Origin of the sequence: Novosphingobium silvae (assembly GCF_009856825.1) — a bacterium.
GTDB lineage: Bacteria > Pseudomonadota > Alphaproteobacteria > Sphingomonadales > Sphingomonadaceae > Novosphingobium > Novosphingobium silvae.
This window is the reverse complement of the sequence record NZ_WVTD01000002.1, coordinates 1-55,786: the sequence shown is the minus strand read 5'-3', so window position 1 is coordinate 55,786 and position 55,786 is coordinate 1. Positions and strand designations below refer to the sequence as shown.

Sequence of the window (55,786 nt, the reverse complement as noted above, 5' to 3'; positions counted from 1 at the left end):
CGCAGGTCGTGCGCCATCAGGATCCATTCGCGAAAGGCGATCTTGAGCGGGTTGGCCGTGGCCTCGCGATGCGCAAGCCCATAGCGGATCGGCTCGCCCGGACGTTCGGCGACGAAGGTGCCGAACATGCGGTCGAAGATGATAAGCACGCCGCCATAATTCTTGTCGAGATAGGGCTCGTTGCATCCATGGTGCAGCCGGTGGTGCGCCGGCGTATTGAACAGCCATTCAACGGGCCCGAGGCGTCCGATCAGCTCGGTGTGGAGGAACAGCTGATAGCGCAGATTGAGCGCGAGCAGACCGAGGACGAGCCGTGGATCGAAGCCAAGCAAGACAAGCGGCGCATAGAAGACCCATCCTGCCGAGAACAGGTTGGTCCATCCAAGCCGAAACGACGAGAGGAGCGTGAGCTGCTCAGCCGAGTGATGCACCGAATGGGTCGCCCAGAGCCAGCGCACCCGATGGCTTGCGCGATGGAACCAGTAATAGGCGAATTCCACTAGCAGGAAGGCGACGAGCCAGTTCCACCAATCGTCAAGCGAATGGCGGACCGGCGCCAGCGACCATAGCCAGGCGAAGACCCCGCCGATCACGAAGGCGTTGAGCGCCGCGAACGGAAGGCCGCCCATTACTAGCCCCAGCGAGGTGAGCGCCGTGCGGCGGTCATAGCCATGCCCGGCGCCAAGGCGCGACAATGCCTCGGCCGCAACGATCGTCACGACGAAGCCGAGCCAGAGCGGCGATCGCCCGAGCGGATCCATGTCAGCTCTCCCGGCCGATGGCTTCGCGGAGTCGCTCAAGCTCCGCCTTGTCGACCAGCCCATTGCGGTTGACGTCAGCCCGGTCGAACAGCGGGGCCGGAGCCGAGCCAAATTCCGCCCGCGTGACGCGCCCGTCGCGGTTCGTATCCGCGCTCGCGATGAAGGCGTTGAGGCGCGCGCCGAGCTGCGGACGCATCTGCGCGATGCGCCCGAAGTCGGACTGGGCGACGGTGCCGTCACCGTTGCGGTCGAGCCGGCTGAACTGCTGCGCGCGCGCCGCCCTGAATTCGGCTTGGGACACCTGCCCGTCACCGTTAGTATCGGCGCTTTCGAAGACGTCGAGTTGGCCCATCTGGGCCATGGCGGGCGTCGAGCAGACTAGGATTGCGGGAATAATCAGAAGACGGGCTTTCATCAAATGTCCTTTTTCGAAAAGGAGGCCGCGCCGCGCGGGGGCTGAGCGGCGCGGCCTCACGCGGCCCAGGGAGGGGGGCTGCCGCGTCTGGGGAAATTAGCGCGGGACGGTGGTACCCTCGACGGTGGCGGTGTCGCCGCCAACGCCGGTCCGGGAGGACGAGTAGCTCACGCTCCCGTCGGCATTGCGCGTCGCCGTCGTCGAGTGGCCGAAGCTGGTGCCGTCGCCGAGCGTCGTCGTGCGACCGCCGGAATAGCTGCCGTCACCCCAGGTCCGCCCGGCGCTGGTCGATGCGCTGCGGCCATCAATGGTGGTGATCTGCCCGCTGGTCGAGGTGTTGCCGGCCTGGCGCGAAGCAGACCTGTTGGCATCATAGCCATGGCCGCCATTGGTCCGGACGCTGCGCGACGCGGCCACATTGCCGTCCCCGCGGCTAATCGAACGCTGCTTCACGAAGCCACCGCCGTTCGCGCCCTGGACGTTCACCGACCGGGACCGGGGCTGTGCCTCGGCTGCAACCGCCAGCCCCGAGGTTAGCAATGCGAAGCTGCTTGCGATCAAAATCTGCTTTCTCATATCACACTCCTTTGAAACGGCGATCATCCTGCGCCGGACCTCGAAGTAGCTGGGCTGCGTAAGCGGCGTGCTTCATCGGGAAGGCAAAGAGTAACGAAGCGTAACCGGCCACTATGGATGCGCCTGAACCGGTTGGGAGGGCTCGGAGAGGATGCGACCGTCGGAAAGCTCGATGACCCGGTCGAACAGATCCAGCGAGCGCGGATCGTGGGTGACGACCATGACGCAGGCGCTGCGCTCGACGGCGATGCGCCTGAATAATTCCATCACCTGCCGCCCCCGCACGCTGTCGAGCGCCGCAGTGGGCTCGTCGGCCAGAATGAGGGGCGGATCATTGGCGAGCGCACGCGCGACCGCGACGCGCTGCTGTTCGCCCCCCGACAGGCGCGAGGGACGATTGTCTATGCGATGGCCAAGATCGAGCGCCCCCAGCAGCTGGGTTGCATAGCCCCGCGCAGCCCTGGCCTCGACATCCGCGATCTCGAGCGCGATCGACACATTCTCCGTGGCCGTCAGGAACGGGATGAGATTCGCCTTCTGAAAGACGAAGCCAATATGATCGCGCCGAAAACCCCGCAGCTTGTCGAGATCGGCGCCCGGATAAGAGACGAGGCGATCACGAATGTATATCTCGCCGGCGCTCGGCGGCTCGAGCAACCCGCAGATGAGGAGAAGCGTGCTCTTGCCCGATCCGCTTGGTCCCATGATGCCGATCAGCTCGCCGGCATGGGCCTCCAAAGATGCGCCGTCCAGCGCGCGCACAACCGTTTCGCCGCTCTGGTAATGGCGCGCGGCGTTGCGGACGCTGAGCAACGGCGCTCCAGTCACGAGAGCACCTCTTGCGCCCGGACCTTCAAGGCCTGGGCGATGCCGAACCAGCTGGCGACCAGGCAGATCACGCACAGGATCGCGAAAAATATACCGAGATCCTGGGGCAGCATGACGATACGCCGCGGGAAGTTCGGGAAAGTGAGATGCGAAAGGAGCATCGCGAGCCCGAACCCGAACAGGCCGATCAACCCCGCCTGCTGGAGGATCATCGCGACGATCGCCGAGTTCCGCGCCCCCAGCAGCTTGAGCAAGGCGATCTGGTGCAGCTTCTCCATCGTCAGCATGTAGATGATCAGCGAGATGACGATCGCGGTAACCAGCAGGAGCACCGAGGCGAAGGCGAGGATTTGCAGGCGAAGCCGCCACAAGCGCTGATTGAGAAGGAGATCACGCTGCTCGGCGCTGCTCAGGACATTTGTGTCGCCCCAAGCGAGGATCGCCGCCTTGATGCGGGCCACATCGGCGCCGGGAGCGAGGCCGACCAGGACCGCCGCGATCTTGCTGTCCTGCGGCACTGAACTCGGGCTGGCGCCGTCCCCTTGGGGTGCGGCGTTGCCCGATGTCTCGCGGGCGAGCAGTACCTGCTCGCTCGGTCGGCGCGACGCGATTGCGGTGGCATCGTTGATCGATACGAACAGGAGCCCGTCGCCCGCCGAATCGACAAGGCCATGAGTGAGGCCGACGATCCGGTAATCGTCCTTGGCGAGGCGGATCGTGGCGCCGAGCGGAAGGCCGACGCTGTCATCGGCGATAGCCTCGAAATGACTCGCCTCAAGATGGCGGCCCGCTTTGAGTTCGAACCACGCGCCATCGTCCCTGGGATAATCGAGCCCCGTGATGGTGGCGCGGCGAACCTTCCCGGCAAAGGAGAATTGCTGGCTGAACTGAACGAAGCGCCTCACCGAGGCGATGCCCTCAACCCCCTCGACCCGGCGGTCCATCGTGGAGGAGATCGATGACCCCTCAGCAAAAGGGCCGACCCGTTCGCCTTGAACAACCCAGAGATCGGCGCCGATATGGTCGATCACCAGCAGTGCGTCGGCGACGATTCCGCGATAAAGGCCGATCGCGCCGATCGCGCCCATCAGCAGGAAGCCGATGCCGAGCGCCGTAAGCGCGAAGCGCGCCAGATTGAACCGGATGTCCTTGATTGCGAGGTTCATCGGTCGTCGTCACCCTGACGGGCCACGGGCATGAACGGATAGCTATCCTCGGGCGAAAGAAGGATGTCGCCCGGCGCGAGACCACGGCGCACCTCCAGCCTGCTTCCCCGCGTGCCCGTGAGTTCGATGCTCCTGCGGCGCGCCCGACCTCCCTCCAGGACCCAGACGTTCGGCTGAATCCCGTTCCACTCCACGAAGGCGGCGGGCACGACGAGGGCGCGCGGTTTGGCCGAAAGGACGATCTCCACATTGGCGCGCTGGTTGATCGCCCAGTTGGATGGGAGCCGATCGGCGACAATGTCGGCGGTGAATTCGCGTGTCTCGGGATCCACCGACCTGCCGAGACGCAGCACCTTGCCCGTAACCGCGCGGCGGGCATCGAAGGCGAAACGAATGCGGGCAGGCTGTCCCGGACGCACCGCGCCGATCGCGCTTTCATCGAAGCGGGCTGTGAGGACGATGCTTTCAGGATCGACGATCTCAAGAATGGATGCGCCGGCGCTCAGCACGTCGCCGACATTTCTGTTTCGTACCGATACGATCCCGCCGAACGGAGCCCTGACGCTCGCCAGCCCGAGTTGCGCTTCATCGACGCGAACGCTGGCCGCAGCTGCGTCGGTCTGCGCCCGCGCGCGCTGCGCCGCCTGCCGCAGCCCGGCGACGCGCGCCTCGCTTTCGCGCAACGTCGCCTCGGCCTGCTCGTAGCTCGCCCGCGACACCCAGCCCTTTTCCTTCAGCTCGGCTTGACGACCGAACGCGGAGCGGGCGTTGGTGAGCGTGGCCTGCGCGCTCTCGACATTGGCGTCCGCCTCCTGCTGCGCACCCTGCGCCCCCTGGAGATTGGCGCGCGAGGCGGACAGGATGTTTCGCAGATCTTCCTGTTCGATGGTGGCAATCAGCTGGCCGGGCACGACCCTATCGTTGCGATCGATCAGTATCTGCGTCAGCCGCCCGGCCACGCGCGAGCTCACATTGGCCTTGTTGATCGCATCGAGCGTCGCAGGGCCCGAGACGGAGACCTCTAGCGCCTCCCGTTTCACACGATAGCTGCTCACCTGCTGGGGCCAGGCATAGCGCCAGGCGAGCGCGACTAGGGCGAGCAGGATCATCCCTGCGGCGCACCAGAAAAGCACGGGACTGATGCGCCGCGTCCGGGGGGGTGGTCGCTGGAGTGTCAAGCGATTGGCGGACGGGTCGTCGGTCATTCGGGTCGCGCGGTCCATGATACGAAGGGCCGCGTCCATTCGGTCCGAGGCATTTTTCCGGAAATGGGCAATGACGCGACCGTGTAAGCGGCCGGCTACATATCCGTTGCGAAATGTATCGAAGAGTAACGGAGCGCCTCGCCTATTTCCCTGGCGGCTCACGCAAGGCAAAAAGGTGCCCATGGAGAATAGTCTCATTGCGGTCGTCGAGGACGATCGGGAAATACGCACGATGATCGTCGAGCTGCTGGCCCGTGAGGGCTTCACGCCCGCCGGATGCAAGTCGGCGGAAGAATTCGATAGGCTGCTCGAGCGGCAGCGGGTCGACCTCGCCATCCTCGACGTGATGATGCCGGGCGAGGACGGCCTTTCGCTCTGTCGCCGCTTGCACGCGCGCGGCGACGTACCGGTCCTGATGGTCACGGCGAAGAGCGAGGACGTTGATCGGATCGTCGGCCTCGAAATCGGCGCCGACGACTATCTGACCAAACCGTTCAACCCGCGCGAGCTGGTTGCGCGCGTTCGCGCGATTCTGCGCCGAACCCGCGACGTCAACCGCGTTAGTGCACCGCTTTCGGTCGAACGATACCGCTTTGGCGAATGGCTGTTCGACGCAGGCTGCCGGTCGCTCGTCGATCCGGACGGGGAGCCCGTCGATCTCACCGGCGGCGAGTTCGAGCTGCTGCTGAGCTTCGTCACCCATCCCCAGCGCGTGCTCAACCGCGATCAGCTGCTCGACTGGACCCGCGGACGCAACGCCATCCCCTATGACCGGTCGATCGACGTCCAGCTCAGCCGGTTACGCCGCAAGCTGGGACAGCACCCATCGGGCGACCTCCTCGTCAAGACCGTGCGCGGCGGCGGCTACATCTTCGCCGCACGCGTCGAGAAGGCCTGAGCGGGTGAGCGTCTCGGCCAACCTTTCCTTCCGGATCGCCGCGGTCCTCATCGGCGGCTTCGTGCTGTTGCAGCTGGTGGTGGGAACCGTGATGCTGCTGCCGAGCGAGGTCTACGAACGGCGAGCCTCGAACCTGCCGCCGCCCGACCAGGTGCGGGCGATGGCAGCCACGCTGGAGAACATCCAGCCCGAGCTGCGGCCCGCCGCGCTCGCAGCCTTCGACGATTCGCTGTTCCAGGTGCGGGTGGTTGCGGAACTTCCGAGCGTCGAGCGGGAGCAGTCCGGCAGGCTGTCGGAACAGCGGCGCGCCTATCTGGCCGCCTTGTCGGATCGGCCGGTGCTGCTCTGGCGCGACGAGGCCGTCATTCATCGGCCGCTGCGCGACCAACCTGGTCCACTAAACTATATCGATCCGACGCAATTGGCGGTCGGACTCAGCGACGGGCGATGGCTGCTGATCGACAGCCGTCCCTCCTTGCTCCTTCAGGCATTCCTACGGCGGCGCGCTTTCCTCTCGGTCGCGTTCGGAGCGGTCGTTCTGTTTGCGCTCTGGCTTGCAGTCCGGCAGACGACGCGCCCGCTCGTGCGGCTTTCGCGTCGCATCAGGACGTTCGCGGCGGAGCTCGACGCGCCCGATCTGCCGGTAACAGGCGCGCAGGAACTGCGCGAGCTTAGCGCCGCCTTCAACGACATGAAGGCACGAATTCGTGGGCTCATGGAGGAACGGACGAGGCTTCTCGCCGCCATTGCCCACGACATGCGCACCTATCTCACGCGACTGCGCCTTCGTACGGAATTCATCGATGATGAGAGCCATCGTGCCCGGGCAGCAAGCGATCTTGCCGAGATGCACGATCTTCTGGAGGACACGCTGCTGTTCGCGCAACAGGCCTCGTCGACGGAAACCAAACTCTCGATCATCGATCTGGGCGAGGAGCTGGCGCGCATCGTCGAGACCAGAGTGGAGATGGGCGAGAATGTGCGCCTCGATCCGAACGAGCAGGACTTGGTCGTTCGCGCCGCGCCGCTGGGCCTGCGCCGGATCCTGGCCAATCTGATCGACAATGGCCTGCGCTATGCGCACAACGTCCAACTGCGGGCTGAGCAAACGACGGTTGGAATCGTGCTGATCGTCGAGGATGATGGCCCGGGCGTCCCGCCAGAAGCGATCGCCACGCTGGGTGAGCCGTTCAATCGCATCGATCCATCGCGAGATCGCTCGACGGGTGGTGCTGGGCTGGGATTGGCGATCGTTCACGCGCTGGCCGAGCGCAGCCACATCGGCGTGCGCTTCGAGAACAAGGTGCCGACAGGCTTCCGGGTCACGCTCACATTCGGATTGCCCGATAGCCCCGAGGCGGGCTGAACGACCGGATCAAGCAAATCACAGCACGCTCCCGTTACCTTTCGATACGATCCCTTACCGAGCGAACATGCCGGCGTTGCGAATCTAGGCGATCAGGATCCTCAGCAGAAAGGATCTTGATCAATGCTTCCTCTCCTCTCGCTCCAGCGGTCAATGCCTGGAGGTCCACATGCCCGCGGTCGAATGAGCGCAATGGCAGCCGCATCGCTGTGCCTGATCGCTGTGCCGCCATCGGCGGTTCAGGCGCGCGGTCCGGCGATGCTCGTTCCCGTTCAGCTTGGAGCCGAGACCGCCCGCTATCATCAGGGTGTGCCGACCCTGCATCTCGAGACGCCGACCGGTGCGGTAGAGGTGCGACCGCTGCCTGTCCGCGATGGGCAGCTCTCCTTCGCCGTTGCCGTCTACAACAAGGGCGACGCGCCCGCGAACTTCGGGCCGGAGAATGTCTGGAGCTCGATCGGTCCCGTGCTCACCAAGGAGCAGCTGAAAGACGGTGTGCGCCGCCGGGCGAGGGGCGCCAAAATCGCGACGGTGATCATCGCGGGCACGCTGGCGGGGGTGGCGTCCACCGCCTCCAGCCACGGCACTTACTATGGTTGGGCTCGTACACCACGCGGGCCGGTTCCGACCGCGATCCGTTGGGAGGACCATAGTGTCGGCGTGCTCGGCGCAGCGGCCGCCGTCGGCGGAGGAGCGCTTGCCATCCACGCCATCGACCGCCGCCTCGGCCATACGCTCGACCAGTTCGAAAGCGAAATTCTCCAGACCAACACAGTCGATCCAGGCGCCAGCTTCGGCGGGATGGCGATCATTCCGATCGAACGGCGGCAGCCTCTTGCGCCGGATATCCGGCTCACGGTCCGCTGGAACGGTGCCGACTATCCGTTCGCTTTCCGGCCGACCGGGGCCGACGCGCCGGCCCCTCAGCCGTTCGAGTCCGCGACGCCGAGGGATTATCAGATAGAACCGCAGTCCGATCCGCGGTGAGGCAAGTTCGCGGTAGCAGGCCAGAGGGCACCCGCCCGTGTGATCATGATCGCTCGATGCCGCAATGTCAGCCGCCGAGCAGGGACGCCGCGGTCCTCCCGGGTTCTGCGGCTCGTCGGCAGGTCCACACTGCAGAAGCGGTGCCCCCCGACATGGTATCATCAACCTGCGCGCTATTTGGCGATGTCGGGGATTCAAGGGGGTATATTTTCGCGCCTGTCTCCATTTCCGATGATTCAGGCGCAGTCGCGGGATCGATGACAATCAAAACTTGGCGCGCGATGACGCGCGAGAGGTTCCGAACGTCGCCAGCTGTTCCTCCGCGTGCATCAGCGGCAATGCCGATGACCGAGCCGATGACCAGATGGAGCAGCTTTCCGGTCGCGGCAGTGGCGCCGGCCGGCAGGATCAAGCCTGGTTTGCTTCCGCTTGTCGCACGCGCGGCGAGGTCAAGGATGGCGCCGTCCCGCGATCACAAGCGAGCAACGACAACAAGCGTCGACTCGCCCGCGCCCAGGCCGACGATCACGCGCTTCGCTCCCGCGCCACGATTTTGTTCCACAATGCTCAAGTCGAGCCGCACGTCACCATAGGCGGCGTCTGGGAAAGTAGACGCGCTCCTCGCCTGTACGCCGCGCTTGCCCAGGTCTTCGACGACCTGGCGCTCGAGCGCCGAAGCGATACGTTGAAGCGACGGAGCGATCTGCTGCGCGAGCGCGGCATGGACGACGATCTCTACGGAACGCGGCGGCATCGGCGAGCGCGCAGACATATCGGTAATCTTCGCGCCGGCACAGGCCGCCAGCAGCAAGAGGGTTGCCGACGCAGCGCCGATACGCGCCCTCCCTGGCACGGAGCCCGTATCGACGCACCGGCCCGTACGATATGCAAACGGCATCTTGAACATAGCTGACTCCGCACGAAATCGATCGCGCCCACGGGTCCGGCCCTTTGAACCCCTTCTGTCAGCGCGACAGCTGTTTCACCGATGGTGGGAGCAGGAAGCATTCCTCTCTCATGGATCTGCAAGGCAGATCGGAGAGCGTTCCGCCGTCCACTAGAGCGGCCGCCCTGGCTTGTCCCTCCGGCCACAGGATCGTCGCGATCAATGTCCCATCGGATGCGGTCGCGAGCAGCGATGCGGCGGCGCCGCTCTGTTTCCGCATTGCCAGCATGGCAATGTTCCACGCCATCTTGAACTCGCCCTTCCGCGTTTCCTCGACATCCCAGAAGTAGAGCGCCGCGAACGGCAAGGGCGATTCAGGATCGATGACGGCAGGCCGCGGCGCTCCGTGATCGTCGAGCCCTTCAGCTTGCACGCTCACCAGAACACCGGGCCCAGGCGGACGATCACGCCGGTGCGTCCCGCCACCAGGGCAGTGCGGTTTCCGACGAAAATCCAGCTATGGCCGACCGGTGCGACCGGGAGCCCGTAGACCGCCGGCACCGGCACATAGTAGCGGCGTAAGGAAACTGGTACGATCGCGCCAATCGTCCATGGGCGCGCATAGTAAGGCGCGGTCACCGGAAAATAGCCATAGCCGGGCGCGAAATAGTATCCGCGCCGAGGTCCCCAATAGCCGGCTGGTGGCAGCGGTCTGTGCCACGCGTCGACGGTCGCCCTGCGTGTCACCGTGCCGCCGTTCGGGCCGGTCACGGTTCGGCTTCCGGAATAGTAGCCGCCGCCCCAGGCTGCGCTCCGCGACGCTTCAAAATGACGGCCATCATTGGTGTCGAGGCTACGCTCGACCGACGCGCCACCCGGACGACGCTCGACCGAGCGCTGAACGGTTCCGCCGCGCCCGTGCGGCCCCTGTACGCTCACCGATCTCTCCCTCGACTGCGCCAAGCTGGGCGAACTGGACAGCGCCAACGCGCTCACGGCCACAACGGGCACCAACCATCTGAACATGATGCTGACTCCTTGCGAAAACTGATCCCTGTCAGCCTCGTCTATGGAGTGGCGCGGTAATCCCAATAATACCGCACGGTAACAGCAGGTAACAAAGTGTATGAGAGCGGGCTGCTACGGTGCCGAGGCCAGCCAGATGCCGACGGCCGGGTTCGATCTCACAGCACGAATCTGTCCTAGGGTCCAAACCCAATCAGCCTCTTGAAAATCGGCGTGCGCATTGATTCAGGAGGTCTCCGCTGAGGCAGGAGGCTTTGAGAATGTCGCGTTCGTTGTTCTGGTTATCGGATGAAGCTTGGGCTGCCATCGAGCCGCACTTGCCGATGAACCAGCCCGGCGCGCGGCGGGTCGATGATCGCAGGGTGATCTCGGGCATCATTCACATGCTCAAGTGTGGCGGTCGCTGGGCCGACTGTCCTGCCGAATACGGCCCGTCGACGACCGTCTATAATCGCTGGAACCGGTGGAGCCGCCGGGGCATCTGGACCCGCATTCTGGCGGCGCTGACGGAGGAAGGCTGGATTGCCGAAACCGGTCAGATCGACAGCAGCTACATCAAGGCCCACCGCAGCGCCGGTGGGGCAAAGGGGGGGCGCGAGCCAATGCCATTGGGATCTCGCGTGGCGGCCGGACAACGAAGATCCACGCCCTTGTCGATGTTCTGGGAAGGCCGCTCCGCCTCGTCCTGACGCCTGGCAACACCTCGGATGTGAAAGGGGCCGACATTCTGATCGGCGAGACCACCGGCATGAAGCGGGTGATCGCCGACCGCGGTTACGATGCCAACCGTATCAGGGCCACCTTGCGCGAACAGGGCACGATCCCGGTCATCCCAGGGCGGCGCAACCGCAAGCGCCCGATCCAGTACGACGAACGCCGCTACAAAGATCGATGGCGGGTGGAGGCGATGTTCTGCCGCCTCAAGGACTTCCGCCGCATCGCTACACGCTACGACAAGCTCGCCAGAAACTTCCTCTCAGCCGTAAGCCTCGCAGCTGCCGTGGCCTTCTGGCTCTGAACGAGTCTGGACCCTAAGGACAATCTCAAAGCATGCTGAATACCCTTTGTTACACAACCTCATTCGGGCGAAATAGAAGGATTCAAATGTGCGTCTTCGAGTTCGGAGATGTCATATGCGACAAAGGATCATAGTGATTGCGCTTCTTGGCGGACTCTCAAGCTTGGGCAATCCCCAGGCGGCGAGCGCCAAAAATGCCTCTCAGGCCCAGGCAATGTTTGTCAGCCCGATGGGAGAGCCATTTCGCCCGTCACCCGACAGCACCGAGCGACCGTTCATGATGTGGTTCACGGCCGCCGACCTCGACCACAATGGCAGACTCGACTCGGCGGAATTCGGGGCTGACGCTCTCCGCTTCTACAAGGTCCTCAACGTGGATGGCGATGAAGAGATCGGACCCGCGGAAATCACGCGCTATGAAGAGGAGATCGTTCCGGAGATCCGCGATCCGTTGCGCGGTCGCTCTATCCCAAGGCCGGGCATGCCTGCCGGTAAGGGTAAGATGGGCGGCGGTGGCCTGGGCGGCATGGGCTCGATGGGCGGCGGTGGCGCGGGCGGCATGGGCTCGATGCGTGGTATGGGTGCTCGAGGCGATATTGCGGATAAGATAGCGAAGGCGCAGAAGATGGCAGCCAATAGGCCTCAGGGGCTAGAACTCTACGGACTGTTGCCCATTCCGCAACCCGTCGCATCGGCTGACACCAACTTCAATCGCGGCATCACCGAAGCTGAATTTCTGAAAGCTGCCCAGCAGCGGTTCCAATATCTCGATCAGGATCAGGACGGTGGCTTTGTCGCCGAAGAGGCTCTCCAGATCATTAAAGCGAGAAGGCGGCGGCGGTGATCTATTGCTGTCGGTTGGCGTGGGCAGGAGACTGCGCTGCAAGCAGTCGTGTTTGCGACCAGCTTGCGGCGGTGAACTGAGGCAGACGGCGCCTTGGCGGCATTGGAGCAGTAAGAGGGCCTGTCCGGCGCTGGGCGCGAAAACCGCGGAAGACCGCCATCGCCTATTCTAGCGTCGCCTTCGGCTATGGTCGACAACGCGCTGCGGTAATGCTTCCACGGTCACGGTTTGGATCGAACGAGCCGACAGCAGACCCTACCGTCGCTCATCGACGACGGACCGGCGTCGCTCCCGCTGATCGGGCGTGGCTCGGAGCCGCCTATGCACGGCTCGATCCCTTGCGCGCCGGCGGGAGCGGCGGCGCCGAGCTCGGCCTCGCGATCGTGCGTGCGCTGGCCGAGGCGATGGGCGGCACCGTCGCCTCCGGTCCGACCCGGCAGCCGACTACACGTCGAGGTCGCCTTGCTCACCGCCGAACGGAGAGCTGAGCCGATGGCGTGGCAGGCATCGGGCCCACAGGTCGGGCAGGCCGGCCTTCCCGGGCAATCGAGCAGCGCGCGGGTCGATTTTTTTCGATCGGCGCGACGGATGGCCGGCGCTGATCCGTTCAAGCCCTGTCGGTCGCGCAAGTGCCGGCGGGTAATTGCGTCATGGGAGACTTGGACATGAAGATGGTCATCGCGGCCCTGGCCGGGCTTGGCATCGTCGCGGCGGTGCCGGCGTCGGCGCAGGTCAATGGACGCCAGCACCACCAGCGCGACCGGATCGCGCAGGGCTGGAAATCGGGCGAACTCACTGGCCGCGAGGCGACGCGGCTCGGCCGCCAACAGTATCGGATCGGTCGCACCGAGGCACGGATGCGGGCTGATGGCGGCGGGCTTGGCCCACGCGAGCGCGCACGGCTGCACGCCCGTCAGGATCGGGCAAGCGCCAGCATCTACGCCAAGAAGCACAATCGCCGGGACCGTTGACATGATCGGGCTCAGAGTATCGCCGAGTGTCCTGATGGCTGCGGGCATGATCGCCGCGACGCCGGCCGAGGCACAAGATCGCGACAATAATCCTCCGGGGCCACGCGGCGGACCGGGCACCAACTGGGAAAATCCGCGGGGTCCGAGCGGGGGTCTTGGCGCGTCGCCCGACCGGCGGCGGTTCGTGATCCGCGGCCGGCCGGTGGTGTTTGTGCTTCGCCCGGGCGGCTATTATTATCACGCCGGTCATGGCTACTGGCATCCCCCGTTGGGGCTGGTGGAACCAGGCGCGCCGCTGCTGGCTCGACCGCGACGGCAACCCGCCTGGCCCCCGTGGCGGACCCGGGACGAACTGGGAGAATCCGCCCGGCTGGCGCGGCGGACCCGGAGCCTCGCCCGATCGCTATGGAAGGTGCCGCTGATGCGTATGAAGATACCTCTGATATTCTCGAGCGTGATGGCGCTCGCCACCCCCGCCGCCGCCGCGCCGCAAGGCGTCGACCTGGCGACATTCCAGGCGGCGGCGCGCACGCGGCTGCTCCAGGCCGACACCAACGGCGACGGACGGCTTGCCAAGGCCGAATGGACCGCGCGGCGGCAAGCCGCTGGGGCCGAAGTCAAAGGCGATCCGGCGAAGATGTTCGACCGGATCGACGCCAACCGCGATGGCGCGCTCGATACTGCCGAGCTCGACGCTCTGCTGGCCCGCCGCTTTGTGCGGATGGACGCTGACAAAGACGGCCTCCTCACTGCCGACGAACGCCGCGCGGTCCGGGGGAGAGTGGGCGATTGAGGTCGCCCGGAGTCCGGGTCCTTGACCGCTCCTCCCGGCGAGGATCCCGATGCGGCGCTGCTCACGCTTGTCGGGAAGGGCGACGGCGGTGCGGCGCGCGAGATGGTCGCGCGCAAGCTGCCGCGCCTGCTCGCGCTGGCGACGCGGATGCTGGGCGACGCTGCGGAGGCGGAAGATGTCGCGCAGGAGAGCTTCGTGCGCCTCTGGCGGCAAGCGCCACACTGGCGGCCGGGCGCGGCACGCTTCGACACCTGGCTGCACCGCGTCGCGCTCAACCTGTGCTACGACCGGCTGCGGCGGCGGCGCGAAGTGGCGACGGACAACGCGCTCGACCGGCTCGACCCGGGGCCGGCGCCCGACGCCGGTCTGGAGGAAGCGGGTATTTCGGCGGCGGTCGCGGCAGCGTTGCAGGCTCTTCCAAAACGCCAGCGCGAGGCGATCGTGCTGCAATATTATCAGGAACTGTCCAATGGCGAGGCCGCCGCGGCGATGGGCGTGAGCGTGGAAGCGCTCGAAAGCCTGCTGTCGCGCGCCCGGCGCGCGTTGCGTACCCTGCTCAAGGAGGACGCCGATGACCAATGATGCAGCGATGACGCCCGAGCGCTTCGCCGCATTGGCCGATGCCTATGGCGCGGATTTGCGCCGCTGGCCATCGCACGAGCAGGACGCGGCCCAGGCCATGCTTGCGACCGATCCCGCAAATGCCCGCGATGTTCTCGCGCGCGCCGCGACACTCGACGGACTGCTCGATCGGCACCGGGTCCCCGCGCCATCGTCGGCGCTGATCGGCCGCATCCTGTCATCCGCGCCACAGCCCGGCCTGCTTTGGTCGCGCGCGAAGCTGTGGTGGTCCGGGCTTGGTCTGGCGGGCATCGGGCTTGCCGGCGCCGTGACCGGCGCGCTCGCCTTGTCGCTGGCGACGCCGGCGCTGCTCGATCATCGCAGCACCGGACTGGCGGAGGAACAGACCATCTTCGGCGAAGTCGACCTTGACGGGACCGCCCCATGAGCAGCCGCACGTTGCGCATCGTGCTGATCGTCTCGCTGATCCTCAACGTCTTCGTGATCGGCGGCGTGGTTGGCGCGGCCATCATGTGGAAGCGGGTCGATGCGCAGCGCCCGCTCGCGGGGATCGGCCGCCCCGCGCGGCTGCGCCAGGCGGCCGAGGCGCTCGCGCCCGAGAACCGGCGGGCGCTGCGCCAGGCGGTTCGCGCCGCCGCCCAGTCGCTCAAGCCCGAAGTGGAGCGCGCACGGGGGGCGCGGCGCGAAGCCGGACGGCTGCTCGTCCAGCCCGAGCTCGACCGCGCCGCGCTCGATGCCACGCTGGGCCGCGCGCGCGCCGCCGATATCGCCATTCGCACGCGCCTGGAAACCGCGGTTGTCGACGTCGCGTCGCGACTTCCGGCCGACGAGCGAATCGCCCTTGCCGAAGGTCTCGACCGGTCGGGCACGCTGCGCCGCTCGAGGGAGGCGCGACCCCAGCCGAACCGGCCCTGAGGAAAATCGCTTTCGCCGCGACGGATTTACGCGTTGCCAACGTTGAAGGCGGGAAGGAGACCGGAGTGACCGCAGCTGCCATTGCCCTCAACCGCTTCGGCCTGGGCGCGCGTCCCGATCAGGCGGCGCTCGACCGCCCCCAAGCCTGGCTGCTCGCCCAGCTCGACCGCTACGAGCCGCGGCCGGCTGCGATCGCGGCGCTTCCGCCGACGTCCACGATCGCCGGAAACCTCAGCGACTATCTGGAAATGCAACGCCAGAACCGGTGCCAAAAAAGGGACGAAAATCCGGGGACGATGGCGGACCGGCCGCAAACGCCGCAGCGTCGCCGCGCGGCCGGCTATGCGCCGCCGCCGATGAGCGGCGAGCCGATGGCCGGTGAGGCCGGCCTGCAGGACAAGGGTGGAATCGGGGCAATGGCCGAGCGGGGCACGGCCGCGCCGCGCGATCCGGTCGCGCAGGCACGCCGCTTCGCGCGCGATCAGGCACGCAGCTATTATATGGGCGCGGTCGCGGCGCGCGCGCAGACGGCGCTGACCAGTCCTTCGCCCTTCGCCGAGCGGCTCGTGCATTTCTGGGCGAACCATTTCGCGGTTTCGGTCGACAAGCTCGTCGTTATCGGCTTGGCCGGTCAGCTCGAGTTCGAGGCGATCCGCCCGCATGTGATGGGCAAGTTCGGCGACATGCTGCAGGCAGTCGAGCGTCATCCCGCCATGCTGCTTTACCTCGATCAGGCAGCGTCGATCGGGCCCAATTCGACCGGCGGCCAGATCGCAGCGCGCCGCCAGAATGCCGGGCTGAATGAGAATCTCGCGCGCGAGATTCTCGAGCTGCACACGCTCGGTGTTCGTACCGGCTATGGCCAGGGCGACGTGACCGAGCTTGCCCGCGCGCTCACCGGCTGGACGGTCGCGGGGCTGGGGCGCGGCGCCGGCGCGCGGTTCGTCGGCATCGATGGAGAACCCGGCAGCTTTGTGTTTGCCGCGCGGCTGCACGAGCCGGGTTCGCGCACGGTGCTCGGCCGGCCCTTCGCTCAAGCGGGTGAAGATCAGGCGGCAGCCGTGCTGGACTTCCTTGGCACCCATCCGGCGACCGCCCGACATATCACCACCAAGCTGGCGCGGCATTTCGCCGGCGACGATCCGCCCGTCGCACTCGTCGCGCGGCTCGAAACCGCGTTCCTCAAGACCGGCGGCGATCTGCCGAGCCTCTACCGCGTGCTCGTCGACGCGCCCGAATGCTGGATCGCGCCGCCGGTCAAGTTCAAGAATCCCTGGGAATGGAGCATCGGCGCGATGCGTGCGCTTGGGCTCCGCGAGGTCCAGCCGCAGGCAGTGACCGGATTGCTCACGCAGCTCGGGCAGCCGGTGTGGCGCCCGGGTTCGCCGGCCGGCTGGGACGACGTTGCCGCTAGCTGGGCCGGCCCCGATGCGGTCATGCGCCGCGTCGAGGCGGCCGAGCGCATGGCTGGCCGGATCAGCGACACGCTTGATGCGCGTGCCCGGGCTAGCCAGCTCTTCCCCGCCGCGCTCAGCGACACCACCGCGCAGGCGATCGCGCGCGCCGAAAGCCCCAGCCAGGGCTTGGCGCTGCTGCTCGTCGCGCCCGAATCGATGCGGAGATAAGACCATGCTCAATCGGCGCAGCTTCGTTACCGCGCTCGGCTCGACAGCCATCCTCTTGCCTGGCCTGGGCGGGAGCATGGTCTTCGCCAAGGCGGCGACCGACCGGCGCTTCGTCTTTGTCATCCAGCGGGGTGCCGCCGACGGCCTGGCAACGCTGGCGCCGGTGGGCGACCCCGCCTTTGCCAGCCAGCGCGGCGTGCTGGCGGAAGATTTCGCGCAGGCGACCAAGCTCGACTCGATGTTCGCGCTGCACCCGGCGCTCAGCAATATCAGCGCGCTCTATGCCAGCAACGAGGCGCTTTTCGCGCATGCCGTGGCATCGCCCTATCGCGACCGTTCACACTTCGACGGGCAGAATGTGCTCGAGACCGGCGGCAGCGCCGCCTACAGCGTCAAAAACGGCTGGCTCAACCGGATGCTGGCGCTGCTGCCGCGCGACGAGGCCAAGGGCATCGCCATCGCCGCAACCGTGCCGATGGCGCTGCGCGGGCCGGTCGAGGTGGCGAGCTATGCGCCGTCGACGCTACCCGATGCTTCGGACGATCTGCTCACGCGCGTAGCGTTGCTCTACGCCAATGATCCGCAGCTCCATGCGGTGTGGGAACAGGCCACGGCGACACGGATGCTGACCAGCGACATGGCGGGCGGCGCCGGGCGCAACGCGGCCGCGACCGGCGCGCTCGCCGCCCGGCTGTTGAGCGCCCCTGGCGGGGCGCGGATTGCGATGATCGAATCCGGCGGCTGGGACACTCATGCCCAGCAGCGCGGGCGGCTTGCGGCGCAGCTGCGCGGACTGGACGGCATGGTAGCGGCGCTCAAGCAGGGCTTGGGGCCGCTCTGGGGGAATACAGCCGTGCTCGTTGCAACCGAATTTGGGCGCACAGTGAAGATCAACGGCACCCAGGGAACCGATCATGGCACCGGCTCGATGGCGATGCTGCTCGGTGGCGCGGTGCAGGGAGGGCGCGTCGTCGCCGACTGGCCGGGGCTCTCCGATGCGGCGCTCTACGAGGGGCGCGATCTCAGGCCAACGCTCGAACTCAATGCGTTGATCGGCAGCGCCGTCGCCGGGCATTTTGGGATCGAGGGACCGCGGGCGATGGCGGCATTGTTCCCCGAGAGCAGCCGCGCCCGCGTCATCGACGGACTTGTGCGTGCCTGAAGGCAGGCGATAGCGGCGCTTATGAGAGCCGCGTACGTTTGAATCAGATGAGCCGCTCAAGGCAGATCGAGGGCAAAAGCGCCACAAATCCGGACGTTGACCAAATCCTGCGTTCTTCTTCCTGAGGTGGCGGGTGGAGCACCGCATGAAGCTCGCACGTCCGCTTATGCGCCTCCTTCGCTCGTGACCCAACGCTCCGCGTACGGGCGTAAGCAGTAGCGCTCGCGGCCAGAGTTGGCGGTGAAGAGCGGAGAGCGGCGGCTTCGGGCGGTTCTAAGATAGTATGAGCGGCGATACATATTCGTTATGTTTGTCCTGCACGGGGCACCACTTTTTCCCTACCTTTCAGCATGTATCGAAACCTCTCGATGAGGTTCGCATTGACGTGTTTCAGGGCACAGGGAGGTGATGCTTGTCTTGGCGCAGGTATGGATGCCCAGTGCTGCGCTGGTGTCACGTTCAGCCGCGTGGCTGAACATTGCAAAGCGGCATAAAAAAAGCCCCGCCGAAGCGGGGCCCGTCTTTCACTGGTCCAGGAACGAGCGCATCTTGCGGCTGCGGCTCGGGTGCTTCAGCTTGCGAAGCGCCTTTGCCTCGATCTGGCGGATACGTTCACGCGTGACCGAGAACTGCTGGCCGACTTCTTCCAGCGTGTGGTCGGTGTTCATGCCGATGCCGAAACGCATGCGCAGAACGCGTTCCTCGCGCGGAGTGAGCGAGGCGAGAACGCGGGTGACCGTTTCCTTGAGGTTCGCCTGGATGGCTGCGTCCACCGGGATGATCGCATTCTTGTCCTCGATGAAATCGCCGAGGTGCGAGTCTTCCTCATCGCCGATCGGCGTCTCGAGCGAGATGGGCTCCTTGGCGATCTTCATCACCTTGCGCACCTTCTCGAGCGGCATCGACAGCCGCTCCGCCATTTCCTCAGGCGTGGGCTCGCGGCCCTGCTCGTGCAGGAACTGGCGGCTGGTGCGCACCAGCTTGTTGATCGTCTCGATCATGTGGACCGGAATACGGATCGTCCGGGCCTGATCCGCGATCGAGCGCGTGATCGCCTGCCTGATCCACCAGGTTGCATATGTCGAGAACTTGTAGCCGCGGCGGTACTCGAACTTGTCCACCGCCTTCATCAGGCCAATGTTACCTTCCTGGATGAGGTCCAGGAACTGCAAGCCACGGTTCGTATATTTCTTGGCAATGGAAATCACGAGGCGTAGGTTTGCCTCGACCATCTCCTTCTTGGCAATGCGCGCCTCGCGCTCCGCCTTTTGCACCATGTTGACGATACGCCGGAATTCCGGGAGTGCCATGCCGGTCGCCGCGGCGATGTCGGAGACTTCCGAGCGGATACGTTCAACCGCATCAGCCTCAGCCTCGGCGAAGGCGGCCCACTTCTTGTCACGGGTGGACATCTCGGAGAGCCAGGTGTCGTCAAGCTCCCGGCCCACATAGGTCTCGAGGAAGTCGGCGCGCTTCACCTTGTGCCGTTCGGCAAGGCGCAGCATCTGTCCGCCAAGCGTGGTTAGGCGACGGTTGAAGGCATAGAGATTGTCGACCAGATACTCGATCTTGGTCGCATGGAACTTCACAGATTCCACCTGCGCGGTAAGATCCTCACGCAGCTGCTGGTATTGCTCCTCCTTCGCCGCCGGGAAATCGACGCCGAGGGCAAGGGCATTGAGACGTTCGGACTGCAAGCGCTCGAAGGTCTGGAAGAGGTCGGTGATGAGCTGGAACTTCTCCAGCGCCTCCGGCTTGAGCGCCGCTTCCATCTGGGCGAGGCTGAGGGTGTTGTCCTCCTCCTCTTCCTCGGCTTCGCGCTTCGGGATGGGATTGCCGTCTTCGTCGACTTCTTCGGAGTTATCCTCGTCCGAATCGTCTTCGTCCTTGAACGAGGGACCGGCGGTCTTCTCGCTGATCTCCCCGTCGTCGTCGCCTTCGCCATCCTCGCTGAGGTTTTCGGGCGCCGGCTCCTTTGAAAGCATGGCGTCAAGATCAAGAATCTCGCGCAGCTGCATCTCGCCCGCGTTCAGTGCCTCGGACCACTGGATAATGGCATGGAAGGTGATCGGGCTCTCGCAAAGGCCCAGGATCATCATGTCGCGCCCGGCCTCGATGCGCTTGGCGATGGCGATCTCGCCTTCGCGGCTGAGCAGCTCCACCGCGCCCATCTCGCGCAGGTACATGCGGACGGGGTCATCGGTACGCTCGACCGTTTCCTTCTTCTTCGCGGCGTCCACCATGACGCGCGGCGATACTTCGTCACCATCCGCGTCGGAATCTTCGGCCTCCCGATCATCATCGGGCTGGGCATCGCCGTCCTCGTCGCTCTCGACGATGTTGACGCCCATTTCAGAGATGGCCGCCATGATGTCCTCGATCTGCTCGGAGGACATCTGATCCTGGGGAAGCGCTTCGTTGAGCTCGTCGTACGTGATCACGCCCCGGCGTTTCGCGCGCGCGATCAGCTTCTTGATCGACCCTTCGTTAAGGTCGATCAGCGGCGCATCGGTGCCGTCGTTGGTGTCGCCGGTGTTGTCGTTCTTGCTCATTCTTCCGCCGTTATCCCGTGTGCCTTCGTTCAATTATAATTCACGAAGGCACATGTCTGGTCGCCATTTGCCTGAGGCGACTGTCAAATTCCAGCTTTCTCTTGAGAAGGCGCTGTTGCTCGGCAAAGGCCTGCTCGGAAAGCTCGCTCTCGAACCGCGCCGTGGCCTGTGCCAGTGCCGCTTCCAGCATCGGACGTTCGACCAGCAGATCGATCGCCTGTCCCAACTCCGCCGCTGCTCGATCCTCGGGTGTGTCTGCGAGCAGGAAGCCGAAATGCAAGCCCGCATACTCGGCCACTGCCGGTACTTCCATGCCACTTTCCGCCAATATGGTGGCGAGAGCATCCGTTTCAAGCGCGTCGGCGGCGCCGCAGCAATCCACCAGCAGTCCGAATCGCGGATCCAGGCCAGTGGTACGCGCCAGCGCCTCGGCGTTCCGCGCGATCATTGCCGGCCAACGGATGAGTCCCGCGATCACGGCAGCTGAAAGAGCATCGCGTGTGCCGCCTGGCGAATAGCGCGTGTTGAGGCGCGTGAGCGATTCGGGTGAGGAGGGGGCTGGCGCAGGGCGACCGTTCCATCCGCCCCGTCCACCTCGTGCGTTCGGGGCCGGTTGCCTTCCGAATGCCCTGCCTGAATCAGGCTGCCAGCGGCTTTCACGTCGTGGAAAGGCAAACCCGGAATATCGATCCTGCAACTCGCGGCGATAGAGGCTGGCAATGTCGGGGTGCTGGATCGTCTCGACGTGGGCCATGAGGCGCATCTTGAGGCCCGCCTTGTCCTCCGGCGTATCGAGCGGCACTGCATCTCGCTCCACTTCCCACAATACGTCCAGAAGGGACCTCGGCTCGGACAGGAGCGCCTCCATGGCGCGGGAACCCTTGGCCTTGACAAGGTCGTCGGGATCCATTCCTTCGGGCAGGCGGACGATCCGCAGCGAATGCGCAGGCCGCAGGAGGGGCAGGGCACGGGTGATCGCGCGCATGGCCGCCCGCTGGCCGGCTGCGTCTCCGTCGAAGCAAAGAATAGGCATTTCGACGTGACGCCAGAGCATCTCGATCTGCTGCTCGGTCAAGGCGGTGCCAAGCGGCGCCACGCATTCCGCCACTCCCGCCGCGGCGAGAGCGATGACGTCCATGTAACCCTCGACCACCACGATCCTGCCGGACTGGCGGGCCGCCGGAGCTGCGCGGTGCAGGTTGTAGAGCGTACGCCCCTTGTCGAACAGGGGAGTGTCCGGCGAATTCAGGTACTTGGGTGCATCGGTCTTGCCCTTGGCGAGAATGCGGCCGCCGAACGCTATCACCCGCCCTCGTGCATCTTCGATCGGGAGCATGAGGCGGCCGCGAAAGCGGTCGTAAGGATCGCGCTCCTCGACGGCGATGCGCAGGCCCGCCTCTACCAGCATCTCCTCCGGAAACCGGGACAAGGCTTCCTTTAGGGACTGGCGGCCTTCCGGCGCATAGCCAAAGCCGAAACGCTGGATGGTATGCGTATCGAACCCTCGCGTACCAAGGTAAGCGCGTGCGGCTTCGCCCTCTGGAGCGGAAAGGCTGGCGCGGAACCACTCCTGCGCCGCTGCCATGACATCGTGCAGGGTGTCGCGCTTCTCGGCTGCCTTGGCAGCGCGCGAATCCGGAGCAGGCACGTCGAGGCCTGCCTCGGCTGCGAGTTCCTTGACCGCATCCATGAAGGCAAGGCCTTGATGGTCGGTCATCCACCGGATCGCGTCGCCGTGGGCCCCGCACCCGAAGCAATGATAGAAGCCCTTCTCGTCGTTGACGTAGAAGCTGGGCGAGTTCTCGTTATGGAAGGGACAGCAGGCCCGGTGTTCCCGGCCGGCCTTCTGCAGGCGCACCGAGCGGCCGACCAGAGCCGAGAGCGTGGTGCGGGACCTTAGCTGGTCGAGCCATTGGGGAGTGAGCACGAGGCCTGCCGCCTTCCTGGATCAGGCCAGCGCCGCCTTCACCCAGCCACTGGCCTTGCCCATGTCGAGCTGGGTGCCATGGCGGGCTTTCAGTTCCGCGATCACCTTGCCCATGTCCTTCATGCCTGCGGCGCCAGTCTCTGCCTTGATGGACTCGATTATCGCCTTTGTTTCCTCCTCGGAGAGCTGAGTGGGCAGGAACGTTTCGATCACCTCGAGCTCGGCCTGCTCTTCGGCTGCCTTTTCGGGACGGCCGCCCTGTTCGAACAGGGTGATCGATTCGCGGCGCTGCTTCACCATCTTCTGGAGGACGTCGATCACCAGCGCATCATCGTCGGCGGGCGCCTGTGAGGTCCGCAGTTCGATGTCGCGGTCCTTGATCTTTGCGAGGATCAGGCGGACAGTGGCGAGCCGCTGCTTCTCGCCGGCCTTCATGGCGGAGATCTGAGCGGCCTTGATCGTATCGCGAAGCATTGTCTTTTGGGTATCCTGACTGAGTGGGAGTGCCCGCCTGATAGCGGACGCGTTCGGCAAAAGTAGCAGGCGGCAGGGCTTTTTGCACCCTCCCGCCTTGACGCGATGGACAACCCTCTCTAGCGGCAGCGTCTTAGCACACAACGTCAGAAAACGCCTGCAACGGAGCGACCCACCATGGCCGACGCCGCATCTTCGCTTGCGCCCAAACCTGAAGGGGCGACCGGGGTTCTCGTCCTCAGCGACGGGCACGTAGTCTGGGGCCGTGGTTTCGGCCACGTCGGCGAAGCCGTCGGCGAAGTCTGCTTCAACACCTCGATGACCGGATATCAGGAAGTCATGACCGACCCGTCCTACGCGGGTCAGATCGTCACGTTCACCTTTCCGCATGTGGGCAACGTGGGCGTGAACGAGGAAGATCTGGAATCGATCGTCGACGGCGCCGTTGGCTGCATCGTTCGCGAAGACGTGACCCTGTCCTCCAGCTTCCGCTCCGCAGGCGAGTACGGGCAGTGGCTGGCGGACAAGGGCAAGGTTGGCCTGTCCGGCGTTGACACGCGCGCGCTGACCCGCCGCATCCGCATGGCCGGCGCTCCCAACGCGGTGATCGCCCATAATCCGGACGGCAACTTCGACATCCCCGCGCTGGTCGCACGGGCAAAGGAGTGGCCCGGCCTCGTCGGCATGGATCTCGCCAAGATCGTCAGTCGCGAGATACAGGAGGGCTGGGAAGGCTCGACCTGGACGCTTGGAACCGGTTACGGCGCGGGTGAGGGCTCTACTCGTCCACACGTGGTCGCGATCGACTATGGCGCCAAGGACAATATCTTCCGCAATCTCGTCAAGGCGGGCGCGCGCGTCACCGTGGTCCCCGCCGAGACGACGCTGGAAGACATCCTTTCGCTCGAGCCCGCAGGCGTGTTCCTTTCCAACGGGCCGGGCGACCCTGCTGCGACCGGTAAGTACGCCGTTCCGGTCATCCAAGCCTTGCTAGATCGAGACATCCCGATCTTCGGCATCTGCCTTGGCCATCAGATGCTCGGCCTTGCGGCAGGTGCAACGACCAGCAAGATGCATCAGGGCCATCGCGGCGCAAACCATCCCGTCAAGCGGCTCGGCGATGGTGTGGTCGAGATCACGTCGATGAACCATGGTTTCGCTGTCGATAACACGGCCCTGCCTGACAACGTGGAGGAGACGCACGTCTCGCTGTTCGACGGCAGCAACTGCGGTATCTCGATCCGGGGCAAGCGAGCCTTCGGGGTTCAGTACCATCCTGAGGCAAGCCCAGGTCCTCAGGACAGCTTCTACCTGTTCGAAAAGTTCGTGGGCATGCTGGGATAATGACGGCCGGGTCAGGCACTCTTCGGATGGTGCTTGCACCGCTACCCGCGTCGGCGATCATTGCCGCCGTGGACAAGGGAGCTTTCGACCCGGCACACCGGTTTGCCTATGCCATGCGACACCTGACAACGAGCAAGGTGTCCGAGCAATGACCGAACTGATCGACCACATGATTGCCTACTACGTCGATGGCCCGGCCAACGACCTTAGCATTGCGACCCGCTGGTACCCTTACGGCGAACTCGCCCTCATTATCGAGGACAAGTTTTCCATCGCCACCCGCAAGTTCGGGCTCAAGGTCCGCAGCCATTCCAAGGTTGCCGGCATGACCTTCCTCGACGCCATGATCGCGCAGGGAGCGTGGGAAACCAAGGATAACGACTATGGCGGGCAGATGCACCAGTTCCAGGCCGACCGGTTCAAGGCGGCGATCCGCCAGCGGCAGGACAGCGACCCCATAATTCTCAAAGCCAGGGCCGAAGGACCAGAGTACTGGGACAAGGCGTTTGGCGAACTGGTGGCGTAAGCCGCCGCATCGACCTACAACGATCACACAGGATACCCCAGGACAGCCAATGCCCAAGCGCACCGACATCTCCTCCATCCTCGTTATCGGCGCCGGCCCGATCATCATCGGCCAGGCCTGCGAATTCGACTATTCGGGGACGCAGGCGATCAAGGCGCTGAAGGAGGAGGGCTACCGGGTCATCCTGGTGAACTCCAACCCGGCCACCATCATGACCGACCCGGACATGGCCGATGCGACTTATGTGGAGCCGATTTCGCCCGAGATCGTGGCCCGCATCATCGAGAAGGAGCGTCCCGACGCGGTGCTTCCGACGATGGGCGGGCAGACGGCGCTGAACTGCGCGCTGGCGCTGTTCAACGATGGTACACTGGAGAAGTACGGCGTTCAGATGATCGGCGCCGACGCCGACGCCATCGACAAGGCCGAGGATCGTCAGCGTTTCCGCGAAGCGATGGACAAGATTGGTTTGTCCTCGGCGCGCTCCGGCGTTGCCCATACCCTCGAGGAGGCTTTCGCAGTCCTCGAGCGGACGGGCCTTCCCTCGATTATCCGCCCCAGCTTCACCATGGGCGGCACCGGCGGCGGCATCGCCTATAACAAAGCCGAATTCGAGGCGATCGTCCGGTCCGGGCTCGATGCATCGCCGACCACCGAGGTGCTGATCGAAGAATCGCTGCTCGGCTGGAAGGAGTACGAGATGGAGGTCGTGCGCGACAAGCACGACAACTGCATCATCATCTGCTCCATCGAGAACGTCGATCCCATGGGTGTCCACACGGGCGACTCGATCACGGTGGCGCCGGCGCTGACGCTCACCGACAAGGAATACCAGATCATGCGCACAGCCTCGATCGAGGTGTTGCGCGAGATCGGTGTTGAGACCGGCGGCTCGAACGTGCAATTCGCGGTGAACCCCAAGGATGGTCGCCTCATCGTCATCGAGATGAACCCGCGCGTGTCGCGCTCCTCGGCGCTCGCCTCGAAGGCGACCGGCTTCCCGATCGCGCGCGTGGCGGCGAAGCTCGCCGTCGGGTTCACGCTCGACGAGATCATGAACGAGATCACCGGCGCTACACCGGCCGCGTTCGAGCCGACCATCGATTACGTCGTCACCAAAATCCCGCGCTTTGCCTTCGAGAAGTTCAAGGGCGCCAAGGACGATCTCACCACCGCGATGAAGTCGGTGGGCGAAGTCATGGCGATCGGGCGCAACATCAAGGAATCGATGCAAAAGGCCCTGCGCGGCTTGGAAACCGGACTCGACGGCTTCAATCGCGTGATCGCTCTGGAGGGCGCGGGGCGCGACGTCATCACTGCGGCTCTTTCCCGCGCGACGCCGGACCGCCTGCTGAACGTCGCTCAGGCTTTCCGTGAGGGTTTCACGGTCGACGAGATCAACGCCATCACGCATTACGACAAGTGGTTCCTGAGGCACATCGAGGAGATCATCGCCGAGGAGACGAACATCCTTCAGCATGGCCTGCCGATCGATGCCGAGGGCATGCGCCGTCTGAAAGCGATGGGGTTCTCGGACAAGCGGCTCGCTACCCTGGCGGTGCGTTCGGTAGGCGTTGCAGGGGGCCTCGGCGAAACTCAGGCGACGCGATCCGGCCTGCTGCACGACGCTCTGCGCGCGATGGCAGGCGCCACCAGCGAGAAGGAAGTCCGGCAGCTGCGCCGCAAGCTCGGCGTGGTGCCGGTCTTCAAGCGCATCGATAGCTGCGCGGCGGAATTCGAAGCGATCACACCTTACATGTACTCGACCTATGAGGCGCCGTTCTTCGGTGAGCCCGAGGACGAAGCCGCACCTTCTGATCGCCGCAAGGTCGTGATCCTGGGTGGCGGCCCCAACCGCATCGGCCAAGGTATCGAGTTTGACTACTGCTGTGTCCACGCCTGCTTCGCGCTTGCCGAAGCCGGCTACGAAACCATCATGGTCAACTGCAATCCCGAAACGGTTTCGACCGACTATGACACCTCCGATCGCCTCTACTTCGAGCCGCTGACGGCGGAGGACGTGCTGGAAATCCTGCGTGTCGAACAGTCCAGGGGCGAACTCGTCGGGGTGATCGTGCAGTTTGGGGGCCAGACACCGCTCAAGCTTGCCCAGGCGCTGGAGGACGAGGGCATTCCGATCCTTGGAACCTCGCCCGATGCGATCGATCTTGCCGAGGATCGCGAGCGTTTCTCGGCACTGGTCGAGAAGCTCGGTCTGCGCCAGCCTGCCAACGGCATCGCGCGCAGCCGCGACGAAGCGGTCGCGGTGGCGAACCGTATCGGCTACCCCGTCCTGATGCGTCCCAGCTATGTGCTCGGCGGCCGCGCAATGGAGATCGTCGATAGCGAGCAGCAGCTTGACGACTACATCGCGACGGCCGTTCAGGTCTCTGGCGACAGCCCGGTTCTTATCGATCAGTACCTGCGCGATGCGATCGAGTGCGACGTCGATGCGCTGTGTGACGGTGAGCAGGTTGTTGTCGCGGGTGTCATGCAGCACATCGAGGAAGCAGGCATTCACTCGGGTGACAGCGCCTGCACGCTCCCTCCTTACAGCCTGCCGGCCGACATCATCGCAGAGATGGAGCGTCAGGCCGAAGCGCTGGCGTTCGGTCTGGGCGTGCGCGGGCTCATGAACATTCAGTTCGCGGTTAAAAACGGCGAGGTCTACCTCATCGAGGTCAATCCCCGTGCCTCGCGCACCGTGCCTTTCGTCGCCAAGGCGATCGGCCAGCCGGTCGCGAAAATCGCGAGCCGGGTCATGGCGGGTGAGAAGCTGGAGAGCTTCCCGCCGTTCAAGCGGGACCTTCCCTACATGGCCGTAAAGGAGGCGGTGTTCCCGTTCGCACGCTTCCCTGGGGTCGACCCGGTGTTGAGCCCAGAGATGAAGTCGACCGGCGAAGTCATGGGCATCGACGCCGACTTCCCGACGGCTTTCGCCAAGGCCCAGCTTGGCGCTGGCATGCGTCTTCCAACCGAAGGAACCGTGTTCGTCTCTGTCAAGAACAGCGACAAGCCGATGATCCTTCCCGCAATCCGCACGCTGATCGAGCAAGGCTTCCGCGTGATCGCAACCTCGGGAACCCAGAAGTACCTTGCGGACGCAGGACTTCCGGTGGAACTGGTGAACAAGGTAGCGGAAGGCCGGCCTCACATCGTCGACCGGATCGTGGATGGCGAAGTGTCGCTGATCTTCAATACGACGGAAGGGTGGCAAAGCCTGAAAGACTCCCAGTCCATCCGCGCATCGGCGCTCACGGCCAAGGTCTCGATCTTCACGACCGCGGCTGCCAGCGTGGCTGCAAGCGAGGCCATTGCGACGATTCGCGGGAGCCAGCTTGAAGTGCGTTCGTTGCAAGACTACTATAGCTGAAATCGATCTTGCCTCCCGACATCGCTGCGGATCGGCCCTGACCCGGAACGGCATCAAAGCCAGTGGGTCGGGACAGGAGAGTAGTCTCCGGCATGGTCGATCGAGGGCGGGGGGCAACAGAAGGAATCAAATCAGAATGGCAAGTATCGAAAAGCTGCCGATGCTCGCGGAAGGCTACGAAAGGCTCACCGCGGATCTCAAGGCGCTTCGTGAGGAGCGTCCGCGTATCGTCGACGCCATCGAGGAAGCGCGTGCTCACGGTGACCTTTCGGAGAACGCCGAGTATCATGCGGCCAAGGAACGCCAGGGTCAGGTCGAAGCGACGATCGCGGATCTCGAAGACAAGATCACTCGCGCACAGATCGTGGATCCGACGACGCTTTCAGGCGACAAGATCATCTTCGGTGCAACCGTCACTCTGCTCGACGAGGACGACAGGCCGGTGAAGTACCAGATCGTGGGACCGTACGAAGCCGACGCGAAGGTCGGCCGCATCAGCTACAATTCCCCGCTGGGCAAGGCGCTGATCGGGCGCCGTATCGACGATGAAGTCGAGGTTACGGTGCCGGCTGGAGACAAGTTCTATCTCGTACAGAAAATCGAGTTCATCTGAGTCGGTTTTCGTCGGGCAACAAAAAAGGCCGGCATTGCTGCCGGCCTTTTTTGTTGTTGTGACAAAAGGGTCAATCTTCAGAAAGGCCCGGTTCAAGCAGGCGATGAAGATGAACGATCACGTACTTCATCTCGGCATCGTCAACCGTGCGCTGCGCGTTTGATTTCCAGGCTTCCTGAGCGGAAGCGAAATCAGGGTACACACCGACGAGGTCGAGTTCCTTGAGGTCGGTAAATTCAAGGCTGCGCGGGTCCTTGACCCGGCCGCCCATGACGAGGTGAAGCTTCTGCATGAGGGAGGGCGCTTTCCTGTATGGGGGAGATGCGCCCCTATAATTTTAGCCGGGTTGCGGGGCAAGTGCAGATGACCCTTGCGGTCCCGACATTATCGCAATGTTGCGAAGCGTTATCGCCGCCGCAACCTAGCGGTGCGAACGGGCCCGCTTTTTAAGGTCGCCGGCCAGATGGATGACCTTGTTCGAGCCTTCATGCGCGGTTTCACTGAGCCGGTGAGCGCGAATAGCAGCCTCTTCGCTGATACGCTGCGCGGCATCGGCCGCCACATCGGCGAACCTGCTGGTACGCTTCGCAGTAGCCTTGCCGAAAGTTCCCGCTGAGGCAAGGGCGGCAAGTCCGTACTTCTCCAGGTTGTGGATCGCCGCATCGCCGGCTTTTTCCGCCTGACGCGCGAAGATCGAGACTTGTTTGCGCGCGTCTGCACCAACATCATGCGCCTTCTCACCGGCGCGCTTGCCGAACACTGCAGTTGCAGCGCCGGCGGCCTCGGCCAGATCCACTGCCTTGTTCACAAATCGGCGGCTCTTCCGACGCGGAATAAAGGCACTCACAGCAACGCCAATTGCGATCCCTCCAGCGACCGTCAGAACTGGATGGCGCTTTACGAAGGCAATGACCTTTTCCGAAGGTCGCTCCTGCGAAGGCTTCCCTGGAAGGACGACAACGTTTGTGCCCTTGAGGTCTGCCGAGGGGACGCTGGTCGACTGTTCGGATTTCGTCACGGGACGGTTCCTTTACTTCGAGCAGGTATCAAGAACTCTCTTGATACCTGCAATGATGGGGTTTCTCACCATCCAAAGCACCAGTGCAGCCAAGGTTCCGCCTACGGCGGCAGGGTGCTCTTCTACGACGGCGACTGCTTCATCGAAGATAAGCTTGGCCTGCTCGGTGGCTTCATCGGCAATGCGACCGCCAAGCCCCCGCTCAGCCATATCAGCCCGGAAGGCTTTGTAGTGTCCATCGAACTGCGCACGCGCTGCTTCTTTCGCAGTGCGATCCGCCATGACCTGGGCAGCAAGCCTGTTCATCCGCCCGGTTCCCCTCAATTCTTGTCTGAATTGCTCACGATCTTCATCATGCGCGAAAGCCGGCCCATAGCGGTGAAAGCACATAGACCAGCGGCGATCAGCAATACTACTGTTACCGCAGCCATTGCTCCCCAGAGACCAAGTATTGGCCCAAGAGCAATAACAACCCCCACGACCAAGGCCATCACAGCAAAGAACGCGATGACAAGCGCAATCACGAAAAGCAGCGTGATTGTCTTGGTTTCCGCGCCAACATAGGCCGCACGTGACTTCTGGAAAGCTAGTTCCGTCCGAGCGACAGCCTTAGCCTCGTCCGCAAGCTGCCGCAGGTCCTGTGCCAAGGAAAGATCCGAGAACTCTCCCTGGTCAGGCTCCAATCTGGTGTCCAGTTCGTGCATCGAAAGTGTCGCGTGAGGGCCGAGAGCCCTCACTTGCCCTTGAATATGCGAGCGAGAACGTAGCCTACGCCTACAGCGATGCCGACTGCCACGCCCGGGCTGTTCCGCACGAATTCACGTGCGTCGTCCCCGAGCTCCTCAAGCGACTTTTCATCGATCCGAGCGGCAGTTTCGCTCAGGGATTTTGAAGCGGAACGTGCGTAATCACCGTATTTCACGCCGACTTTTTCGTCGATCAGCGTGGCGTTGTCGTCGATCAGCTTGGAAACTCCGACGATAGCCTGGCTCGCCTTGGCCTTGCCCTCAACCGCATATTCACCCGCGCGTGTCCGGGCGTCGGCTGCGAAGGTGTTGGCCTTGTCCTTGGCCTCGCCGGACCGGACCTTCGCCTCGTTCGTCCATTCGCCCTTCGCCTGGTTCAGCTTGTCCTTGTATTCGTCCGCCAGCGCCTGCGCACCGGCCTTCGCCTCTTCGACAGCCTTCGCGAAGTGGTTCTTGGCGCTTTCCGTGCCGGTTTCGGCGGAGATGGTGGGATCGACCATGATGGTATTCCTTCCTTTTCTACCCTTGGCGCGGGCCTCTGTTCTATAGGTGATATGTAGACAGAGTAACACAATTTGCGCGTCGATATTGCTGCAACGCAACTTGCCACGCGAAGTTCCCCTGCTAAGACCGCCGCAAACGGCGCGGCCGTCGCGCCTTTGTGAGGAGAACCGCCACTATGACCGCGATCATCGACATTCACGGCCGGGAAATTCTCGATAGCCGCGGCAACCCCACGGTCGAGGTGGACGTGCTGCTCGAGGATGGCAGTTTCGGTCGTGCCGCAGTGCCCTCGGGCGCCTCGACCGGGGCTCATGAAGCAGTGGAATTGCGCGACGGCGACAAGAGCCGTTACCTTGGCAAGGGCGTGCTGAAAGCCGTGGACGCGGTGAACGGTGAAATCGCGGAGGCACTCGTCGGTCTCGATGCAGAGGACCAGCGCGACCTCGATCTTGCCATGATCGAACTGGACGGCACCGATAACAAGGCGCGTCTTGGCGCCAATGCCATCCTTGGCACCAGCCTCGCCGCCGCGAAGGCAGCCGCCAATGCCCGTGGTTTGCCGCTCTACTCCTACGTCGGCGGCGTTTCCGCTCACATTTTGCCGGTGCCGATGATGAACATCATCAACGGTGGTGAGCATGCGGACAATCCGATCGACTTCCAGGAATTCATGATCATGCCGGTTGGAGCGGACTCGCTGGCAGAGGCGGTCCGCTGGGGAGCGGAGATCTTCCATACCCTCAAGAAGGGTCTGCATGAGAAGGGCCTTGCCACCGCCGTCGGTGACGAGGGTGGGTTTGCGCCCAACCTCGCGAGCACGCGGGATGCGCTAGACTTCGTCATGGCCTCGATCGAAAAGGCGGGTTTCAAGCCGGGGACTGACATCAAGCTCGCGCTGGACTGCGCTTCGACCGAGTTCTTCAGGAACGGCAAGTACGAGATCAGCGGTGAGGGCCTGAGCCTTTCTCCAGTGGCGTTCGCCGACTACCTGGCTGATCTTTGCGATGCCTATCCGATCGTCTCGATCGAGGATGGAATGAGCGAAGATGACTTCGAGGGCTGGAAGGCTCTGACGGACAAGATCGGCGACAAGGTGCAACTTGTGGGTGACGATCTTTTCGTTACCAACCCCAAGCGACTGACGATGGGCATCGAGAAGGGACTGGCAAACTCGCTGCTGGTGAAGGTCAATCAGATCGGCACGCTGACCGAGACGCTTGAAGCGGTGTCGATCGCCAATCGCAACGGTTACACTGCGGTGATGTCGCATCGGTCCGGCGAAACCGAGGACGCCACCATTGCAGATCTGGCGGTTGCGACCAACTGCGGTCAGATCAAGACCGGTTCACTGGCGCGATCGGACCGGCTCGCCAAGTACAACCAGCTCATTCGTATCGAGGAAGAGCTTGGCAAGGCCGCGCGCTATGCAGGTTTGAGCGCATTCGGCCGCCTCGGCGTCTGATCATCTCGCATGTGACCGTGCCGGGGCAGGGCACGGTCACTCCCTTCGCAAACCCTCTCGCTTCCCCTGGAGAAAAACGCCGTTATCTCGGCGACCCATCCTTTTGGGTGTCGTCCAACCGCACGATGGAACGGGACGCAGAAGCGAAGTATTCCAGCATTGCGGCATAGCCGCGGGCGCTCAGCTTGACATAGACACGGCGAGCATCGCCGGGATCCGCCTCGCGCACGAGAAGGCCCTGCTTTTCAAGGATCGCGATCCATCGCAATGCGGTGGTGGAAGGGACGGCAGAACCGATGCATGCGCTTGTCACGGACACGCGCCGGCGTTCCTTCGCGGCGATGAAAAGGTCTAGCAGGATGTCCCAGGCGGGTTCGCCGAACAGGTCTTCCGAACGGAAGATCTTGTTCCGCCGCCGCCGGTCATCATAGTTCTGACGGGCTAGTTCCACCCAGATCGGGTGGTCCTGACCAGCGGTCGTGACCCTGCTGCCATCAGGTGCCGAGGAGCTTCGGCCGGGCATCGTGTCCAGCACGGTCGAGGTGCTTTCCCCGATCTCCAGTTCGCGGGCCATTGCCAGCAATTCGTTCGCGATTCCGATAAGCCGAATGGCTTTGGCGCGGTTTCGCATCAACTGGTCCGTGTTCTCCATCGAATCTCGTCACCAGTTTGAAATCGCGATGTCACCTTTTGTAAGTGCCAGTCGCGCTTTGATTGCCCCAATGTCGCGAGAAATCCTTACGTTCGCACTGCTCACTTCTGAAAGTACGCACATACTTGCTTCGTCCGCCACGGATGCAACATAGGCAGTCATCCGCAGCGGCGTCTTGCGTAGTCTAATCCGTTTCGGAGGCTTCACACGGAAGATCAAACTGCTGACGCAGGGCGTCGATGGCGGCCTGAACATGCGCCGCCGCAATCAAGGCGCCGATCTTTTCCAAATCGGCGATCCGTACCTGCAGGTCCGACGCAATATCCTGCGCCACTTGATTAGTGTTCACCCAAGTATTCTCCATCGGTGAGGGTTCTATCCCTCGCCGGCCCGGTGAAACCAGGCCATGTTTGGCGACCCCGCCGCTTCGCGGCGTTGACTTGTTTCAAAAGACGCCTCCATTTCAGATCAAAACCGAAGGCGTCAGGGGTCGAGTACACGATGGAAAGCAGTTGGGAACCAAAGATTCGCAGGGTGTCCCACTTGTGATCATCCCGCGACCAATCCTTTGCGTCGCTGCAAGTTAAAAATTGTGAATGATCAGGGGTACATGGCCTCTCATAGTACTTTGGGGGCGTATAAGTACTTATCTTATGATGCGGCTCATCGCGTTCGCGAGCGGGGCATGACAAGGTAATCCGGAGGGTATCGCGAGGCTCCTCCGGACGACTGTGGGCGTCGACGTGAGGAAAGGCTGCAGCGCGCTCAGCATTCGCCGAGAGTGCTGCTCGACCTTTTGTGGTGAGCACGGCTGCCACGTTGCTGGTGCGCGGACTAGGCGGGCGTGATCATGAAACCGCGCACGACTTAGAAAGCTTTGTTTGAGGAGCGCCCTGGCTGACCCGTCGCCTTCCAGACGAGGAAGGCTGACGGAGGCGGAGACCGACCTCGTCAGCCTCCAAACCTATCCTTCAGGTCATGAAGGGCGATGGCAGCTCTTGCTGCTTCTCCACCCTTGTCCTTCTGGGCGGGATCGGCGCGGACCAGCGCCTGATCGTCGTTCTCGACGGTGAGAATGCCATTGCCGATCGGAATGCCGTCCATTGTCAGCGCCATGATCCCGCGAGCGGATTCGCCGGCAACGATCTCGAAGTGATAAGTCTCCCCCCTGATCACCACCCCGATGGCGACGTAGCCGTCGTAGTCCCCGGTGGCATCGGCAAGGGAGATGGCGGCCGGGATCTCCAGCGCGCCGGGTACCGTGACGACTTCGGCCTTGTGGCCCGCTGCCTTCAGTGCGGCCTTGGCGCCGGCGATCAAATGGTCGTTCAGATGGTCGTAGAAGCGTGCTTCGACGATGAGAAAGCGGCCCATGTCAGTTCGATCCTTCGGAAATGCCGGCGATGGGTCGTTCGCCGACGATATTGAGCCCGTAGCCTTCGAGTGCGACGAGTGAATGATGCGTGTTGGTCAGCAGGACCATGTCATGGACGCCGAGTTCCGCTAGGATCTGCGCGCCAACGCCGTAGTCTCGCAGTTCCTCCAAATCCGGGTTGTCGCCATCGCGCACCTGCTGCTTTATGTCCATCAGGCGGGACATGGGCTTATCCATTGGTCTGTTGATGACCACGATGACCCCCGATCCTTCCTCCGCGATCATGCTCATTGAGCGTTGAAGAAGGTCGGTTCGCCCGCCCGTGTCTTCACCGAACACGTCGGCAAAGATGGATAGAGTGTGCATGCGCACCAGCGTCGGCTTGGCCGGATCAATCCGCCCTTTCACCAGCGCGACCGTCTCGTCGCCCGTTGCTTTGTTGAAATACGACCGGGCCACCCAATCCCCGCCGTTGCGTGAATGGAAGGCGAGTTCGTTGCGCTTTTCGATCAGGCGGTCGTGGCGACGGCGGTAAGCGATGAGATCGCGGATCGTCCCGATCTTGAGATCATGGAGCCGGGCGAAGCCGATAAGGTCGTCCATGCGTGCCATGGTGCCGTCATCGCGCATGATCTCGCAGATGACGCCCGATGGGTTAAGCCCGGCAAGGCGCGAGATGTCCACCGCCGCTTCGGTGTGACCCGCGCGTACGAGTACGCCGCCTTCCCGTGCACGGAGTGGAAAGACGTGGCCTGGCGTCACGATGTCGCCCTTGCCTTTCGTGCCGTCGATCGCGACCGAGATGGTGCGCGCGCGGTCGCCCGCGGAAATACCGGTCGTGACACCCTCACGCGCCTCAATCGAAACGGTGAAAGCGGTCTCGTGGCGAGTTCCATTGTGGCGGCTCATGAGGTCCAGGCCGAGTTCGTCGATCCGGCCGCTGGTCAGCGCCAGGCAAATGAGGCCGCGCCCGTGCGTCGCCATGAAGTTGACCACGCTTGGCGTTGCCATCTGCGCCGGAATGATGAGGTCGCCCTCATTCTCGCGGTCCTCATCATCGACAAGGATGAACATGCGGCCGTTGCGCGCCTCTTCGATGATCTCCTCGATAGGAACAAGGACTTCGCGGTCGTCATTCGCAAACAACACCCGTTCCAGCTTGCCCAGGGTCTCAGCGGTAGGATTCCAGTCCGTCTCGGTACAATCGCGAAGGGTATTGGCATGAAGGCCCGCGGCCCGGGCGAGGCCAGCCTTGCTCATCCCGCCCTCGGTTACGAGCCTGCGTACCTTTTCAATCAGATCACTTGCCACCAGGGCTCCAATCTCACATTTCAATGTGACGTTCGTATTAGTGGATCACATTGAAATCAAGGCTTGCTGAAACTGGGTGTGCGTTTTTCCAAGAACGCCGCGATGGCTTCCTGATGATCTTCCATCGCGTGCGCCGCTGCCTGCATGGCCGCCGCCATCTCCAGGAGGGTTGCAAGGTCTGCACGACGTCCCTCCCAGAGAAGTCGCTTTGTCATTCGAACCGCATGGGTGGGATTAGCCGCGATGCGACCGGCAAGGACTTGGGCCTGATCCAGTAGTTCACTGTCCGCTACGACCTTGCTCACCAGGCCGCAAGAAAGAGCATCGGCAGCATCAATCGGATCGCCGGTCAGCGCCATTTCTGCCGCCTTGGACCAGCCTACGACACGAGGTAGGAGCCAGGAGCCACCATCTCCCGCAATTAGCCCGAGCTTCACGAAACTCTCCGCGAATTTAGCAGTCTCGCTGGCAAGTCGAAGATCGCACATGCATGCCAGATCGCAGCCAGCACCAATCGCCGGACCATTGACGGCAGCAATTATGGGCACTTCAAGCGCAGCGAAGGCGAGGGGAAGGCGTTGGATACCGTGCTTGTATGCCAGTCGGGTGGTGACAGGGCTGCCGGTGTTGAGACTTCCCCCCGGCTTCATCTGATGGATGTTGCCGCCCGAGGAAAAGGTCTTTCCGGCGCCCGTCAGTATTCCCACCCGCGCTGTGGCATCGGACTCCAACCGGGCGAGGGCGGCGCAGAGCGCGTCGACCATCTCGGGGTCCGAGATGGGATTGCGGACATCGGGACGGTTCAGTGTGAGAAGAACGATACCTTCATCGTCTGCCTCGTAGAGTACAGGTTCTTCCATGTCGTCGGCTCCCGTGGCTCGTTCCGGACAACAGATAGGTGTGCAGGCGAGGACAGCACAATCCGGTTCTGCTCCTGAGCGCGCCGGGAACGCGCTCCGCCGGATCGGATGTGCGTCCCGGCGGGATCGAGTTTACCGGCCGGACGGGCTCCGGTCAGCTTGCACCGGGCTTCAGTCAGGCTTGCTGTTTCGGCGCGCTCATCATGCGCGAGATGTCCACCTGACCCGTCGCGAGGCCGCCCATGAACCCGCCGTCCACGGGAAGAACCACGCCGTTGACCACCCCGGCCAGGTCGGAGTTGATCAGCACCAGCGGTCCAGCCTGCTCTTGGGCGGTGGTGTAGCGTCCGAGCGGCTCTGCCGCCGCGTCGACGACATCCTTGCCGGACGTCGCATGAAACGTTGCCATCATCGGCGTCTGCGTGGGAGAGGGTAGCGAGCAGTTGATGCGAATGCCTTCCTTGATGAGGCGAGCGCCCATGAACTGCGTCCAGACGATCACGGCCTCCTTCGAGAAGGCGTAACCCTCGGCGACGTGGTCCGGGTTTGCCTCGGCCCACTCCAGCCCCGCCTGGAAGCCTTGAGTCGCGAGTAGCTGCATGTGGATCGGGATCCGCCGGCTCCAACCAAGTCCGCCGGTGGAGGCGATCGACACGATGGCGCCCTTGCTGCCCATGAGCGGGATGATTTGCTCGGTCAGGTGGCGCGTGCCGAGGAAGTTCACCTTCATTGTATCCATGGGCAGAAACCCACCGCCTCCGGGAAGTCCTGCGCAGTTGAACAGTGCGTCGACTTTGCCACCGACGCCGGCCACCGCAGCCTCGATAGTGGCGGGATCACGCAGGTCGATCTGCGTGAAAGTGGACATCGGCACGGTGCTTTCCTTGGAATCAAAGCCGTGCACTTCCGCACCAAGCGACACCAAGAGCCGGGCTGTTGCCTCGCCCATGCCCGAGAAGCAGCCGCTGACGATAACCCGCTTGCCCTGGTAGCCGAGAACATCACTCATCTTGCTAATCCTCCTCCTCGCAGCCGCCATTGACGGCTCGGCCGATCTCAGGGTCAGTTGCTAGGCTCTCTGGGTGCGTCGTATCAATCGGGGGAAAGGCTGATCGCTGACACGATTTGAGGGCTCAACTCGCTGGAAGCGGCAGCCGCTTTCTTTCACTGCCCAGGGGTGAGCGTCCCGTCTGCCTTCTGACGCTCCTTTTCGGCGCGGCGGCGCTTGTGTTTATCCAGCTGGTCGACCGAGGGGATATGGTCGTCGATGACATCAGCCAGCACCGCGCCGCGCTGCCCCGCAGGGCGGGACGGACCAACGGTCGTGTCGCAGAAGGTCTGACGCTCGATCTCGGCGTTGACAAGAGCGCCCAGGAGTACGCCGTACGCCGACAGAAACAGCCACATGAGGAAAACCACGATGGCTGAGAGCGAGCCGTATGTGGCGCTGTAGTTGCTGATGTAAGCCACATAGAGAGAAAAGCCGAACGACACCGCCAGCCACAGGAGCGTCGCAAGGAGAGCCCCCGGCGCAAGCCAGCGCCACTTCGCGGGCCTGCGATCCGGGCCATACCGCATGATCAGCGCGAAACCGGCGCTGCCGAGTGCGATGGCGAAGGTCCACGTAAGCAGCTTGAACAGGAACTGCGTTGCGCCACCCAGGTAGACGGAAGTCTGCGTCTGCAGCCATGCGAAGACACCGCCCGACAGGACACCTGTCAGCACGAGCAGGATGGCTGCAAGGGTAAGCCCTCCGGTCCGAAGGGTCGTCGCCACCATGCTGCGTGTCTCGCGCTCCTCGTTTATGATGTTGAGCGCGCTCATCATCCCGCCGGCAGCGCGCATCGCGCCGTAGACCGCGAAGAAAAGCGCGATCACCAGCGCCACTCCGGTCACGCCGGCATTGGTGGAGATAATGTTGATCAACTGCTCTTCGAGAAGCCGTGCGACATCGGCCGGGACCACATCAACGACCGCGGCGATCTGCTTGCGCACCATCGCGACGTCCGCGACAAGGCCGTAGACCATCACGGTTGCCGCAATCAGCGGCGTTATGGCGAGAAAAGTATAGAAGGCCAGCCCCGCCGATAGCAGGCCAAGCTCGTGAAAGCCGATCATGACCCACACCCGCTTCAAGACCCGGGCCCAGGCAGCGCGCGGCATCTTCAGAGGACTGCTCGCATCCGAGCCGGGGGTTTTGGCCGGCTTCGGAGAAGAAGCACCATCCTGTTCATTCTCGGCTGAATTCACGTTAATGCTTTCCAGCTTGTGTGAACGAGGGAACTTTCACAGGACCGGTGCGATAGGCATTTTGAGGAGGGGCCGGGCTTGCCGGTCCGGCAAAGGGGTGATTCGTCGCGTTGTCCATGTCTAGGCTAATCGACCATCGTGCGCCTTGTTCCCTTGTGTTGCGCAGCAGCTGCGCCAGCAAGGCGATAGCTATCGCGCTTACCGTTTCTGCGATTTCTTCCACGGCCATGGCGCAGGACGCCGGGACCGCGACCACGACGAGCGCGGCTCCTGCAACCGTGGACGATGCCGAGGTTCGCGCCGGAAACGTTCCGGTTCCCACGCCGCCTGCCGCGCCTCCGCTGCCCGACGTAGCGCCGATCATCCCGGACGATGAGTTCAACGCTTCCGTGCCCGAACTCGACGCGTCCTCTGACCCGGCGCTTGATGCCCCATTGGAATCGATCGAGGCGTTCGAGCGTCGCATTGCCGAGGAGCAGGCGGGTGCAAAACCGAATGCGGGCACTGCGCCGCCCTTGGGAGATCCGGCCCTTGCCGATGCCGATGCAAACGAGGAGGTTGGCGACGCGCCGGTGCGTGACGCCGAGTTGGTGGCCCCGCTGCCGCCGCTCGACCAGTTCGAAGTGACGCCGGTTCGCTTCGCGGACGAGGCGCCTGACGACGACAAGGATGTAGAAGTCCGTTATCGCGTCGATCTTCGCGGCCTCGACCTTGCGGACAAGGAAACCGAAACCAACCTCAAGGATCAGTTCCAGTCTCTTTCGGCGCTGGAGAAGGGCGACGGGAAGGCGGCCAATACCGCGATGATCTCGGCTCGTCTGACGGAAGACGGCCAGCTGATGGAGACGGTGCTGGCGTCCGAGGGATGGTACAGCCCTACCGTACGCACTCGCATGGAAGCACCGGGCGATCAGGCCGACCCTACGGCCACGGCAGTGATCGATGTTCAGCCGGGCCAGCGGTATACTTTCTCGAACATAGTCATCAATGCGGACCCGACATCGCCGCCGAACCTGATTGCAGACAATTTCGCTCTGAAAGTGGGTGAACCGATCGTTGCGGAGCGCGTCCAAGGTGCCGAAGCCAAGATCGCCGTGGCTCTTCCTGAGAATGGCTATCCGTTTGCGGAAGTGGGTCAACGAGACATCCTCCTCGACCAGGCGACGGCAAAGGGTGAATATACCTTGCCTGTCACGATCGGCCCGCGCGGACGCTTCGGCGGTTTCACCACCGACGGTGACCTGGCTTTCGATGCCGATCACATCCAGGTTCTGGCCCGCTTCAAGCGAGGCGAGCTATATGATAGCCGCAAGGTCGACGACTTGCGCAAGGCGCTCGTCGCCACCAGCCTGTTCTCGACGGTCGCGGTGGAGCCGCGCAAGACCGGCGAGGCGGCAGGCGATGGCACCGAATACGTGCAGTTGCACGTGCAGCAGGATGCAGGACCGCCGCGGACGATCGCCGGATCCCTTGGCTACGCGGCGGGAGAGGGCATCACCGCGCAGGCGACCTGGACCCATCGCAACATGTTCCCTCCTGAAGGCGCCCTGATAGCGAATGCCATTCTTGGCACCCGGCAGCAGGGTGCGGGCGTGACGTTCCGCCGCTCGAACGCGGGGAAGCGAGACCGGACATTCGAACTGGTGGCCGAGGCCTTTCACAACGACTACGACGCCTATAGCGCCTACACCGGCCGCCTGGCTGCGCGCATCGCGCGCGATTCCACTCCGATCTGGCAGAAGCGGTACACCTACGCATTTGGCGTCGAGTTCCTGGCGACTGCCGAAACCGATTACGATGCGGCGACGCGCGGACGCAAGCGCAACACCTATTACGTCGCAGGCGTCAACGGACAGGTCGGGTTTGACACCTCCGATGACCTTTTGAACCCGACGAAGGGCTACCGCGCGACCATGCTGCTGCAACCAGAAGCCACGGTGCGCGGCGGTTTCGATCCCTATGTTCGCGGGCGGCTCGACGCCTCGACGTACTACTCGGTGACCGACAGCCTCGTGCTGGCCGCGCGCGTTCGCGTTGGTACGATACAGGGCGCGGGGCTCTTCGACATTGCCCCTTCGCGCCGTCTCTATGCGGGCGGTGGTGGCTCCGTCCGGGGATATGCGTATCAGGCGCTTGGCGAACAGGCGCCGGACGGCAATCCGGTCGGCGGCCGCAGCCTGAACGAGGGATCGTTCGAAGCTCGCTATCGGTTCGGCAACTATGGCGTCGTCGCCTTCGTCGATGCCGGTCAGGCCTACCGTGAAACGATGCCGCAGTTCTCTGATCTGCGCTACGGCGTGGGCATCGGCGGACGTTTCTACACGAACTTCGGGCCGGTCCGCCTCGATGTCGCAACTCCGCTGGGCCGCAAGCCGGGCGAGTCGCGTTTCAACATCTACGTCTCGATCGGGCAGGCATTCTGATGTCCGGACCCGACGATATCATCGCATCCAGCAACCAAGGCGCCGAGCAGCAGGTGGTTACCGTTTCGACCGAAGCAGAAGGCGCCACGCCTCGACATTCCCGGTGGCACAAGATCAGGGTAAGGGCGCTCAAGACAGTTGCCTTCGTGCTGCTCGGCCTCGTCGCATTTCTGCTTGCCGTTATCCTGGGCATCAACACGGGACCAGGCCGCCGCTTCGTCGCCGACCAGATTGCCGGCCTGGAGTTCCAGAACGGCATGCGGATCTCGGTCGCACGGATCGACGGTTCGCTTTACGGCAAGATGGTTCTTCGCGGGCTTTCGGTCCGCGATCTGCGCGGCGAATTCCTGTACTCGCCCGAGATTCGGGTTGACTGGCGTCCTTTCGCCTACCTGGATAACCATGTCGACGTTCGCAGCGCCACGGCCCAGCGGGTCGTCCTGCGCCGCTCTCCGCAATTTCGAGAGACGCCGCCCAGTGATGCTCCTCTGCTGCCCGACCTCGACATCGACATCGGCAACCTGCGCATAGACCGTTTCATCGCCGAACCCCCGGTGTCGGGACAGCGGCGGATCATGACAGTCGCGGGGCAGGCCCACATTGCCGATGGTCGTGCCCAGATCGACGCCAAGGGTGGCACCATAGCTGTCGCAGGCAAGGGCGGTGGCGATCGCTTCAAGGTTCTGCTTGATGCGGTGCCTGAGAATAATAGGCTTGATATCGATCTCGACATGGAGGCCCCTCGCGGCGGGCTCATCGCCACGCTCGCCGGGCTGAACGAACCCACCACGCTCAGGCTCGCCGGCAAGGGCGACTGGGCTGCATGGAACGGCAACCTTAACGCGGATCATGGCGGCGGCGAACTCACGCGCCTGGCGCTGACGGCCCGAAACGGCACGTTCGCGATCAAGGGGCCGACGCGCATTGCCCGGCTCTTCACCGGACCGATCGCCAACCTGCTGGGCCCGGTCATGAACCTCGACATCGTGGCTGCCTTCGAAAAGCGCCGCGCCAAGTTGACCGGCAGGATCTGGAGCGATGCGTTCAACCTCACGCCTGACGGTGTGGTCGATCTGTCGGAAAACAGTTTCGACGACCTAAAGCTTGCGCTCGTGCTTACCAAGCCGTCCGCGATCGCCGAGAACCTGAGCGGGGCAGGGCTGACCGCCAACCTGGCTTTGGATGGCGCATTCGCGACGCCGACCGTCAACTATCAACTCGCTGCGCGTCGGATCGTCATGAACGACATGGGGCTCGAGAACCTCTCGGCTCGAGGCGCGGCTACAGTCGATGCCGACCACATCATGATCCCCGTAGCAGCAAGGGTTGGCCGCATAACCGGTCTCGACACCGTCGCTGGCGGCAGCCTTGCAAACGTTTCGCTGAACGGCGACCTAGCAATCGAAGGCCCACGCATTCTTTCGGACAACATGCGGCTGCGTTCGGATCGGATCGACGCCAAGCTGATCCTGCTAGCCGACATGAGCAAGGGCCTCTACACGGGTGCAGTCGATGGAAGGATCGACAACTATCGTCTCGATAGTGTCGGTATCTTCGACATCAACACCGATATGGACCTCAAGACCGAAGGACAGGGCTTCGCCCTGCAAGGTACGGTCAGGGCACGCTCCACGCGACTTCTGAACGAGAGCCTCCAGACTTACCTCGGCGGCAACTTCTCGGCCTCCTCGAACGTGCGGTATGGTTCGGATGGCGTGGCGCGCTTCTCGGGCGTCCGGCTGAACGCGCCTTTGCTACAGGTCACGAACGGGCAGGGAAGCTGGTCGCCTAATGGACGAATATCCCTCGCCGCAAAGGGGACGTCCAAGCAGTATGGCGCGCTCGGCGTCCGTGTCATCGGCACCATTCAGAACCCCGATGCTCACATTACAGCCGAGCGCCCCGGGCTGGGCATCGGCCTTGCTAACCTTGATGCTCGTATCAAGGGCGCTCCGGGCGGTTACCACCTCGATGCAAAGGCTGACACGGATTACGGCCCGCTTACCGCGGATGTGAACCTCGGGCTGGGAGCGGCCACGTCGGTTCAGATCAACAAGGCCAATCTGTCGGGCGTGGAGTTCGCCGGTCGCATCGTCCAGACGCGGACCGGTCCTTTCTCCGGGCAGCTGACCGCAAACGGAAACGGCATTGGCGGGCTTGTTCGTCTGGATGCCGAAGGCAAGTATCAGGCCGTCGATTTCAATCTTAGGGCACGAAACGCCAACTTCCAGGGACCGGCCGAGCTTTCCATCGGATCCGCCATCATCGATGGCCGCGCGGTTCTATATGATAGCCCCTATGTCGTTGCCGACGCCCAGATCGCGGGAACCAGCGTCGGTGCGCTCGATCTGGCGGCGGCTCGCGTAATCGTCGATTACCGTGACGGTCGCGGCAAAGCCAAGGGTTTGATCGAGGGAGTGAGCGGCGTGCCATTCCGCCTGGGGCTGAACGCCGACCTTCAACCTGAGATCTGGCGCGTGGCGCTGCAAGGGCGGGTGCGCGGACTTGATCTCAAGACCAGCACGCCCGCGCGCATCATCCCGAAGGACAATGGCTATGAACTGCTGCCCACGCAGATCGCGTTCGGTGGGGGCAATGCAAAGATAGCCGGAACTTACGGTAACGGGATGAAAATCCAGAGCCGCCTCGAAGGGATCGACATGGCGATCGTCAATGCCTTCGTTCCTGGCTACGGGATCGGTGGCAAGGCCAGCGGCAGCCTCGACTTCGAGCAGGCAAACACATCTGCCTTCCCCCGCGCGGACGCGCGGCTGACGCTGGATGACTTCACGCGCACCAGTTCAAGTGCCGTTAGCCAGCCTGTCGACATCAATTTCGTCGGCAAGCTGCTGGACGACGGCGGAGAAGCTCGCATGGTCTTCCGTCGGCGCGGGAGCGTGATCGGCCGCATGGTGGCGAGCCTGCGTCCGCTGGGAGCAGGGGCCGGGTCTTGGACGACGCGTCTGCTGGAAGCCCCACTGGGTGGCGGCATTCGCTACAACGGGCCGGCTGATACTCTCTTCTCTTTCGCCGGCCTGTCGGGGCAAACTTTCTCAGGTCCGATCGGGCTCGCGGCAGACTTCTCGTGCCGTGTGTCGGACCCGTGCATCAACGGGGTCATCCAGGGGCGTGATCTCGTGTACGAGAACCAGGCTTACGGAACGCGGCTCAGCTCCATGGCCATCTCCGGCAAGTTCACGGGCAACACTCTCGAACTCACATCCTTGACTGCGCGGGCTGGCAGCGGAAGCGTCAGCGCCAACGGCCGGGTAAGCCTTGCGGCTGACGCGGGCTATCCCATGGATCTGCGGGTCAAGCTTGACGAGGCCCGCCTGGCCCGCAGCGACGCACTTTCCGCCACCGCTTCGGGAGATCTGCATCTGACAAAGGCGGCAGGACAGCCGGCACTCCTCGCAGGCGAGATCAGGCTTCCAGAAACCCGGTATGAAATCGTGCGCCAAGGCTCGGCACAAGTGCCCCGCCTGACCGGCGTCCGCTTCAAGCCGCCAGTGGGGCCGCAGCGCATCTCTGGTGACGAACCCGCAACCACCGGACCAAGTGCCTTTGCACTGGTACGGCTCGACCTGCGCCTGCGTGCTCCCGAAAAGCTCTATGTTTCGGGAATGGGACTGGAATCTGAATGGAGCGCCGACTTCCGCGTAACGGGAACCAGCGCTGCACCATCGGTGGCCGGCGAGGTGGAACTGGTTCGCGGCACTCTCGGCTTTGCCGGCCGCTCCTTCGAAATCACCAAGGGCCTGGTATCCTTCACCGGCGGGCAGACGATCGATCCGACGGTGGCAATCACCGCCACGGAGGACATCGAAGACATTGCTGTAAGCGTCAACGTGACGGGGCAGGCGTTCAATCCGCAGATCGATTTCTCGTCGACGCCAAGCCTTCCGGATGACGAAGTCCTGTCGCGCATCCTTTTTGGAAGCTCGATCGCCAATCTTTCGGCGATCCAGGCAGTGCAACTGGCATCCTCGCTCAACTCGCTGCGTGGAAGCGGAGGCGGGCTGAACCCCCTAGGAAAGCTGCGTTCGGCGACCGGTATCGATCGGCTTCGCATCCTGGGCGCCGATGAGGCCACAGGACGCGGAACCGCGGTGGCTGCGGGTCAGTACCTGACCGACGATATATATGTCGAACTGATCACCGACGCGCGCGGCTTTACCGCCACCCAGCTTGAAGTCAGCGTGACGAAGTGGCTTTCGGTGCTGAGCCAGGCAGGCGGTTCGGGCGTCAACAGCCTCAACGTGCGCATCAAGAAGGACTATTGATGCGTCGAGCCCTGAACATCGTCACGCTCGTTGCTGCAGTTGCCACCTTGGTGGCCTGCAGCCGCGAGCCCGACTTCGACGAGCGCTACCAGAACGTGAGCCGAACGATCGTCGAGAAGGCGAAATCGATCGATCACGCGATCGCGGTTACGGGGGGTCCTGAAGAGCAGCCTGAGAAAGTCGTTCCGGACTGAAACGAAACGTCCGATTTACTTCTCGAGGCTACGTACTAGTCCTGCGTTATCGGGGGAAGCACATGCAGGACAATGAACAGGGCGATCGGCTGGCTGCCAGGCACACGGTGCTGCTGCACGCACGATGTCGCAAGTCGAGCTGGCACGTCTTTCCGGTGGAGCTTGGCGATATCTCACAAGGTGGGTGCAGCATTGTCGGCAGCAGTAGCGCATTCGTTCCGGGGGAGCGCCTGCGCTTGAATGTCGCTCATCTCAAGCCGATCGAAGCACAGGTTCGCTGGCTCAGTGACGAGAAAGTTGGCCTGGAGTTTGTCGATGCGCTCAGCGGACGGTTGATCGAGGATCTGGGAAAGCTCTATGGTGTCACTATAGAGTGAACGCGCGAGCATCCGTGCCACGTCGCCAGCGAGCACTGCGCCGCCTTTTATCCGGGCGCCTTAGGGGCAAGTGAGAAGGGGATGGTGGACGCACTTGGGCTCGAACCAAGGACCCGCTGATTAAGAGTCAGCTGCTCTACCAACTGAGCTATGCGTCCGTTCCGACAGCGCCTTTAAGATCTTTCGATGATTTTGCAACAGCCTTCGTTCCACGGCGAAAACTTATCCACAGCCGTTTTCGCCTGTCACATCCATCTTTGGCATGGTGTCGCTGCAGACTCTATCGGCGCCGTCGGGCGCTCGAACGCCGGGCTTCGCGAGGGCTTGTTTCGGCTTCAATTATGCCCATGCATTGGACGAGGGCCCGCAGCGCCGCGATCTTCTGCCGATCAATCGGCTCTGAAAGCAGACGGACGTTAGCGCGAACGTTCCGAGCGTTGCCAGAGGAGAACAGAACCGGCCCTGCGTCGTTGTAGTCGAGCGCCTCCGCAAGGAAGAGCCTAGCGAGTTCAGATGTATCGAGCGCATCAATGCCCAGCGTGCTTCGCCACCGGGCCTGCAAGAGGTCATCTGCAGTCAGGCGCCTCACCAAACTGGCAAATCGCTCCCCCAACAAAGAGTGACTTCCGATGATGGTCGCGGCGCTACGGCTGATGGCAACTTCGTTCCGATCGCCCATTGCGTCCGGCACCTGCGCGTAGGAAAAGACCCCCGGATATCGTGCCATAATGTCCTTCGTGGCCTGTCTGCCGGTTGCCAACCCAAATTGACCGATGTCGCCTTGGTCCCTGCGGTCCTGAAGCAAGGTCAGGAGATCGTCGGTTATGTCCTGCGGCTTGGGTTCGTGGAGCAGGAGCATGTCGATCCGACTCTTGCCTAGCTGGCGAAGGCTGGTCTGCAAGCTTGCCGCCACCTGCACCGGCTTAAATTGACGGCTGGGCGGAACTGCAAAGGCTGGAGGGGATACACCCGCCGCCTGAGCGATCCTGCGTGCCGCCCGGGCCGGGAGCGAAGTGCTCGGCGGCAGCATGCCAGCTTTCGTGGCGATGAACATCTTGCCCCGCCGACGGCAGGCAACATGTCCAACCAAGCGTTCGGCGTGGCCACCACAATACATTGGCGCGGTATCGAAGTACCGTATTCCTTCGTCGAGCGCTGCATCCATAAGGCGTGCGGCTTCTACTTCACTTCGCCCATTCAAGATGTTTGCAGTTCCGAAGCATAATCGAAGATCACGAGGCCAGAGCGGTGTAACAACATCCATTATCGATCCTCCGTCTTTCGTTAACCATGACGTCTGGTTAACATGGTGGCAAGCCGAACAGGAGGTAAAATGGCGGTATCTGACTTGCGGACGGATCAGATCCCCGCCGGGCAACTGCAGTACGACGTCTGCCTGATCGGCGCGGGTGCTGCAGGGATTTCCATTGCGCAGGCTTTGGCGGGGAGCCGTTTCTCCATCTGCCTTCTCGAAAGCGGCAGCGGCAGTGCCGAGGCAGAGACGCAGCGCCTATATGAAGGAGAGGTGGCGGGTCATTCGATGACGATGGACACCGGTCGCTATCGTGTGCTCGGAGGGTCTACCTCTCGGTGGACCGGCCGATGCGGCAAGCTTGACGCCATAGACTTCCAGGCGCGCGCCTGGGTGCCACACTCGGGTTGGCCGATAGGGCTTGAAGATCTGGAGCCGTACTACGAAGCGGCTCGGGCGGTGTGTGGCTTTCGGCGTGCCTGGCAGGATGACAGCCTCGCTGCGAGCGCGCTCGGGCTGGAGCCGATCACTGATCCCAGACTAAGGAACTTCATCTGGCGCTACGCGCCTCTTGGTAGCCGTCTTTATCGCAACTGGGGCGTCGAGTACGATGCCGTGCTGAAGTCGGCGGAGAACATCGATGCGGTTCTGCATGCGAACGTGACCCGGTGGCATGCGCCTGCAGGAGGGAAGCGGGTAGAGGCGGTTACCGTATCGACGTTGGAAGGTAAGCAGGCCGTCATCAAGGCCAACCTGTTCGTCCTCTGCGCCGGAGGGCTCGAGTCGGCTCGCCTCCTGCTTTCAAGCGCGGAAGATGTGCCAGGCGGGCTGGGAGCGGCAATGCCCATGGTAGGCCGGTTCTTCATGCAACATCCACGTGGGTCCATTGGCCGCCTCCACACAAATGCCAGCGCGGCAAAGGTGCTGCAGGACCGGCTGGCCATCTTCGCTACGCGCATGGGCCTTCAGTATGAGAGCGGCTTTGCCCTTTCAGCAAAGGAGCAGCAGGAAAGCGAATTGCTGAACGCCAGTGTCATTCTGACATACGAAGCCGACCCCGATTGTGGGTGGGAAGCTTTCAAGGAGCTTGCCGGGATCGCTCCGGATGAGGGTGCACGTGGTTACGGACGAAGCGGGGCGGCCCTGCGTCTTGCCCGAGATCCCGGGTCGGCGGTCTCCAATCTTTGGCGCCGTGGATGGCAAAAGCGTCACGCTGCCTTTCCCGTACGAGGGATCGACCTCGTCATCGATCTTGAGCAGAAGCCGGATCCCGAAAGCCGCGTCACCTTGTGCGATGATCGCGATCGCCTGGGTATGCGACGGGCCCGCGTGGCGTGGCGGGTCAACGAAGAAGAGCGGCGTACATCGCTTCGCTTTGCCGAAATCCTTTCAGATCACTTCGAAGCGACCGGGATCGGACATGTTGAAAAGGCCGACTGGCTGTTCGATCAAGGATCTATCGGAGACGAACTGAGCGGAACATATCATCATATCGCGACGCTTCGCATGTCCGAAGGTCCAGAAAGCGGCGTCGTCGATGCCAACTGCCAGGTTCACGGAGTGGACAACCTGTTCGTAGCGAGTTGCGCGACCTTCTCGACCGGAGGTCACGTCAATCCCACCTTCACCATCGTAGCCCTTGCTCTGCGCCTTGCCGACCACATACGCGATCGGCTTGTCGGCGAGAGGGCTGGCCGACGCGATGAAAGGGGTCTTGAAGATAGGTGCGAGCAGTTCGCCGATGGCGAGCAGGCGCCCGGACAGGGCGCGCATCAGACAGCTTGGCAGAAGACGAACTTCTCACAATGATGGGAGCGTTCATCTAAAGAGGATGGTGGACGCACTTGGGCTCGAACCAAGGACCCGCTGATTAAGAGCCATGATCAGAGGGTCCTAGCGCATCCGCATGTGTCCAAAAATGGCGGAAATCCGGGATTCACAGTCCGCATTGTTCTTCAAATGTTCGCCAGTATCCACTACAAAAAGCTACCTAAGGTAGCAGGTACATATGGCGAACAAAGTAGGTTTGACGGACGCGAAGATCGCAGGACTCAAGGCGCCGGCGGCTGGTCAGATTGAGCTGGCCGATGGTATCGTCCCCGGCCTGAGGCTTCGCATGGGCGCCAGTGGTATCAAGACGTACATTCTGCGCAAGCGGGTTCAGGGCAAGTGGTTGAATGTGACCATCGGGCGCCATGGTCCGAGTTTTACCCTCGCCCATGCGCGTAAGAAGGCGCGCGATCTGCTTGTCGATGTCGAGCAGGGCAAGAGCATTGCCAGGAAGCCGGGTGCTAAGAGGCAGGGGTCAAAGGGCGTCGGTACGGTTGCCGAGCTCTACGAGACGTATCTGTCCCAGCAGATCGAGGGCAAAAAGCGCAGCGCGAGGGAGTTCGATCGGGTCTTCCGAAAGTACATTGAGCCTGAGCTGGGAGACCGCCTCGCGGACTCCATTACCCGAGGTGACGTGAGCCGCTTTGTTGAGAAGATCGCATTCGAGCGGGGCAAGGAAACCCTGACGATGGCGCGGATCGTCTATCGCCATCTTTCGACCTTCTACACGTGGGCACTCACCAGACTCGAGCATATGCCTGCTAATCCCTGCCGGGACGCGTGGCGTCCGAAGCGGAATGAACCTCGTGATCGCGTACTCAGCGACCGAGAACTCGCGGCGCTATGGCAATCTGCGGTCGAGGATGGCTATCCGTTCGGTCACCTTGTGCAGATGCTTGTCCTTACGGCTCCGAGGAGCTGCAGTCACTTGGGCAAGCGCTGGAGCAGCTGACCTATCTGGCGCTCGAACGTCATCATCCTGGCTGGGAGATCAACGACGGTGCCTGCGGCGAACTGGTGATCGATGTGGCTGAAGCGACCTTCGTGCTCGACTGCAGCCTGCGCTTCACCGCGACCGATGATCACTCGACCGAGCTCTAGGAGACCCGGCATGGCCCACTGCTACTACCACGCCCTCTCGTCGGTCCGGAAATGGGGCGGCACGGTCGATGACTATCTCCCGCTGCACCAGTGGTTCGACCAGTCCAAGGCAATCCTGGCAGACCCTCGGCACCGCGCGCTGCGGCACCATGCCGAGGGGATATTCATGCTGGAGGCGATCTTCGGCGAGACACTCGTCAATGCCGATGGCCGGGTCGTTCCGGTGCGCCTGGTCGGCGAGCAGCACGTGCGCGAAGACCTGGGCGCGATCCCCTCCTTTGCTGACTGGGCGCGCTTGATCACGCCGCAGGCCTGGATGCTTCGAGGCAACCCTCTGGACGGCGCTGAAGGGGTGACGATCGATATGCCTGTCCCCGGCGAAGCAGTTGCGTCCAGGATCAGGCCACCTGCTGAAGGAGCGGTCCGTACCGTGATCTAGGAAGGGGTTCTCCGGTGGAGGGCTGGCGGGGGAATGATCCGGCCAAAACCGGAGGGAAACGAGGCAGGGCAAACCTGTTCACGGCATCCAGCTCCACCCGGCTTCGATACAAACCTGTCCCTGAATCACCCCCCGTCGAGACGCGCAACCCGGATCAGGTCCGGCCGAGTTGCCGGGCCTTGCCCGGCTGCCCGCACCACCCGAACCAGTTCCGGGTTCCCCTCCGGTGCGCTTCGCCGCGGGGCGCTTCTGCTCGGGTTTGCAGCCGGGATGGACCCGGAATGCTCGATCAGGAGAAAGCCCATGACCAATCTCGTTATCCTCGTTGGCCGCATCGCTCGCGACCCCGAAACCCGCACCACCCAGGGTGGCACCAGCATCACCTCGATCTCGGTCGTCACCGACCGTCCCGCCCGCAAGGATGGCAAGACCTACAAGGACGAGAACGGCTACACCGCCAAGGACAGCGAATTCCATCGGATCACCTGCTTCAACGGCCTCGGCCAGAACGTCGCCAAGTACTGCACCAAGGGCCAGCTCGTGACGGTCGAAGGTCGCAATGTTCGCACCGCGGGCGGCGCGGCCAATTACTTTGCTGCCGACAACTACTACACGCGGGCCGATGCCGACCGCTCCGGCGAATGGCTCGGGAAGGGCGCTGCCGCGCTGGGGCTCAATGGGACCGTTGATGCGCGGCAGTTCGAGGCAATCCTCAAAGGCATGCTGCCCGATGGCAGCCGGGTTGGCAGCGACAATCGGGCGCATCGGGCAGGGACCGATCTCACTTTTTCTATGCCGAAAAGCTGGTCGGTCCTCGCGCTGGTGGGCGGCGACAAACGGATCCTCGACGCCTACGCCGCGGCCGTCCGGGAGACCCTGCGCTGGGCCGAGAAAAACCTCGCGGAGACCCGGATGGATGTCCGCGGCAGGGAGCGCGTCGTGCAGACCGGCAACCTTGCGATTGCGCTCTTCCAGCACGACACCAACCGCAACCAGGAGCCCAATGCGCATTTCCATGCCGTCATTGCCAATGTGACCCAGGGGCCGGACGGCAAATGGCGGGCGCTGCGCAACGACAAGCTTTGGCAGCACAATACCCTCCTCAATGCCATGACCATGGCCCGGTTTCGTCTGGACGTGGAGAAGCTCGGCTACGAGGTCGGGGAGTTTGGCAAGCACGGCAATTTCGAGGCCGTCGGGGTGCCCAAGGCCGTGCGCGATGCCTTCAGTTCCCGGCGTGCAGAGATCCTGGAAGCAGCTGCCCAAATGAACTTCTCAGGGCCGGGCGTCCTGGATGCCGCAACCTTGATGACCCGAGCCGAAAAGGGGCAGATCGAGGATCGCGAAGCGCTGACGCAGCAGTGGCGGGAGACCTCCGCGAGGCTCGGCTTTGACCCCGCCGTGGTCATTGCCAGAGCCAATGCACGCAGTGCGCAAGACCTCGGAAACGTGACCGGCTTTGGCCCTTCCGTGCGAGCGCTTGTCCACCAAGGGCAAGCCCTTGCAGCCGCCTTTGCCGAACGGCTGGGCCTGCGTGAAGGCGATCCGCTGATACCCGCACGTATGGGAAACCGCAGTGCGGAGCAGGTCGCCGCGATCCATGCGGTTGCCTCGGCTGTCCGGCATCTGGGCGAGCGGGAAGCAGCCTTCACCCGCTCGGAGATCTATCGCGCGGCGCTCGGCTTTGCGCTGCCGACCTCGCTTGCCGAGATCGAGCACCGGGTCGACCAGCTCGTGCGTCAGGGTCATCTGGAAAGGGGCAGGGGAGGCGGCCGGGACCTCCTGACAACGCGTGATGCGGTCAGCCTTGAGCAACGTATCATTGCGGCGGTCGAAAGTGGGCGCGGTGTGGCCCCGGCGATCATTGCACCGGACCTCGCAGGGACACGGCTGCAGGCCCTCTCCCAGATCAAATACGGCATTACCCTCAACCCCGGGCAGGAAGGGGCAGGGCGTTTGCTGCTTGGATCTCACAACCGCATCGTCGCGATCCAGGGCGTCGCCGGTGCGGGCAAGAGCACAGTCCTCAAGCCCGTGGCGGACATTTTGCGCGAGGAGGGCAGGGCCGTACTCGGGCTCGCTGTGCAGAACACGCTGGTCCAGATGCTCGAGCGCGAGACGGGCATCCCGTCGATGACCGTATCGCGGTTTTTGGGCCAGCACCGCGACCTGCTCGAAGGGGCTGACGCGGCTCGTCTTGGCGAGGCGCGCGCGGCTATGCGCGGTACGGTCGTGCTGCTCGACGAAGCCTCCATGGTCGGCAATGCCGACAAGGAAAAGCTGGTGCGGCTGGCAAACCTGCTCGAACTCGGCCGCTTCGCCAGCATTGGCGACCGCAAGCAGCTGGGCGCTGTCGATGCCGGCAAGCCGTTTGATGTGATGCAGCAGGCTGGGATAGAGACTGCAGTGATGGGCACCAACCTCAGGGCGCGGACCGAGATGCTGCGTGATGCCCAGCAGGCTGCCCAAGAGGGACGGATCGAGGACGCCATGCGTCATCTGGCGCCCCAGGTGATCGAGGTGGGAAACGTAGCTGCCGTCGAGGCTGCGGCGGCATGGCTGTCGCTCCCATCAGGGGAGCGCGAGGGAACCGCAATTTACGCTTCAGGCCGAGCCCTGCGCAGCGCCGTGAACGAAGCCGTACAGACGGGCCTGAAGGCAAACGGGGAATTGGGACCTGGGGCGATGCGCCTCAGTACCCTGTCGCGCGTCAACGTCACCCGCGAAGAGCTGCGTTATGCCAGCACCTATGCGCCCGGCATGGTGGTCGAGGTCGTGCGCCGCCAACGAGGGCAGGGCCTTTCACCCGGCGAGTATCGCGTGGCCTCGGCGGACACCGAGCGCGAGCGGGTTACACTGGAGAACGAACGGGGGCGCCAGTTCGAGCTTCGTCCGGGCAAGTTCCGGCCACAAGGTGAGCAGGATGCACTGCGGCTCTTCGAGGTGCGCGAAATCGACATCCACACCCATGACCGGATCCGATGGACCGAGACCGATCACACGCGGGGCCTGCTTAATGCCGACCAGGCTCGGATTGTTGTAGTCGACAGCGCCGGGGTCGTTGTGAAGACATCTCTCGGCGCAGAGCACAGGCTGGAGCAGGGCGATCCGATGCTCCGCCGTCTCGATCTTGCTTATGCGCTCAATGCCCATATGGCCCAGGGTCTCACGTCCGACCGCGGTATCGCGGTCATGGACAGCCGCGAACGCAATCTGGCCAATCAGCAAACGTTTCTCGTGACGATCACCCGGCTGCGCGATGGCTTCACCCTGTATGTCGATCATGCCGGCAAGCTCGAAGCGGCGGTCGAGCGCAACGCCGGCATGAAGCGCTCGGCCCTCGAAACGGTCGATCTGCTGCGCGATGCAGCCGCCAAAGGGCAGGCCAAGGATCGCTTGGCACCTGCGCCTAAACGCAAGCCCCCAGAGCTCGATCGGACGATCACCAAACCGTTCGAGATCGGCATATAGTGTTCCGCCTTTCGCACCTCTCCGATCGCCGTCGGTTGACTACATGTTCTTTATTTGTTCTCAAGGGCGCATGCGCCGAATCTCTGACGACCTTCTTCTGACCCACCTCGAAGTCGCCCTGGCCGTTGCGCCAGAGCACACCCTTGTTTGCCTCAATGCCGATGATCCGCGTGTACAGCGCAGTGCCCGTGTCGATCTTGCCCGCCATCTGGTGGAGCGCATGCGTGGTTTCAGGATCGAAGGCGATGCCAGTGGCCCATCCAGCGCGCAGGCATGTCTGTTTCCAGGCGATCTATCGCCGATCGGATGAACGAGGCGGCAGCGTCGAAGACGGCTACTGCAGCCGGGCGCCTTCACGGTTGGAGGTCAGCTGGACAATCCGCTCAGCAATGGCCTGCCACGCACGAATTCCAGCCTGGTCGTGCGCGAGAGCGAGAGCGAGAGCGCCAATCTGCTCGGCGACGTGCAACGGTGCCTTGTCGCCATGGGTTTGCAGAACATGGTTGGCACAGGCCCAGAGTTCCCAATCGCTGAGCATCAAGAAAGCTGTCCGGCAAGCCCGGCCAGGGGCGCCAGAAGTCCGTAAATCACGAAACCACCAACGAGCAGGCGTTCGATTGGAAGCTGCATTCGGCGAGGTTGGGCTGTCCCTGCCGGCCAGACTTGCTTGCAGATCAAGCCGTTGAAGCCTGCACGGTGGCCAGTGACCTCGACCTCGCGGCCGACAAGGCGTCGAGCCGACCTCGGCGCATCCAGTTCCCAGTGGCCGCCGCCTGCCTGGAGCACGAGGCCAAGCTGCCCTTCGACCAGCTCACCACGAAAGTGTAGGTCGGGGCTTACCGGCACGCTGGCCCTTTCCAGTACCGGTCCCATCGCAGCACCGTTCGCGTACGGATCATCGCGCAGGAGAGATCTGCGCCGGAGGGCAGGCGGCACCAGGCAGCCGTGCGGCTTCCGCCTGCGGAACCTTCGGAACGGCACGACAGCGGCGGACCTCGAACCACAACGTGACCGGTCGGGATCGTCCCGCGCGCGCCGCCCATCAGCTGGACGAGCGCATCGCGTGCCTCGATCGCCGTGGCATCGGGGCAGGGCTGATTGGTGCGGCAGCTGCCACCCATTTCCCGGGCAGCGATGCCAGCGATGCGAATGCGGGGCCCTTCCGCACACCAGACCGGGCCATCTCCATCCCAGACATGGGTTGGTGTGCAGGTGAAGGTCTGATTGGAGGCGACGATCGAGGCGGCAAGGAGGGCAAGCATCAGATAACCACCTTAGCAGCGCGTTGACGAAGTCGGTGTGATCTGATTCAGCCTGGATACGGAAAGAAGGCGGTCAGCGACGATGGCGATGCGACGTGATGGTGATGTGCAGGCGGATCTGATCGTGTCGTGGTCAGATATAC

Annotated in this window: 59 protein-coding genes, 2 tRNA genes and 1 pseudogene (1 of these 62 cut by a window edge); 30 read left to right on the top strand and 32 right to left on the bottom strand. The window is 63.3% G+C overall.

Annotation, left to right across the window (positions count from 1 at the left end; translation table 11 throughout):
* From GR702_RS03165 to GR702_RS03140, 6 genes are all read right to left on the bottom strand, one after another.
* On the bottom strand, positions 1-761 hold the 5' portion of the coding sequence (locus GR702_RS03165; RefSeq protein ID WP_160984527.1) for a sterol desaturase family protein. The gene continues 49 nt to the left of window position 1, outside the view; the window shows 761 of its 810 coding nt (coding positions 1-761); its start codon is at positions 759-761; its stop codon lies beyond the left edge, outside the window.
* 1 nt (position 762) lies between these two features.
* The gene (locus GR702_RS03160; protein ID WP_160984526.1) at positions 763-1,176 is read right to left on the bottom strand and encodes an EF-hand domain-containing protein; all 414 of its coding nucleotides are present in this window, start codon (positions 1,174-1,176) and stop codon (positions 763-765) included.
* 96 nt (positions 1,177-1,272) lie between these two features.
* Positions 1,273-1,752, bottom strand: coding sequence for a hypothetical protein (locus GR702_RS03155; protein ID WP_160984525.1), 480 nt, complete (start codon positions 1,750-1,752; stop codon positions 1,273-1,275).
* 111 nt (positions 1,753-1,863) lie between these two features.
* On the bottom strand, positions 1,864-2,565 hold the full coding sequence (locus GR702_RS03150; protein WP_202408031.1) for an ABC transporter ATP-binding protein: 702 nt from the start codon (positions 2,563-2,565) through the stop codon (positions 1,864-1,866).
* Positions 2,566-2,576: 11 nt separating this feature from the next.
* Positions 2,577-3,746 carry an ABC transporter permease gene (locus GR702_RS03145; protein WP_160984523.1) on the bottom strand — a complete coding sequence of 390 codons (1,170 nt, stop codon included), beginning with the start codon at positions 3,744-3,746 and terminating at the stop codon, positions 2,577-2,579.
* Positions 3,743-4,951 carry an efflux RND transporter periplasmic adaptor subunit gene (locus GR702_RS03140; protein ID WP_160984522.1) on the bottom strand — a complete coding sequence of 403 codons (1,209 nt, stop codon included), beginning with the start codon at positions 4,949-4,951 and terminating at the stop codon, positions 3,743-3,745. Before GR702_RS03140 ends, GR702_RS03145 begins: the two co-directional genes overlap by 4 nt.
* A gap of 181 nt (positions 4,952-5,132) precedes the next feature.
* Here GR702_RS03140 and GR702_RS03135 point away from each other — a divergent pair, with 181 nt between their 5' ends.
* The 3 genes from GR702_RS03135 to GR702_RS03125 all read left to right on the top strand — a co-directional run bounded on the left by GR702_RS03135 (position 5,133) and on the right by GR702_RS03125 (position 8,202).
* A complete protein-coding gene (locus tag GR702_RS03135; RefSeq protein WP_160984521.1) occupies positions 5,133-5,849 on the top strand; it encodes a response regulator in 717 nt (238 codons plus the stop codon).
* Between the two features lie 4 nt (positions 5,850-5,853).
* Positions 5,854-7,215, top strand: a complete 1,362-nt coding sequence (locus GR702_RS03130) for an ATP-binding protein (protein ID WP_160984520.1) — start codon at positions 5,854-5,856, stop codon at positions 7,213-7,215.
* A gap of 192 nt (positions 7,216-7,407) precedes the next feature.
* Positions 7,408-8,202 carry a hypothetical protein gene (locus GR702_RS03125; RefSeq protein WP_160984519.1) on the top strand — a complete coding sequence of 265 codons (795 nt, stop codon included), beginning with the start codon at positions 7,408-7,410 and terminating at the stop codon, positions 8,200-8,202.
* Between the two features lie 67 nt (positions 8,203-8,269).
* Here GR702_RS03125 and GR702_RS03120 read toward each other — a convergent pair whose 3' ends face one another.
* From GR702_RS03120 to GR702_RS03105, 4 genes are read right to left on the bottom strand one after another with little or no spacing between them, the layout of a single operon-like run.
* Positions 8,270-8,614 carry a hypothetical protein gene (locus tag GR702_RS03120; RefSeq protein ID WP_160984518.1) on the bottom strand — a complete coding sequence of 115 codons (345 nt, stop codon included), beginning with the start codon at positions 8,612-8,614 and terminating at the stop codon, positions 8,270-8,272.
* A gap of 60 nt (positions 8,615-8,674) precedes the next feature.
* Positions 8,675-9,109, bottom strand: a complete 435-nt coding sequence (locus tag GR702_RS03115; protein ID WP_160984517.1) for a DUF4410 domain-containing protein — start codon at positions 9,107-9,109, stop codon at positions 8,675-8,677.
* Positions 9,110-9,167: 58 nt separating this feature from the next.
* On the bottom strand, positions 9,168-9,527 hold the full coding sequence (locus GR702_RS03110) for a hypothetical protein (protein WP_160984516.1): 360 nt from the start codon (positions 9,525-9,527) through the stop codon (positions 9,168-9,170).
* Positions 9,524-10,114, bottom strand: a complete 591-nt coding sequence (locus GR702_RS03105; RefSeq protein ID WP_160984515.1) for an RcnB family protein — start codon at positions 10,112-10,114, stop codon at positions 9,524-9,526. The genes GR702_RS03110 and GR702_RS03105 overlap by 4 nt, the downstream gene beginning before the upstream one ends.
* Positions 10,115-10,374: 260 nt before the next feature.
* On the opposite strand from GR702_RS03105, the gene GR702_RS03100 reads away from it, so the two are divergent.
* The 10 genes from GR702_RS03100 (at position 10,375) to GR702_RS03050 (ending at position 18,024) form a co-directional block, all read left to right on the top strand.
* Positions 10,375-11,132, top strand: a protein-coding gene (locus tag GR702_RS03100) for an IS5 family transposase (RefSeq protein WP_202408030.1) whose coding sequence is annotated in 2 segments (ribosomal slippage) — positions 10,375-10,708 and positions 10,708-11,132 — 759 coding nt in all. Because the reading frame shifts where the segments join, the coding sequence is not laid out codon by codon here.
* A 133-nt stretch (positions 11,133-11,265) separates the two neighbouring features.
* Entirely contained in the window at positions 11,266-11,976 is a 711-nt protein-coding gene (locus tag GR702_RS03095) for an EF-hand domain-containing protein (RefSeq protein WP_160984513.1), read from the top strand.
* A 209-nt stretch (positions 11,977-12,185) separates the two neighbouring features.
* Positions 12,186-12,464: a hypothetical protein gene (locus GR702_RS03090; protein WP_160984512.1), complete on the top strand. Its 279-nt coding sequence runs from the start codon at positions 12,186-12,188 to the stop codon at positions 12,462-12,464.
* Positions 12,465-12,641: 177 nt separating this feature from the next.
* Complete coding sequence (locus tag GR702_RS03085) at positions 12,642-12,947, top strand: hypothetical protein (protein WP_160984511.1); 306 nt, start codon at positions 12,642-12,644, stop codon at positions 12,945-12,947.
* Between the two features lies 1 nt (position 12,948).
* A complete protein-coding gene (locus tag GR702_RS22000; RefSeq protein WP_202408029.1) occupies positions 12,949-13,740 on the top strand; it encodes an EF-hand domain-containing protein in 792 nt (263 codons plus the stop codon).
* 21 nt (positions 13,741-13,761) lie between these two features.
* On the top strand, positions 13,762-14,322 hold the full coding sequence (locus GR702_RS03070) for an RNA polymerase sigma factor (protein WP_160984509.1): 561 nt from the start codon (positions 13,762-13,764) through the stop codon (positions 14,320-14,322).
* The gene (locus GR702_RS03065) at positions 14,312-14,749 is read left to right on the top strand and encodes a hypothetical protein (RefSeq protein WP_160984508.1); all 438 of its coding nucleotides are present in this window, start codon (positions 14,312-14,314) and stop codon (positions 14,747-14,749) included. The genes GR702_RS03070 and GR702_RS03065 overlap by 11 nt, the downstream gene beginning before the upstream one ends.
* Positions 14,746-15,237: a periplasmic heavy metal sensor gene (locus tag GR702_RS03060; RefSeq protein WP_160984507.1), complete on the top strand. Its 492-nt coding sequence runs from the start codon at positions 14,746-14,748 to the stop codon at positions 15,235-15,237. Before GR702_RS03065 ends, GR702_RS03060 begins: the two co-directional genes overlap by 4 nt.
* 65 nt (positions 15,238-15,302) lie before the next feature.
* Positions 15,303-16,862 carry a DUF1800 domain-containing protein gene (locus tag GR702_RS03055; RefSeq protein WP_160984506.1) on the top strand — a complete coding sequence of 520 codons (1,560 nt, stop codon included), beginning with the start codon at positions 15,303-15,305 and terminating at the stop codon, positions 16,860-16,862.
* A 4-nt stretch (positions 16,863-16,866) separates the two neighbouring features.
* The gene (locus tag GR702_RS03050) at positions 16,867-18,024 is read left to right on the top strand and encodes a DUF1501 domain-containing protein (protein WP_160984505.1); all 1,158 of its coding nucleotides are present in this window, start codon (positions 16,867-16,869) and stop codon (positions 18,022-18,024) included.
* Between the two features lie 524 nt (positions 18,025-18,548).
* Here the strand turns inward: GR702_RS03050 and rpoD are convergent.
* Genes rpoD through GR702_RS03035 form a run of 3 tightly spaced genes read right to left on the bottom strand, consistent with a single transcriptional unit; the run spans position 18,549 to position 22,977 of the window.
* A complete protein-coding gene (rpoD, locus tag GR702_RS03045) occupies positions 18,549-20,576 on the bottom strand; it encodes an RNA polymerase sigma factor RpoD (protein WP_160984504.1) in 2,028 nt (675 codons plus the stop codon).
* Between the two features lie 40 nt (positions 20,577-20,616).
* Complete coding sequence (gene dnaG / locus GR702_RS03040; protein ID WP_160984503.1) at positions 20,617-22,503, bottom strand: DNA primase; 1,887 nt, start codon at positions 22,501-22,503, stop codon at positions 20,617-20,619.
* A 21-nt stretch (positions 22,504-22,524) separates the two neighbouring features.
* The gene (locus GR702_RS03035) at positions 22,525-22,977 is read right to left on the bottom strand and encodes a GatB/YqeY domain-containing protein (RefSeq protein ID WP_160984502.1); all 453 of its coding nucleotides are present in this window, start codon (positions 22,975-22,977) and stop codon (positions 22,525-22,527) included.
* A 177-nt stretch (positions 22,978-23,154) separates the two neighbouring features.
* On the opposite strand from GR702_RS03035, the gene carA reads away from it, so the two are divergent.
* The 4 genes from carA to greA all read left to right on the top strand — a co-directional run bounded on the left by carA (position 23,155) and on the right by greA (position 28,833).
* Positions 23,155-24,321 carry a glutamine-hydrolyzing carbamoyl-phosphate synthase small subunit gene (carA, locus tag GR702_RS03030; protein ID WP_160984501.1) on the top strand — a complete coding sequence of 389 codons (1,167 nt, stop codon included), beginning with the start codon at positions 23,155-23,157 and terminating at the stop codon, positions 24,319-24,321.
* 148 nt (positions 24,322-24,469) lie between these two features.
* Positions 24,470-24,847: a hypothetical protein gene (locus GR702_RS03025; protein WP_160984500.1), complete on the top strand. Its 378-nt coding sequence runs from the start codon at positions 24,470-24,472 to the stop codon at positions 24,845-24,847.
* A 49-nt stretch (positions 24,848-24,896) separates the two neighbouring features.
* Positions 24,897-28,220, top strand: coding sequence for a carbamoyl-phosphate synthase large subunit (carB, locus tag GR702_RS03020; protein ID WP_160984499.1), 3,324 nt, complete (start codon positions 24,897-24,899; stop codon positions 28,218-28,220).
* 136 nt (positions 28,221-28,356) lie between these two features.
* Entirely contained in the window at positions 28,357-28,833 is a 477-nt protein-coding gene (greA, locus tag GR702_RS03015) for a transcription elongation factor GreA (protein ID WP_160984498.1), read from the top strand.
* 70 nt (positions 28,834-28,903) lie between these two features.
* Here the strand turns inward: greA and GR702_RS03010 are convergent, their stop codons facing one another.
* From GR702_RS03010 to GR702_RS02990, 5 genes are all read right to left on the bottom strand, one after another.
* Positions 28,904-29,125, bottom strand: a complete 222-nt coding sequence (locus tag GR702_RS03010; protein ID WP_160984497.1) for a DUF4170 domain-containing protein — start codon at positions 29,123-29,125, stop codon at positions 28,904-28,906.
* Between the two features lie 129 nt (positions 29,126-29,254).
* Complete coding sequence (locus GR702_RS03005) at positions 29,255-29,851, bottom strand: hypothetical protein (protein WP_160984496.1); 597 nt, start codon at positions 29,849-29,851, stop codon at positions 29,255-29,257.
* 12 nt (positions 29,852-29,863) lie between these two features.
* Positions 29,864-30,157 (bottom strand): hypothetical protein, encoded by a 294-nt coding sequence (locus GR702_RS03000; protein ID WP_160984495.1) that lies wholly within the window; start codon positions 30,155-30,157, stop codon positions 29,864-29,866.
* A 14-nt stretch (positions 30,158-30,171) separates the two neighbouring features.
* On the bottom strand, positions 30,172-30,555 hold the full coding sequence (locus tag GR702_RS02995; protein WP_160984494.1) for a phage holin family protein: 384 nt from the start codon (positions 30,553-30,555) through the stop codon (positions 30,172-30,174).
* A gap of 29 nt (positions 30,556-30,584) precedes the next feature.
* The gene (locus tag GR702_RS02990; protein WP_160984493.1) at positions 30,585-31,097 is read right to left on the bottom strand and encodes a hypothetical protein; all 513 of its coding nucleotides are present in this window, start codon (positions 31,095-31,097) and stop codon (positions 30,585-30,587) included.
* A gap of 179 nt (positions 31,098-31,276) precedes the next feature.
* Between GR702_RS02990 and eno the strand changes: the two genes are divergently transcribed.
* A complete protein-coding gene (gene eno / locus GR702_RS02985; RefSeq protein WP_160984492.1) occupies positions 31,277-32,563 on the top strand; it encodes a phosphopyruvate hydratase in 1,287 nt (428 codons plus the stop codon).
* 82 nt (positions 32,564-32,645) lie between these two features.
* On the opposite strand, the gene GR702_RS02980 is transcribed toward eno, so the two are convergent.
* From GR702_RS02980 to GR702_RS21995, 8 genes are all read right to left on the bottom strand, one after another.
* On the bottom strand, positions 32,646-33,215 hold the full coding sequence (locus tag GR702_RS02980; RefSeq protein ID WP_160984491.1) for a helix-turn-helix domain-containing protein: 570 nt from the start codon (positions 33,213-33,215) through the stop codon (positions 32,646-32,648).
* 184 nt (positions 33,216-33,399) lie between these two features.
* A complete protein-coding gene (locus GR702_RS02975) occupies positions 33,400-33,564 on the bottom strand; it encodes a hypothetical protein (protein WP_337192512.1) in 165 nt (54 codons plus the stop codon).
* Positions 33,565-34,166: 602 nt separating this feature from the next.
* Positions 34,167-34,589 (bottom strand): 6,7-dimethyl-8-ribityllumazine synthase, encoded by a 423-nt coding sequence (ribH, locus tag GR702_RS02970; RefSeq protein WP_160984489.1) that lies wholly within the window; start codon positions 34,587-34,589, stop codon positions 34,167-34,169.
* Position 34,590: 1 nt separating this feature from the next.
* Positions 34,591-35,901: a 3,4-dihydroxy-2-butanone-4-phosphate synthase gene (gene ribB, locus GR702_RS02965; RefSeq protein ID WP_160984488.1), complete on the bottom strand. Its 1,311-nt coding sequence runs from the start codon at positions 35,899-35,901 to the stop codon at positions 34,591-34,593.
* 56 nt (positions 35,902-35,957) lie between these two features.
* Positions 35,958-36,761 (bottom strand): crotonase/enoyl-CoA hydratase family protein, encoded by an 804-nt coding sequence (locus GR702_RS02960; RefSeq protein WP_160984487.1) that lies wholly within the window; start codon positions 36,759-36,761, stop codon positions 35,958-35,960.
* Positions 36,762-36,936: 175 nt separating this feature from the next.
* Positions 36,937-37,770 (bottom strand): coniferyl-alcohol dehydrogenase, encoded by an 834-nt coding sequence (locus GR702_RS02955; protein ID WP_160984486.1) that lies wholly within the window; start codon positions 37,768-37,770, stop codon positions 36,937-36,939.
* A 155-nt stretch (positions 37,771-37,925) separates the two neighbouring features.
* A complete protein-coding gene (locus GR702_RS02950) occupies positions 37,926-39,011 on the bottom strand; it encodes a YihY/virulence factor BrkB family protein (protein WP_337192511.1) in 1,086 nt (361 codons plus the stop codon).
* A gap of 1 nt (position 39,012) precedes the next feature.
* Positions 39,013-39,240 carry a hypothetical protein gene (locus GR702_RS21995; protein WP_202408071.1) on the bottom strand — a complete coding sequence of 76 codons (228 nt, stop codon included), beginning with the start codon at positions 39,238-39,240 and terminating at the stop codon, positions 39,013-39,015.
* On the opposite strand from GR702_RS21995, the gene GR702_RS02945 reads away from it, so the two are divergent.
* The 4 genes from GR702_RS02945 to GR702_RS02930 all read left to right on the top strand — a co-directional run bounded on the left by GR702_RS02945 (position 39,239) and on the right by GR702_RS02930 (position 46,288).
* Positions 39,239-41,434, top strand: coding sequence for an autotransporter assembly complex protein TamA (locus GR702_RS02945; protein ID WP_237449532.1), 2,196 nt, complete (start codon positions 39,239-39,241; stop codon positions 41,432-41,434). The genes GR702_RS21995 and GR702_RS02945 overlap by 2 nt on opposite strands.
* On the top strand, positions 41,434-45,717 hold the full coding sequence (locus tag GR702_RS02940; RefSeq protein ID WP_160984483.1) for a translocation/assembly module TamB domain-containing protein: 4,284 nt from the start codon (positions 41,434-41,436) through the stop codon (positions 45,715-45,717). Before GR702_RS02945 ends, GR702_RS02940 begins: the two co-directional genes overlap by 1 nt.
* Positions 45,717-45,911, top strand: a complete 195-nt coding sequence (locus GR702_RS02935) for a hypothetical protein (protein ID WP_160984482.1) — start codon at positions 45,717-45,719, stop codon at positions 45,909-45,911. Before GR702_RS02940 ends, GR702_RS02935 begins: the two co-directional genes overlap by 1 nt.
* 62 nt (positions 45,912-45,973) lie before the next feature.
* Positions 45,974-46,288 (top strand): PilZ domain-containing protein, encoded by a 315-nt coding sequence (locus tag GR702_RS02930; protein ID WP_160984481.1) that lies wholly within the window; start codon positions 45,974-45,976, stop codon positions 46,286-46,288.
* 82 nt (positions 46,289-46,370) lie between these two features.
* On the opposite strand, the gene GR702_RS02925 is transcribed toward GR702_RS02930, so the two are convergent.
* Both GR702_RS02925 and GR702_RS02920 read right to left on the bottom strand, forming a co-directional pair.
* Positions 46,371-46,446 (bottom strand) — tRNA-Lys (locus GR702_RS02925).
* Between the two features lie 122 nt (positions 46,447-46,568).
* Entirely contained in the window at positions 46,569-47,552 is a 984-nt protein-coding gene (locus GR702_RS02920; protein ID WP_160984480.1) for an aldo/keto reductase, read from the bottom strand.
* Between the two features lie 69 nt (positions 47,553-47,621).
* Between GR702_RS02920 and GR702_RS02915 the strand changes: the two genes are divergently transcribed.
* Positions 47,622-49,349, top strand: a complete 1,728-nt coding sequence (locus tag GR702_RS02915) for a GMC oxidoreductase (protein WP_160984479.1) — start codon at positions 47,622-47,624, stop codon at positions 49,347-49,349.
* Between the two features lie 23 nt (positions 49,350-49,372).
* Here the strand turns inward: GR702_RS02915 and GR702_RS02910 are convergent.
* A tRNA-Lys gene (locus tag GR702_RS02910) sits at positions 49,373-49,454 on the bottom strand.
* A gap of 94 nt (positions 49,455-49,548) precedes the next feature.
* Here GR702_RS02910 and GR702_RS02905 point away from each other — a divergent pair.
* The 6 genes and pseudogenes from GR702_RS02905 to GR702_RS02885 all read left to right on the top strand — a co-directional run bounded on the left by GR702_RS02905 (position 49,549) and on the right by GR702_RS02885 (position 54,691).
* Positions 49,549-50,322, top strand: coding sequence for a tyrosine-type recombinase/integrase (locus tag GR702_RS02905; RefSeq protein WP_237449531.1), 774 nt, complete (start codon positions 49,549-49,551; stop codon positions 50,320-50,322).
* Positions 50,214-50,471 carry a DUF6878 family protein gene (locus GR702_RS22635; protein WP_337192510.1) on the top strand — a complete coding sequence of 86 codons (258 nt, stop codon included), beginning with the start codon at positions 50,214-50,216 and terminating at the stop codon, positions 50,469-50,471. Before GR702_RS02905 ends, GR702_RS22635 begins: the two co-directional genes overlap by 109 nt.
* A 10-nt stretch (positions 50,472-50,481) precedes the next feature.
* The gene (locus tag GR702_RS02895; RefSeq protein WP_160984478.1) at positions 50,482-50,910 is read left to right on the top strand and encodes a DUF6915 family protein; all 429 of its coding nucleotides are present in this window, start codon (positions 50,482-50,484) and stop codon (positions 50,908-50,910) included.
* 303 nt (positions 50,911-51,213) lie between these two features.
* A pseudogene (locus GR702_RS22745) lies at positions 51,214-51,468 on the top strand (single-stranded DNA-binding protein); the annotation flags it as partial.
* The gene (gene mobF / locus GR702_RS02890) at positions 51,451-54,381 is read left to right on the top strand and encodes a MobF family relaxase (RefSeq protein ID WP_419880280.1); all 2,931 of its coding nucleotides are present in this window, start codon (positions 51,451-51,453) and stop codon (positions 54,379-54,381) included. The pseudogene GR702_RS22745 and the gene mobF, both read left to right, overlap by 18 nt.
* 70 nt (positions 54,382-54,451) lie before the next feature.
* On the top strand, positions 54,452-54,691 hold the full coding sequence (locus GR702_RS02885; RefSeq protein ID WP_160984476.1) for a hypothetical protein: 240 nt from the start codon (positions 54,452-54,454) through the stop codon (positions 54,689-54,691).
* 24 nt (positions 54,692-54,715) lie between these two features.
* Here GR702_RS02885 and GR702_RS02880 read toward each other — a convergent pair whose 3' ends face one another.
* Both GR702_RS02880 and GR702_RS22250 read right to left on the bottom strand, forming a co-directional pair.
* Positions 54,716-54,919, bottom strand: a complete 204-nt coding sequence (locus GR702_RS02880) for a DUF6961 family protein (protein ID WP_160984854.1) — start codon at positions 54,917-54,919, stop codon at positions 54,716-54,718.
* Positions 54,919-55,137, bottom strand: a complete 219-nt coding sequence (locus GR702_RS22250; protein WP_337192523.1) for a DUF5818 domain-containing protein — start codon at positions 55,135-55,137, stop codon at positions 54,919-54,921. Before GR702_RS22250 ends, GR702_RS02880 begins: the two co-directional genes overlap by 1 nt.
* On the opposite strand from GR702_RS22250, the gene GR702_RS22630 reads away from it, so the two are divergent.
* A complete protein-coding gene (locus GR702_RS22630; protein ID WP_337192526.1) occupies positions 55,078-55,209 on the top strand; it encodes a hypothetical protein in 132 nt (43 codons plus the stop codon). The genes GR702_RS22250 and GR702_RS22630 overlap by 60 nt on opposite strands.
* Positions 55,210-55,217: 8 nt before the next feature.
* Here GR702_RS22630 and GR702_RS02875 read toward each other — a convergent pair whose 3' ends face one another.
* Complete coding sequence (locus tag GR702_RS02875; RefSeq protein WP_160984475.1) at positions 55,218-55,643, bottom strand: thermonuclease family protein; 426 nt, start codon at positions 55,641-55,643, stop codon at positions 55,218-55,220.
* Positions 55,644-55,786 lie beyond the last annotated feature (143 nt).

Bases quoted from the DNA above. Each gene is read 5' to 3' on its own strand.
- GR702_RS03160 (WP_160984526.1), bottom strand. From the start codon at position 1,176: ATGAAAGCCCGTCTTCTGATTATTCCCGCAATCCTAGTCTGCTCGACG.
- GR702_RS03155 (WP_160984525.1), bottom strand. From the start codon at position 1,752: ATGAGAAAGCAGATTTTGATCGCAAGCAGCTTCGCATTGCTAACCTCG.
- GR702_RS03145 (WP_160984523.1), bottom strand. From the start codon at position 3,746: ATGAACCTCGCAATCAAGGACATCCGGTTCAATCTGGCGCGCTTCGCG.
- GR702_RS03140 (WP_160984522.1), bottom strand. From the start codon at position 4,951: ATGACCGACGACCCGTCCGCCAATCGCTTGACACTCCAGCGACCACCC.
- GR702_RS03135 (WP_160984521.1), top strand. From the start codon at position 5,133: ATGGAGAATAGTCTCATTGCGGTCGTCGAGGACGATCGGGAAATACGC.
- GR702_RS03125 (WP_160984519.1), top strand. From the start codon at position 7,408: ATGGCAGCCGCATCGCTGTGCCTGATCGCTGTGCCGCCATCGGCGGTT.
- GR702_RS03115 (WP_160984517.1), bottom strand. From the start codon at position 9,109: ATGTTCAAGATGCCGTTTGCATATCGTACGGGCCGGTGCGTCGATACG.
- GR702_RS03105 (WP_160984515.1), bottom strand. From the start codon at position 10,114: ATGTTCAGATGGTTGGTGCCCGTTGTGGCCGTGAGCGCGTTGGCGCTG.
- GR702_RS03090 (WP_160984512.1), top strand. From the start codon at position 12,186: ATGCTTCCACGGTCACGGTTTGGATCGAACGAGCCGACAGCAGACCCT.
- GR702_RS03085 (WP_160984511.1), top strand. From the start codon at position 12,642: ATGAAGATGGTCATCGCGGCCCTGGCCGGGCTTGGCATCGTCGCGGCG.
- GR702_RS22000 (WP_202408029.1), top strand. From the start codon at position 12,949: ATGATCGGGCTCAGAGTATCGCCGAGTGTCCTGATGGCTGCGGGCATG.
- GR702_RS03065 (WP_160984508.1), top strand. From the start codon at position 14,312: ATGACCAATGATGCAGCGATGACGCCCGAGCGCTTCGCCGCATTGGCC.
- GR702_RS03060 (WP_160984507.1), top strand. From the start codon at position 14,746: ATGAGCAGCCGCACGTTGCGCATCGTGCTGATCGTCTCGCTGATCCTC.
- GR702_RS03050 (WP_160984505.1), top strand. From the start codon at position 16,867: ATGCTCAATCGGCGCAGCTTCGTTACCGCGCTCGGCTCGACAGCCATC.
- rpoD (WP_160984504.1), bottom strand. From the start codon at position 20,576: ATGAGCAAGAACGACAACACCGGCGACACCAACGACGGCACCGATGCG.
- GR702_RS03035 (WP_160984502.1), bottom strand. From the start codon at position 22,977: ATGCTTCGCGATACGATCAAGGCCGCTCAGATCTCCGCCATGAAGGCC.
- carA (WP_160984501.1), top strand. From the start codon at position 23,155: ATGGCCGACGCCGCATCTTCGCTTGCGCCCAAACCTGAAGGGGCGACC.
- GR702_RS03025 (WP_160984500.1), top strand. From the start codon at position 24,470: ATGACCGAACTGATCGACCACATGATTGCCTACTACGTCGATGGCCCG.
- carB (WP_160984499.1), top strand. From the start codon at position 24,897: ATGCCCAAGCGCACCGACATCTCCTCCATCCTCGTTATCGGCGCCGGC.
- greA (WP_160984498.1), top strand. From the start codon at position 28,357: ATGGCAAGTATCGAAAAGCTGCCGATGCTCGCGGAAGGCTACGAAAGG.
- GR702_RS03010 (WP_160984497.1), bottom strand. From the start codon at position 29,125: ATGCAGAAGCTTCACCTCGTCATGGGCGGCCGGGTCAAGGACCCGCGC.
- GR702_RS03000 (WP_160984495.1), bottom strand. From the start codon at position 30,157: ATGAACAGGCTTGCTGCCCAGGTCATGGCGGATCGCACTGCGAAAGAA.
- GR702_RS02995 (WP_160984494.1), bottom strand. From the start codon at position 30,555: ATGCACGAACTGGACACCAGATTGGAGCCTGACCAGGGAGAGTTCTCG.
- GR702_RS02990 (WP_160984493.1), bottom strand. From the start codon at position 31,097: ATGGTCGATCCCACCATCTCCGCCGAAACCGGCACGGAAAGCGCCAAG.
- eno (WP_160984492.1), top strand. From the start codon at position 31,277: ATGACCGCGATCATCGACATTCACGGCCGGGAAATTCTCGATAGCCGC.
- GR702_RS02980 (WP_160984491.1), bottom strand. From the start codon at position 33,215: ATGGAGAACACGGACCAGTTGATGCGAAACCGCGCCAAAGCCATTCGG.
- ribH (WP_160984489.1), bottom strand. From the start codon at position 34,589: ATGGGCCGCTTTCTCATCGTCGAAGCACGCTTCTACGACCATCTGAAC.
- GR702_RS02960 (WP_160984487.1), bottom strand. From the start codon at position 36,761: ATGGAAGAACCTGTACTCTACGAGGCAGACGATGAAGGTATCGTTCTT.
- GR702_RS02955 (WP_160984486.1), bottom strand. From the start codon at position 37,770: ATGAGTGATGTTCTCGGCTACCAGGGCAAGCGGGTTATCGTCAGCGGC.
- GR702_RS02945 (WP_237449532.1), top strand. From the start codon at position 39,239: ATGGCGCAGGACGCCGGGACCGCGACCACGACGAGCGCGGCTCCTGCA.
- GR702_RS21995 (WP_202408071.1), bottom strand. From the start codon at position 39,240: ATGGCCGTGGAAGAAATCGCAGAAACGGTAAGCGCGATAGCTATCGCC.
- GR702_RS02940 (WP_160984483.1), top strand. From the start codon at position 41,434: ATGTCCGGACCCGACGATATCATCGCATCCAGCAACCAAGGCGCCGAG.
- GR702_RS02935 (WP_160984482.1), top strand. From the start codon at position 45,717: ATGCGTCGAGCCCTGAACATCGTCACGCTCGTTGCTGCAGTTGCCACC.
- GR702_RS02930 (WP_160984481.1), top strand. From the start codon at position 45,974: ATGCAGGACAATGAACAGGGCGATCGGCTGGCTGCCAGGCACACGGTG.
- GR702_RS02920 (WP_160984480.1), bottom strand. From the start codon at position 47,552: ATGGATGTTGTTACACCGCTCTGGCCTCGTGATCTTCGATTATGCTTC.
- GR702_RS02915 (WP_160984479.1), top strand. From the start codon at position 47,622: ATGGCGGTATCTGACTTGCGGACGGATCAGATCCCCGCCGGGCAACTG.
- GR702_RS02905 (WP_237449531.1), top strand. From the start codon at position 49,549: ATGGCGAACAAAGTAGGTTTGACGGACGCGAAGATCGCAGGACTCAAG.
- GR702_RS22635 (WP_337192510.1), top strand. From the start codon at position 50,214: ATGGCAATCTGCGGTCGAGGATGGCTATCCGTTCGGTCACCTTGTGCA.
- GR702_RS02895 (WP_160984478.1), top strand. From the start codon at position 50,482: ATGGCCCACTGCTACTACCACGCCCTCTCGTCGGTCCGGAAATGGGGC.
- GR702_RS02885 (WP_160984476.1), top strand. From the start codon at position 54,452: ATGCGCCGAATCTCTGACGACCTTCTTCTGACCCACCTCGAAGTCGCC.
- GR702_RS02880 (WP_160984854.1), bottom strand. From the start codon at position 54,919: ATGCTCAGCGATTGGGAACTCTGGGCCTGTGCCAACCATGTTCTGCAA.
- GR702_RS02875 (WP_160984475.1), bottom strand. From the start codon at position 55,643: ATGCTTGCCCTCCTTGCCGCCTCGATCGTCGCCTCCAATCAGACCTTC.